General features: G+C 45.0%; 54 protein-coding genes, 1 tRNA gene and 2 pseudogenes (1 of these 57 cut by a window edge). 22 read left to right on the top strand and 35 right to left on the bottom strand.

What is annotated here, in order from left to right; translation table 11 throughout:
• Both LZD49_RS18245 and LZD49_RS18250 read left to right on the top strand, forming a co-directional pair.
• Positions 1-351, top strand: the 3' portion of a protein-coding gene (locus LZD49_RS18245; RefSeq protein ID WP_234669013.1) for an amidophosphoribosyltransferase. It extends 1,542 nt beyond the left edge of the window; the window shows 351 of its 1,893 coding nt (coding positions 1,543-1,893); the start codon falls outside the window, past its left edge; the stop codon is at positions 349-351.
• Between the two features lie 100 nt (positions 352-451).
• On the top strand, positions 452-958 hold the full coding sequence (locus LZD49_RS18250; RefSeq protein WP_234669014.1) for a DUF6265 family protein: 507 nt from the start codon (positions 452-454) through the stop codon (positions 956-958).
• A gap of 55 nt (positions 959-1,013) precedes the next feature.
• Here LZD49_RS18250 and LZD49_RS18255 read toward each other — a convergent pair whose 3' ends face one another.
• The 8 genes from LZD49_RS18255 to LZD49_RS18290 all read right to left on the bottom strand — a co-directional run bounded on the left by LZD49_RS18255 (position 1,014) and on the right by LZD49_RS18290 (position 9,725).
• Positions 1,014-1,460 (bottom strand): DMT family transporter, encoded by a 447-nt coding sequence (locus LZD49_RS18255; RefSeq protein ID WP_234669015.1) that lies wholly within the window; start codon positions 1,458-1,460, stop codon positions 1,014-1,016.
• A gap of 52 nt (positions 1,461-1,512) precedes the next feature.
• Positions 1,513-1,824 (bottom strand): NADH-quinone oxidoreductase subunit NuoK, encoded by a 312-nt coding sequence (nuoK, locus tag LZD49_RS18260; protein WP_255721068.1) that lies wholly within the window; start codon positions 1,822-1,824, stop codon positions 1,513-1,515.
• Positions 1,821-2,342: an NADH-quinone oxidoreductase subunit J gene (locus LZD49_RS18265; RefSeq protein ID WP_234669016.1), complete on the bottom strand. Its 522-nt coding sequence runs from the start codon at positions 2,340-2,342 to the stop codon at positions 1,821-1,823. Before LZD49_RS18265 ends, nuoK begins: the two co-directional genes overlap by 4 nt.
• 6 nt (positions 2,343-2,348) lie before the next feature.
• A complete protein-coding gene (locus LZD49_RS18270) occupies positions 2,349-3,680 on the bottom strand; it encodes a 4Fe-4S binding protein (RefSeq protein ID WP_234669017.1) in 1,332 nt (443 codons plus the stop codon).
• Between the two features lie 62 nt (positions 3,681-3,742).
• Positions 3,743-4,363: a thioredoxin family protein gene (locus LZD49_RS18275; RefSeq protein WP_234669018.1), complete on the bottom strand. Its 621-nt coding sequence runs from the start codon at positions 4,361-4,363 to the stop codon at positions 3,743-3,745.
• 75 nt (positions 4,364-4,438) lie between these two features.
• Positions 4,439-5,680: a glycosyltransferase family 4 protein gene (locus LZD49_RS18280; RefSeq protein WP_234669019.1), complete on the bottom strand. Its 1,242-nt coding sequence runs from the start codon at positions 5,678-5,680 to the stop codon at positions 4,439-4,441.
• Between the two features lie 47 nt (positions 5,681-5,727).
• Positions 5,728-7,629: an alginate lyase family protein gene (locus LZD49_RS18285; protein WP_310590494.1), complete on the bottom strand. Its 1,902-nt coding sequence runs from the start codon at positions 7,627-7,629 to the stop codon at positions 5,728-5,730.
• On the bottom strand, positions 7,626-9,725 hold the full coding sequence (locus LZD49_RS18290; RefSeq protein ID WP_234669020.1) for a bi-domain-containing oxidoreductase: 2,100 nt from the start codon (positions 9,723-9,725) through the stop codon (positions 7,626-7,628). Before LZD49_RS18290 ends, LZD49_RS18285 begins: the two co-directional genes overlap by 4 nt.
• Before the next feature lie 123 nt (positions 9,726-9,848).
• Here LZD49_RS18290 and LZD49_RS18295 point away from each other — a divergent pair, with 123 nt between their 5' ends.
• Positions 9,849-11,006 carry a Gfo/Idh/MocA family protein gene (locus LZD49_RS18295; RefSeq protein ID WP_234669021.1) on the top strand — a complete coding sequence of 386 codons (1,158 nt, stop codon included), beginning with the start codon at positions 9,849-9,851 and terminating at the stop codon, positions 11,004-11,006.
• Positions 11,007-11,074: 68 nt separating this feature from the next.
• Here LZD49_RS18295 and LZD49_RS18300 read toward each other — a convergent pair whose 3' ends face one another.
• Both LZD49_RS18300 and LZD49_RS18305 read right to left on the bottom strand, forming a co-directional pair.
• Positions 11,075-12,214: a TlpA disulfide reductase family protein gene (locus LZD49_RS18300; protein ID WP_234669022.1), complete on the bottom strand. Its 1,140-nt coding sequence runs from the start codon at positions 12,212-12,214 to the stop codon at positions 11,075-11,077.
• A 74-nt stretch (positions 12,215-12,288) separates the two neighbouring features.
• Positions 12,289-12,573, bottom strand: coding sequence for a hypothetical protein (locus LZD49_RS18305; RefSeq protein WP_234669023.1), 285 nt, complete (start codon positions 12,571-12,573; stop codon positions 12,289-12,291).
• A gap of 302 nt (positions 12,574-12,875) precedes the next feature.
• Here LZD49_RS18305 and LZD49_RS18310 point away from each other — a divergent pair, with 302 nt between their 5' ends.
• Entirely contained in the window at positions 12,876-14,090 is a 1,215-nt protein-coding gene (locus LZD49_RS18310; protein ID WP_234669024.1) for a site-specific integrase, read from the top strand.
• Positions 14,091-14,263: 173 nt separating this feature from the next.
• On the opposite strand, the gene LZD49_RS18315 is transcribed toward LZD49_RS18310, so the two are convergent.
• Entirely contained in the window at positions 14,264-14,965 is a 702-nt protein-coding gene (locus tag LZD49_RS18315; RefSeq protein WP_234669025.1) for a recombinase family protein, read from the bottom strand.
• Positions 14,966-15,116: 151 nt separating this feature from the next.
• Here LZD49_RS18315 and LZD49_RS18320 point away from each other — a divergent pair, with 151 nt between their 5' ends.
• The 10 genes from LZD49_RS18320 (at position 15,117) to LZD49_RS18365 (ending at position 23,503) form a co-directional block, all read left to right on the top strand.
• On the top strand, positions 15,117-15,284 hold the full coding sequence (locus LZD49_RS18320; protein WP_234669026.1) for a hypothetical protein: 168 nt from the start codon (positions 15,117-15,119) through the stop codon (positions 15,282-15,284).
• 100 nt (positions 15,285-15,384) lie between these two features.
• Complete coding sequence (locus LZD49_RS18325) at positions 15,385-15,756, top strand: hypothetical protein (RefSeq protein ID WP_234669027.1); 372 nt, start codon at positions 15,385-15,387, stop codon at positions 15,754-15,756.
• Between the two features lie 81 nt (positions 15,757-15,837).
• Positions 15,838-16,119 (top strand): helix-turn-helix domain-containing protein, encoded by a 282-nt coding sequence (locus tag LZD49_RS18330; RefSeq protein WP_234669028.1) that lies wholly within the window; start codon positions 15,838-15,840, stop codon positions 16,117-16,119.
• The gene (locus tag LZD49_RS18335) at positions 16,109-16,378 is read left to right on the top strand and encodes a hypothetical protein (RefSeq protein ID WP_234669029.1); all 270 of its coding nucleotides are present in this window, start codon (positions 16,109-16,111) and stop codon (positions 16,376-16,378) included. The genes LZD49_RS18330 and LZD49_RS18335 overlap by 11 nt, the downstream gene beginning before the upstream one ends.
• Positions 16,378-17,022, top strand: coding sequence for a hypothetical protein (locus LZD49_RS18340; RefSeq protein WP_234669030.1), 645 nt, complete (start codon positions 16,378-16,380; stop codon positions 17,020-17,022). The genes LZD49_RS18335 and LZD49_RS18340 overlap by 1 nt, the downstream gene beginning before the upstream one ends.
• A gap of 87 nt (positions 17,023-17,109) precedes the next feature.
• Entirely contained in the window at positions 17,110-17,748 is a 639-nt protein-coding gene (locus tag LZD49_RS18345) for a hypothetical protein (protein ID WP_234669031.1), read from the top strand.
• A 94-nt stretch (positions 17,749-17,842) separates the two neighbouring features.
• Positions 17,843-19,375 carry a type IV secretory system conjugative DNA transfer family protein gene (locus LZD49_RS18350; protein WP_234669032.1) on the top strand — a complete coding sequence of 511 codons (1,533 nt, stop codon included), beginning with the start codon at positions 17,843-17,845 and terminating at the stop codon, positions 19,373-19,375.
• Positions 19,376-19,399: 24 nt separating this feature from the next.
• The gene (locus LZD49_RS18355; protein ID WP_234669033.1) at positions 19,400-20,203 is read left to right on the top strand and encodes a hypothetical protein; all 804 of its coding nucleotides are present in this window, start codon (positions 19,400-19,402) and stop codon (positions 20,201-20,203) included.
• A 173-nt stretch (positions 20,204-20,376) separates the two neighbouring features.
• A complete protein-coding gene (gene mobF, locus LZD49_RS18360) occupies positions 20,377-23,124 on the top strand; it encodes a MobF family relaxase (RefSeq protein WP_234669034.1) in 2,748 nt (915 codons plus the stop codon).
• A complete protein-coding gene (locus LZD49_RS18365) occupies positions 23,108-23,503 on the top strand; it encodes a hypothetical protein (RefSeq protein ID WP_234669035.1) in 396 nt (131 codons plus the stop codon). The genes mobF and LZD49_RS18365 overlap by 17 nt, the downstream gene beginning before the upstream one ends.
• Before the next feature lie 45 nt (positions 23,504-23,548).
• Here the strand turns inward: LZD49_RS18365 and LZD49_RS18370 are convergent, their stop codons facing one another.
• The 3 genes from LZD49_RS18370 to LZD49_RS18375 all read right to left on the bottom strand — a co-directional run bounded on the left by LZD49_RS18370 (position 23,549) and on the right by LZD49_RS18375 (position 25,941).
• On the bottom strand, positions 23,549-23,752 hold the full coding sequence (locus tag LZD49_RS18370; protein WP_234669036.1) for a hypothetical protein: 204 nt from the start codon (positions 23,750-23,752) through the stop codon (positions 23,549-23,551).
• A 748-nt stretch (positions 23,753-24,500) separates the two neighbouring features.
• The gene (locus LZD49_RS36095) at positions 24,501-24,788 is read right to left on the bottom strand and encodes a Rieske (2Fe-2S) protein (protein ID WP_409021336.1); all 288 of its coding nucleotides are present in this window, start codon (positions 24,786-24,788) and stop codon (positions 24,501-24,503) included.
• Positions 24,789-24,801: 13 nt separating this feature from the next.
• Positions 24,802-25,941, bottom strand: a complete 1,140-nt coding sequence (locus tag LZD49_RS18375) for a hypothetical protein (RefSeq protein WP_234669037.1) — start codon at positions 25,939-25,941, stop codon at positions 24,802-24,804.
• Positions 25,942-26,639: 698 nt separating this feature from the next.
• On the opposite strand from LZD49_RS18375, the gene LZD49_RS18380 reads away from it, so the two are divergent.
• Positions 26,640-27,506 (top strand): hypothetical protein, encoded by an 867-nt coding sequence (locus tag LZD49_RS18380; protein ID WP_234669038.1) that lies wholly within the window; start codon positions 26,640-26,642, stop codon positions 27,504-27,506.
• A gap of 61 nt (positions 27,507-27,567) precedes the next feature.
• Here LZD49_RS18380 and LZD49_RS36100 read toward each other — a convergent pair.
• The 4 genes and pseudogenes from LZD49_RS36100 to LZD49_RS18395 form a co-directional block, all read right to left on the bottom strand.
• Positions 27,568-27,843: pseudogene (locus LZD49_RS36100) on the bottom strand (zincin-like metallopeptidase domain-containing protein); the annotation flags it as partial.
• A 15-nt stretch (positions 27,844-27,858) separates the two neighbouring features.
• Positions 27,859-28,467 carry an ArdC-like ssDNA-binding domain-containing protein gene (locus LZD49_RS18385; protein WP_234669039.1) on the bottom strand — a complete coding sequence of 203 codons (609 nt, stop codon included), beginning with the start codon at positions 28,465-28,467 and terminating at the stop codon, positions 27,859-27,861.
• A gap of 48 nt (positions 28,468-28,515) precedes the next feature.
• Positions 28,516-29,427: a hypothetical protein gene (locus tag LZD49_RS18390; RefSeq protein WP_234669040.1), complete on the bottom strand. Its 912-nt coding sequence runs from the start codon at positions 29,425-29,427 to the stop codon at positions 28,516-28,518.
• Positions 29,428-29,504: 77 nt separating this feature from the next.
• Positions 29,505-29,702 carry a helix-turn-helix domain-containing protein gene (locus LZD49_RS18395; protein ID WP_234669041.1) on the bottom strand — a complete coding sequence of 66 codons (198 nt, stop codon included), beginning with the start codon at positions 29,700-29,702 and terminating at the stop codon, positions 29,505-29,507.
• A gap of 415 nt (positions 29,703-30,117) precedes the next feature.
• Between LZD49_RS18395 and LZD49_RS18400 the strand changes: the two are divergent.
• Together LZD49_RS18400 and LZD49_RS18405 are read left to right on the top strand one after the other, a co-directional pair.
• Positions 30,118-30,294 (top strand): annotated as a pseudogene (locus tag LZD49_RS18400) (transcriptional regulator); the annotation flags it as partial.
• 584 nt (positions 30,295-30,878) lie between these two features.
• Positions 30,879-33,227: a restriction endonuclease gene (locus tag LZD49_RS18405; protein WP_234669042.1), complete on the top strand. Its 2,349-nt coding sequence runs from the start codon at positions 30,879-30,881 to the stop codon at positions 33,225-33,227.
• A gap of 399 nt (positions 33,228-33,626) precedes the next feature.
• Here LZD49_RS18405 and LZD49_RS18410 read toward each other — a convergent pair whose 3' ends face one another.
• From LZD49_RS18410 to LZD49_RS18430, 5 genes are all read right to left on the bottom strand, one after another.
• Positions 33,627-34,811: a phage integrase central domain-containing protein gene (locus LZD49_RS18410; protein WP_234669043.1), complete on the bottom strand. Its 1,185-nt coding sequence runs from the start codon at positions 34,809-34,811 to the stop codon at positions 33,627-33,629.
• Positions 34,812-35,507: 696 nt separating this feature from the next.
• On the bottom strand, positions 35,508-36,998 hold the full coding sequence (locus tag LZD49_RS18415; RefSeq protein ID WP_234669044.1) for a hypothetical protein: 1,491 nt from the start codon (positions 36,996-36,998) through the stop codon (positions 35,508-35,510).
• Positions 36,943-38,238, bottom strand: a complete 1,296-nt coding sequence (locus LZD49_RS18420; protein WP_234669045.1) for an ABC transporter ATP-binding protein — start codon at positions 38,236-38,238, stop codon at positions 36,943-36,945. Before LZD49_RS18420 ends, LZD49_RS18415 begins: the two co-directional genes overlap by 56 nt.
• Positions 38,211-39,275 carry a caspase family protein gene (locus LZD49_RS18425; RefSeq protein WP_234669046.1) on the bottom strand — a complete coding sequence of 355 codons (1,065 nt, stop codon included), beginning with the start codon at positions 39,273-39,275 and terminating at the stop codon, positions 38,211-38,213. The genes LZD49_RS18420 and LZD49_RS18425 overlap by 28 nt, the downstream gene beginning before the upstream one ends.
• Positions 39,276-39,278: 3 nt before the next feature.
• Positions 39,279-39,593, bottom strand: a complete 315-nt coding sequence (locus LZD49_RS18430; protein ID WP_234669047.1) for a hypothetical protein — start codon at positions 39,591-39,593, stop codon at positions 39,279-39,281.
• 396 nt (positions 39,594-39,989) lie between these two features.
• Here LZD49_RS18430 and LZD49_RS18435 point away from each other — a divergent pair, with 396 nt between their 5' ends.
• From LZD49_RS18435 to LZD49_RS18445, 3 genes are read left to right on the top strand one after another with little or no spacing between them, the layout of a single operon-like run.
• Complete coding sequence (locus tag LZD49_RS18435; RefSeq protein ID WP_234669048.1) at positions 39,990-40,253, top strand: hypothetical protein; 264 nt, start codon at positions 39,990-39,992, stop codon at positions 40,251-40,253.
• A gap of 2 nt (positions 40,254-40,255) precedes the next feature.
• On the top strand, positions 40,256-41,110 hold the full coding sequence (locus LZD49_RS18440; protein WP_234669049.1) for an SOS response-associated peptidase: 855 nt from the start codon (positions 40,256-40,258) through the stop codon (positions 41,108-41,110).
• Between the two features lie 4 nt (positions 41,111-41,114).
• On the top strand, positions 41,115-41,693 hold the full coding sequence (locus LZD49_RS18445; protein WP_234669050.1) for a hypothetical protein: 579 nt from the start codon (positions 41,115-41,117) through the stop codon (positions 41,691-41,693).
• Between the two features lie 548 nt (positions 41,694-42,241).
• On the opposite strand, the gene LZD49_RS18450 is transcribed toward LZD49_RS18445, so the two are convergent.
• Genes LZD49_RS18450 through LZD49_RS18465 form a run of 4 tightly spaced genes read right to left on the bottom strand, consistent with a single transcriptional unit; the run spans position 42,242 to position 48,257 of the window.
• A complete protein-coding gene (locus LZD49_RS18450; protein ID WP_234669051.1) occupies positions 42,242-42,730 on the bottom strand; it encodes a hypothetical protein in 489 nt (162 codons plus the stop codon).
• Positions 42,731-42,773: 43 nt separating this feature from the next.
• On the bottom strand, positions 42,774-46,106 hold the full coding sequence (locus LZD49_RS18455; protein WP_234669052.1) for an error-prone DNA polymerase: 3,333 nt from the start codon (positions 46,104-46,106) through the stop codon (positions 42,774-42,776).
• A complete protein-coding gene (locus LZD49_RS18460; protein ID WP_234669053.1) occupies positions 46,015-47,514 on the bottom strand; it encodes a DNA polymerase Y family protein in 1,500 nt (499 codons plus the stop codon). The genes LZD49_RS18455 and LZD49_RS18460 overlap by 92 nt, the downstream gene beginning before the upstream one ends.
• Positions 47,515-47,516: 2 nt before the next feature.
• Entirely contained in the window at positions 47,517-48,257 is a 741-nt protein-coding gene (locus tag LZD49_RS18465) for an ImuA family protein (RefSeq protein ID WP_234669054.1), read from the bottom strand.
• A 70-nt stretch (positions 48,258-48,327) separates the two neighbouring features.
• Here LZD49_RS18465 and LZD49_RS18470 point away from each other — a divergent pair, with 70 nt between their 5' ends.
• Positions 48,328-49,146 (top strand): helix-turn-helix domain-containing protein, encoded by an 819-nt coding sequence (locus LZD49_RS18470; protein ID WP_234669055.1) that lies wholly within the window; start codon positions 48,328-48,330, stop codon positions 49,144-49,146.
• Between the two features lie 203 nt (positions 49,147-49,349).
• On the opposite strand, the gene LZD49_RS18475 is transcribed toward LZD49_RS18470, so the two are convergent.
• Positions 49,350-49,784, bottom strand: a complete 435-nt coding sequence (locus tag LZD49_RS18475; protein ID WP_234669056.1) for a hypothetical protein — start codon at positions 49,782-49,784, stop codon at positions 49,350-49,352.
• An 87-nt stretch (positions 49,785-49,871) separates the two neighbouring features.
• A complete protein-coding gene (locus tag LZD49_RS18480) occupies positions 49,872-51,197 on the bottom strand; it encodes a radical SAM/SPASM domain-containing protein (protein WP_234669057.1) in 1,326 nt (441 codons plus the stop codon).
• Positions 51,198-51,471: 274 nt separating this feature from the next.
• Here LZD49_RS18480 and LZD49_RS18485 point away from each other — a divergent pair, with 274 nt between their 5' ends.
• The gene (locus LZD49_RS18485) at positions 51,472-51,687 is read left to right on the top strand and encodes a helix-turn-helix domain-containing protein (RefSeq protein WP_234669058.1); all 216 of its coding nucleotides are present in this window, start codon (positions 51,472-51,474) and stop codon (positions 51,685-51,687) included.
• A gap of 53 nt (positions 51,688-51,740) precedes the next feature.
• On the opposite strand, the gene LZD49_RS18490 is transcribed toward LZD49_RS18485, so the two are convergent.
• The 6 genes from LZD49_RS18490 to ubiE form a co-directional block, all read right to left on the bottom strand.
• On the bottom strand, positions 51,741-53,000 hold the full coding sequence (locus tag LZD49_RS18490; RefSeq protein ID WP_234669059.1) for a DNA cytosine methyltransferase: 1,260 nt from the start codon (positions 52,998-53,000) through the stop codon (positions 51,741-51,743).
• A gap of 17 nt (positions 53,001-53,017) precedes the next feature.
• The gene (locus tag LZD49_RS18495; protein ID WP_234669060.1) at positions 53,018-54,037 is read right to left on the bottom strand and encodes an O-methyltransferase; all 1,020 of its coding nucleotides are present in this window, start codon (positions 54,035-54,037) and stop codon (positions 53,018-53,020) included.
• Position 54,038: 1 nt separating this feature from the next.
• On the bottom strand, positions 54,039-55,397 hold the full coding sequence (locus LZD49_RS18500) for an ATP-binding protein (RefSeq protein ID WP_234669061.1): 1,359 nt from the start codon (positions 55,395-55,397) through the stop codon (positions 54,039-54,041).
• 649 nt (positions 55,398-56,046) lie between these two features.
• Positions 56,047-56,121 (bottom strand) — tRNA-Val (locus tag LZD49_RS18505).
• A gap of 122 nt (positions 56,122-56,243) precedes the next feature.
• Positions 56,244-56,903, bottom strand: a complete 660-nt coding sequence (locus LZD49_RS18510) for a porin family protein (RefSeq protein WP_234669263.1) — start codon at positions 56,901-56,903, stop codon at positions 56,244-56,246.
• Positions 56,904-56,926: 23 nt separating this feature from the next.
• Complete coding sequence (gene ubiE, locus LZD49_RS18515) at positions 56,927-57,649, bottom strand: bifunctional demethylmenaquinone methyltransferase/2-methoxy-6-polyprenyl-1,4-benzoquinol methylase UbiE (RefSeq protein WP_234669062.1); 723 nt, start codon at positions 57,647-57,649, stop codon at positions 56,927-56,929.
• Positions 57,650-57,671: the final 22 nt, after the last annotated feature.

Genomic DNA, 57,671 nt, shown 5'->3' on the forward strand with positions numbered 1-57,671 from the left:
TTGAAGTTGTTGGAAGAACGCGATATGGAATACAAATTGGAAGATGCTTACACTCAAAGTGTTACGGCATTAGCAACGAAGAATCCATATCATACCAACTTTGTCAAAGCATTATATGAGCCTTTCACCGACGAAGAGATTTCGCAAAAAATTGCTGAGATTATTCGCCCTAAGGGCTTGAATGCCGAGCTTTCAGTGGTTTTCCAGACAGTAGAAAACCTGCACAAAGCCTGCCCTGCCCACCTGGGAGACTGGTACTTCACCGGAAACTATCCCACACAAGGTGGCAATAAAGTTGTGAACAAGGCCTTTACTAATTCTTATGAGGGTAAATTAGAAAGGGCTTACTGATATTAAGTTTTAAATTATAATAGCCGACTTGGAAACAGGTTGGCTATTTTTTTGTGCGACATTTCTATTAATTTGCCAGCTCAATTCACAACCTAATCTCATGACCCGATTTAACACTATCCAATTCATTAAAAAGGCTGTTTCCGCGTTTGCGCTGATCCTGACAGCAACTCTGTCGCAAGCACAAGGCACCTTGAACGACATTGCCTTCCTCGACGGCCGATGGCTGGGGACTTATAATGGCGGCCCTATTGAAGCTTCATGGACCGCTCCGAAAGGCAACAACATCGTCGGCTTTATTCGGATGATCAAAGACGACAAACCTGCTCTGTATGAGCTTTTCGCATTTGAACAAACTGAAAAAGGCCCGGTTGCGATGGTAAAGCATTTCAAACCCGGAATGATATCACTGGAAGAAAAGGACGTAGCCGACCGTTACAATTTTATCGAGGCAAAAACGAATCAGGCGTTATTTGAAAAAGATGATGCATCTGTGCGTATCATTTATGAAAGACGTTCCGCCACCCAACTTGTAATTCAACGTGGAAAGAAGGAAAACGATAAATGGAGCTTTGTAGACCTGTTTATTTTTAATAAAATTCCTTGATTTCAGAAAAATATCCAGCAGACAGCAATCCACCCGGGTTGCTGTTTTTTTATGCTCAGTTTTTTAGAATCAGGTAAACTCCACCGACGAGCAGCACTGTGCCCAGGATACGTGGCAAGTTCATTTGATGTACTGCAAAACCCTGTAAACCAAAATGGTCGATAGTCATTACGGTCACCATTTGTCCTGCTATCACTAGACACATCATATTGGCCGGACCAATATTACGGACGATAAAAATAACTGTAATTACATAAAATGCCCCCAGCACGCCTCCCATGAACCGCGTCCATGAAACCTGTTTAAGATCGGCCAGAGAAGGGACTGGATTTTGATTAAAGCAGGCAAAGGCAATGCTCAGTACTAATAGACCTACTAAAAAAGAGGTCATCGCCGCGAGAATGGGGTTATTGATCGACTCGCGGAGCTGCGTGTTCACGCCCGATTGGACGGCATTGCTGATGCCAATGAGAAAGGCAAAGATCAGGAAAATCCAGTTCATGCGGAAGGACGGTGATTTTTTACACGAAGTTAAGGCATTCCTCCCGATCGTGCTACTGCTTCAGGTCGCTTACCTTGTCGGGATCCACGGTTTTGAAACGGCCATACACACGCAGGATAATCCCCAGCGCGACGGTTACCTCCGCCGCGGCAACGACAATGACGAAAAGTGCGAAGAGTTGCCCACTCAACCGTTCAGGATCATGCCGACTAAATGCCACCAGATTGATGTTGACTGCGTTAAGCATCAGTTCAATACCTAGCAGCATGCCGATAAAATGCCGCTTCGTAATAGAAATGGCCAGTCCTATGCAAAACAATGCAGCTGCGACGATCAGATAATATTGAACGGGAATTCCTGTCATGAGCTTGGATTTCGGTTTAACGCAAGATATGCCGCGCCAATCAGCGCCACCAGCAAAAGGATAGCGGCTATTTCGAAAGGCAACAAATGGCTTGTCATCAGCGCCACACCGATCGTTTTGATTGTCGATTTGCTGCTCATCTCCTCTCCCGCCATTTTAAAATCAGACGAGAGAATCACTTTAAGCATTAAAATAAAGAATCCGGTCCCAATCAGCGAACCCCACACCTGCCGCGAAATAGGTGCCTCCACGCGATTATGGCGGGTCGAATCATCGCTTTTTTCCTTTTTTTGCGTGAGCATGATCCCGAAAATCAGCAGTACTAAAATACCACCTACATAAATCATGATCTGCGAAACGGCCAGGAAATCTGCCCCCGCGAGCACGTACAGCGCAGCTACACCAAGGAATGCAAGAAACAATGCGAATGCGCCGTAAATCAGGTTTTTCGAAAAAAGTATAAAAAGGCCTGCCGCGAGCGTCAATGCAGAAAATATGTAAAATATAATTGCTTCCATCTACGCTTATTCCTTGGGTTTTGGTTTCATCGTCGGACGGAACGCTGGTTTGGCAGCTGGCATTTCAACAGGTTCAATAGCGGCAGGCTCGACAGCAGGCTTTTCGACCACCTCAATTGGCGTCTCTGAAACTGGTGTTTCTGAAACAGGCTTGTCCACATTTTCATCCGAGACTGCTTTCGGCTTCATTGTTGGACGGAATGCAGGCTTAGCGGCTACTGGTTTCTCAACAGGATCGACAGACCCTTCCAGCACGGGCTTCTCTACATTTTCATCCACAACCACTTTTGGCTTCATTGAGGGACGGAACGGCGCTTTGGCAACAGGCTTTTCAACCGGCCCAAGGGGCGTTTCGGTAACAGGCTTTTCTACATTTTCTTCCGAAACTACCTTCGGCTTCATTGAAGGACGGAACGGAGCCTTAGCAGCAGGCTTCTCAACCGGCTCGGCGGGCATTTCGGTAACAGGTTTCTCTGCATTTTCCTTCGCAACAACCTTTGGTTCTAATGTCGGACGGAAAACCGGCTTCGCCGCAGCGGGCTTTTCAATAGCTTCCGAATCGGTTATGGTTGGCTCCTCCTCAATTTTTTTTGGCTTCATCACCGGTTTAAATGCCGGCTTAACAGCAGGTTTAACTGATTCGGTAGTTTGCGCTGACTCTTCTTTTGCCGCCGGCTCTTCGACAGGTTTTGGCTTAATTGTAGGTTTGAAAACAGGTCTTGCCGGTGCGTCGGTACTAGGAGCAACCGCGGCGGAAGCCGGGGCTGCCTTTGTGGCCTTTAACGCCTCTTTCTCTTTCTGGAACTGTTCCAGCAACGCTCGTTTCTCGTCTGCCTGCCCGGATGTGAGGTTGGAATAATTGTAAACCATATCCCGCACATCCAGCTCACTATAATCGAATGTCTTGGTCATTGTGAGACACTCCGTCGGGCATACGGTAGTGCAAAGGCCGCAATAGCAGCATTTAGCCATATCGATATCGAATTTGGCCGCATACAAGCGGATTGGCGAGCCATCTGAGGCTCGCCCCACATCCTCCACCGCTTTAATAGGCTCGATATCGATGCAGTCCACTGGACATACCTTTGCACATTTGTCGCAGACAATGCAATCGTCCATCTCATTATGCAAACGATACCTGCCATTATCCGGAATGGGAATAGTTTCCAACGGATACTGAATGGTTACGATGCCATCCTGCTGATCGTAAAAATTGGACGAACGGATATCCCCAGGCTTACGGCTTTTACGCGCATTCCACAGGTGTCGTAGCGTGAGCCGCATACCTGTGAAGGTGGTGCTGATGCCGTCGGATATGTTTTTAAAGTATTCTGACAAAATCCCTGTTCGTTGGTATTACGTTTACCCTATGACAAATATAGAGTAAACGGTTCAAAAACTCACTTTTCCACATATACAGCTTCCAAAACCTCCCGTAATTCCCGCTGAATCGATTCGGTTTTATCGGCAATGTACCAGCGTTGGATATCCTCGGAAAATTCGCTGTAAGGCTTTACCGGATTAGCTTTATATTCCTTCAGAAGCGCCTGCGCACCTGCCGGGCGCGGTCCCCAGCTGAAAAGTTCGTTATAACCTTCGTCCACAGCGATCAATTTAGGGATAGACCGCCCGCCATTAGTCAAGTAGGCATCCATCAATTCAGGATTTTCATCCCGGAGCAGGAATTTGACAGTAATCAACGGATTGGAAAGCGAAGCTGCCACAATGGTAGGGATATTTTGTGCCGCGTCGCCACACCATGCTTCGGTAAGTATATACCAGGTTTGCGGTGTGTCGACCTGATCCACAGCTTCTTTCAACGAATCCTGAATGACCGTTTTTTTATTGAGCCGCTGCATTCTCGTCAGATTCAGGCGGGTGTAATGATTCAAATCTTCGGATTGCTTCGGGCCGGTTGTCCTGTTTTCCAACACAACTTTTTCCATTAAATGCATGTAATCGGAATATGAATATGCCCCTTCTGTCACTGACAATGGGAACAGGTTTGCTACGTTTTTCATTGTAATTTCATTTATTAGAAAACCCTCCGTAGGCACTTTCAGTTCACTTTTTACCATCTCAAATCGCATCGATCCTCACTCTTGACCCACATGATTTTCTAGGGCTTTAAGAAATTTTCTCGCCAATTCTTCCCTATCAAAATGGGTTCTTGCGAAACGATAACCGTTTTCTCCCTGCTTTCGTACAAGCTCCTGATTTTGCATATAGAATCGGACCTTACCGGCCAGATCCGTCGGATTTTCAGGTTCCACGAAAAGTCCTGCATCAGATTGCTCCACTAATTCGCGGGAAACACCGTCAATAGCCATTAATACAGGTTTTCGGCAGGAAAAGTAATCAAAGGTCTTGTTGCTGTAAACCGTTTTAAAGACCTCCGTTTTTTTCAGCACCGCTACACCGATATCGGCCATTACAATGTATTCGAAAATTTTCTCCTTCGGAATGGTATCCAGGAAAGATACATTTGTTAACGATCTGCCCTCCACCTCCTTCACCAGCATCTTCTTTTGCATTCCGTCACCTATTAGCAGAAAATGAGCTTCCGTGTCTGCAAGCAGAGCCGCAGCTTCAATGAGTTGGATCAAATCATTGGCCAGGCCATGCGCGCCCACATAGATAACCACAAACTTTCCATTTAACCCGTGCTTCTCACGCAACATACAAAGGCGCGCATTGTGCAGGGCTCTTTCGCCCCAATGAAAATCTGCGGCATTCGGGATTAACACTAACTTATCCGGCTCTACACATTTGTCGGAAATCAATTTTTCGCGAAAGGCTGGCGTAAGGACGTTAATCAGCCTAGCATGACGAAAAAGAAGTTTTTCAAACCAATAGGAAAGCCTGATCAACCATTTATTTTGCAAAACACCCATTTCGATCGCCGACTCAGGCCATAGGTCTCTTATTTCCAGAACCAAAGGAATACGTTTCCATTTTGCCAGAACAAATCCCGGAATACCGGTAAAAAGGGGTGGCGAGGACACAATAATATATCGATAATTTGCCGCTGCAAACCGAAATCCAGCGAAAACCGCCGCTAATGCAAAGGAAATATATCCCCAAAAACGCCCCAGCGAATTGCGGTGATAACCTCTCGAAACCCGGCAACGAATGACCCGAACGTTGTCCTTATTTTGACTTACCACGAAGCGTCTGGCAGGCTTAGTTCCGGATTTTTCCTGCATGTAGTGAACGTCTCCGGTGATCACCGTAACCGAATGCCCCTCAGCTACCCAGATCCGCGCCATCTCATTCCACCGCGAACCACCGCCGGCGTTGTCTTCGAGGAAAAATTGGTGGATGAGGAGGATGTGCATGTGATTTCGTCTGAGTTCTCAGTTTATACGCAACAATCTTAGATTGGTCACACCTTACTTTCGATTAACGTCCGGATACAACATCCATAATTTTCAAAGACCAGCACATTGCATTCTGTTTTTAAACCATAATTCTCCGAATACCAACCTTTTTCTATGATCATCGAAAGGTCATTGCCATTTTCGTCAGTAGAAGAGATCCGGAAATCTTCCCGAAATTTTTCATCCGGATGCCACAACTGCCGAATCCGCATTCCTTTGGGCGCATTCAAAACATCATCTTCAACGAGCCAATGCAGCCGATTTTTCTTTTTGACCACCCGACGTCGATGCACAATACCTTTTCCAACATGTCGAAACCCCTCAAATTCAGCTTCAATCCAAAGTTCATCACCTGCGATCCCCACTTCTCCTTTTGCTTCTTTGATCCAATGCATCCATATGAAACGGTTGCCTTTTTGCATCTGGTCAAAATGATCGATCATGACTGTGTTATGAGAGCGAGTGCCGGAAAAATAGCGTATGGATTCTTCGTCAGCATTATAAAGCCAGGTTCCGGCATCGCGCAAAATATTTCGTCCATTAATCCAAATGTCGAGATGATTGAGATCCGCCTGAAAAGGCCGACTATAATAGTTTCCGCAGCGTAGAAAGGTCAGTGTGCCGACATCAAGGATTATGTGATAACCGTCTTTGGAAAAAGAACCTTCGTGTAGAAGGCTGAGCTTAACCCGGGGTGCCGGTCGGGATCGATTCCCAGTCAACCATTCCGATTCTTCGCTCCAATTTTCCTTTCGATAATCTAAATCGATCCCCAACACATTGCCAAGTGCTGCCATCTGCGGACGGAAATCCCTGAAACCGCATTCTGATAACGGGAAAAACACTGCGCCATCATTGTGACCATAGTTAGGAAGATGCCCATTCTCATTGTTTTGACAGACTCTAAGAAACTCCAAAGAAGCCTTTGCGCCAGAATGAACCGCATTAGGCATCGGATCGTCATTCAGTTCCGCCAACCGAATTCCCCAGGTTAGCAATTGAATCACAACCCGATGATAATTCATCGAAAATTGAATATAGGTGCCGTCAGCCGAAATTTGTGAAGCGATTTCTGTTTCAAAAAGGCTTTTCCCGCGCGCTCGCCATTTACTACTTCCCGGAAATTGTGGGAACATTAAACCAACCACATACAGCCCCAATGCCTCTGTTAATACATGATTGTTCCTTACCGCAATCTCCGAAAAACGGATATTTGCCGCCACATGCCGCATTTGATCGTAAATGCTGCAGAACATTTTATCCAAAAGCGGCTGACTTAATGTCGCCGAAAAGCGGTAATAATGTAATGCAAATACCCAATTCAACACCCGCAGCGAGATTTCCTGGCTGCATTTCCAGTTGGGCCCGCAATTGACAGGATTCTTATCGATCCAATCCGTTATCAAATCAAAAACCTGTGCGGATTGATCGTCGGAGAAATGAAAGTCATAACGGATGAGGTCATAGAGAAATGTAAATCTTGATTTTTCCCAAACGAATTTGATATCGCCTGCCTCGCGGGAAAAATCGTTTATACCAGACCAATGCTCACGCCTATCGTAAACAAAGCCGGTCAACGGATTGGTATGCCAGTCAGATATTTGAAACCATTGTCCGCTGAAATACCGAAACCGTCCTGCTTTTATCTGATCGACACGCCATCTTAGCTGTTTCAAAGGAGAATTTCTACGCATTTCCAGCTTTTCGGGGTCAAAGAAAAACACCGATCCTGTTTCACGCCAATCGTGCAGACTTGCGAACGAACGATCGGTTGCTTTCTGAGGGAAGCGTAATCTCAAAATACCCGTTTTCCCTTGCAGCCAATACCCCGCCCTGAAAAGTACGTAACGCCATCCCATCTGGCGCCCAATGTGCCATAGCAAATGCAAATACTCCCGCAGTTTCATGATACCTTGATCCAACCGCCCGTCCACAAACTATCGCGCGCCGCCAGAGTTGCCTGGCTTGAATTCCATATTGCTTCGGGAGGCATTAAAGGACTATATTGATTTGCAATACACTCGAACAACGCACCGAACTGTTCTTGATGCCCCTTACCAGCCGATGATTTTAGCCTATCAAATCCTGGAAAACCATATCCCTTAAGCACTTTAAAGTCATCTAAAACCAACGTCCTTCCGAGCGAATGCACTTCAATGCGCTCCTTTGGATAACTAGTATGCCCGTTCGAAAAATAATGTACTACTCCCGTGGACCCATTGGCGAGACGCAGCATAACAGTCGCATTTCCAGAACTCATACGATCGTCAGCTCTCAACGCGTTTGTGCACACCTCGGCCACCTTGCTTCGGGTTATCCACGCGATCAGATCAATAAAATGACAGGCCTCTCCGATCAACCTCCCTCCGCCCCGGGCGCTGTCATGTACCCAGGCATGTCCGGGAATGTGGCCCGCATTTACCGTAATGACCACATTCATTGGCGCATCGCCCAAAAGTTCGCGCATCTTTACCACCTGCGGAGCGTGTCTTCTATTAAACCCCACGGTGATAGAAACCGGGCGTTCTGCTTCATGAAGCGCCGATTTGACGGCTACCACTCCATTAGCGTCAATACTTAGCGGTTTTTCTACAAATACGTGTTTTCCCGCCCTTAATGCCTCCGCGGCAATTTTGGCATGGCTGTCATGCCGGGTTGCGATGATGACCAAGTTGACATCATCATCTTCCAAAACTACATGATAATTGCTCGTTGCATACGGAATGCCATGCTTAGAAGCCAACTCTGAGGCTGTTAAACCGCTCGAACTTGAGATATATTTAATATACTTCCCTTGAAGGCAGGGCAATAATGTCATTCGCACAAAGTTTCCGGCACCGATGATCGCCACAACTATCTTTTGATGTGAGGGCGGGTTGCTGCTATTCGCAACGATAGTCGCATCAATTTCGCATTTCACGTCATAGTCGATCAAAATACCAAGCGATGTATTCATCCCCTCATAGATTCGCTCACAGTCGGTCAATGGAATGACGTCCGTTACCAGATTTTTGACGTTCAAAGCCCCGGTAGCCAACAACCGAAGGATTTCCTGAAAATTGCGGTTTTCCGTCCAGCGAACGTAAGGCAGCGGATAATCTGAGCCGTTTTCTTCATAATTATGATCGTAGCGCCCCGGTCCATAAGAACAGGAAACCTGAAATGTCAGCTCTTTCTGATAAAAATCGGCCCGGCTCAAATACAAGGGAACATCTCCGATCAGCACTATTTTTGCTCGTTTCCGGCAAATCGCCGAAGCCATTGAAATAACATCATTGGATCTGGTATAAGCACTGATAATCACACCATCCACCGCACCAAACCGGTCCAGAAACAACCGATCGTCACCGTTCTGCGGATGTATGACCGGGATGCCTTTCTGCCTGGCAATTCCACGTCTGCCTTTATCAGGTTCCACACCAATTACCTCGCATCCTTGCGCACGAAGCAGGTCGATAGCCATTAAACCGATCAATCCTAATCCGATCACTGCAACCTTTTCGCCTAATGCGGGCACCAATAGTCGCACACCATGCAAACCAACTGCACCCAACACCGTAAAGGCCGCCTCGTCATCGGGCACCGAAGCCGGAATTTTAGCCACCAGATTCACGGGAACGCAAACCATTTCAGCATGCGGCCCATTGCTGATCACCCGGTCGCCGATCACAAAACCCTCCACGCCTTCACCTATGGCCACAATTTCCCCGACATTGCAATACCCCAGCGGCATCAACTGATCCAGCCGCCGAAGCACGGTGCGGGTCGTTTTCCAGAGCCCGTCGGTTTTAATTTTATCTAAAACGAGACGGAGTCTTTGCGGCTGTTGTCTGGCCTTGAGCAAAAAATTGGCCCTGCTGAATTCGATCAGCATTCGTTCGGTGCCTGTTGAAACAAGGCTTTTATGACTTTTGATGAGCAGGCAGCCCTTTCGGGCAAGCGGTACGGGGACCTCCAATAGTAATGTCTCCCCGCTCCGGAGATTCTGGACAAGCTGTTTCATGGAATGTAGTGTGCTATTCGAGTAAATATCAGACCCTGGAACTCAGTAATAAGCGTAATGAACAAGATTTGATACTTTTGGCAAAACCTAATTAGCATACAATCCTTATCAATGAATATCCGAATGAAAAAGAAGCTGAATGTCGGCATAGTAGGTTACAAGTTTATGGGTCGGGCGCATAGCAATGCCTGGAAAAAAGCCCCGCTGTTTTTCGATACGCCATCAGTCCCCGTCCTGAAAGTTGCTTGTGGTCGTCACCAGGAATCGCTTTCAGAATTTGCTGATAACTGGGGTTGGGAAGAAACAGAAACCGACTGGCAGAAACTCGTCAACCGACGCGACATCGACATTATCGACATCGCATTGCCACAAAACCTGCATTATGAGGTAGCATTAGCCGCGGCAAAGGCCGGCAAGCATATTTTCTGTGAGAAACCGCTTTCGATGGACAGCAGGCAGGCAGCCGAAATGTTGAAAGCATGCCAGGAAAACGGTGTGAAGCATTACCTCAACCATAATTACCGGAGAACCCCTGCCGTGTCGTTAGCTAAAAAAATGATCGACGAAGGCAAAATCGGCCGCATTTTCCATTGGCGTTGCGCCTACCAGCAGGATTGGATCGTTGACCCCTCGTTCCCGCTTACCTGGCAGCTCAAAAAAGAAACAGCCAAGGCCGGCCCGCAATGGGACCTCAACTCGCATGCGGTAGACCTCGCTCATTTCCTGGTCGGAGACATTGTTTCCGTTTCAGCACTAACCTCCAATTTTATCAAAGAGCGCCCCATTGCCGATGAAACCGCCACAGGTAGCCTTTCCGGCGCATCCAAAGGCGACGAAATGGGCGAAGTAACTGTCGAGGACGCCGCACTAATGATGGTCAGATTCGAGAATGGGGCGATCGGCTCATTTGAGGCTACAAGATTTGCAACAGGCCGCAAAAACCGTCTCAACTTCGAAATCTACGGTAGCAAAGGTAGTCTTGTTTTCGATCTCGAAAGAATGAATGAGTTACAGTACTATTCGAATGAAGATACGAATGGCGAAAAAGGGTTCAGGACCATACTTGCGACCGAATCTATCCACCCTTACGCCGGCAACTGGTGGCCCGCCGGACACATTATTGGCTACGAGCACGCATTCGTACATGCGGTAGTTGATTTTCTGGATGCAATCGAAAATAATACTGCAATCAAACCAGACTTTGCGGATGGATTAAAAATTATTCAAGTGCTGGAAGCCGGGTTGCGCTCGGCGGACAGCGGCGCCGCGGTGCAGTTATAATTTTAAGCTTTAATCAAAGGAGTAAAGGGGAGAGTTCAGGCCAGCTGCATTACTGGTCCTTTGTTCTTTTACTTTACTCCTTTTTTAACATCCGCATTAGATTGCCTTAACAGCAGTAATTCCACCTGCCCATCAACGCCATCTTTCCCTTCCTCATAACCCATATGACGCATGATCAGCTTTCCCTTCGAGTCAAGTAGTATCCAAACCGGGATTGCAGAAATATCATATTCTTTGTCCAACCTAGCTATTGATGAAGCGTCAGCAACAAGCAGCTGATCCCACGGCATTTTTTCACTTACCAGGGCTTTTTGCCACTGGTCTTCTTTCTCATCTATCGAAATGCTGGTAATGGCGAGCATTTGTTCGTTCCCTCTTAAAAGTCTTTTGAGCTGAGGAATTTCTTTACGACACGGCGCACACCAGCTTGCCCAGAAGACGACAAGATGATAAGGCGCCTTGTTCTGCTTGATACCGGTAATGAAGCTACCCGTCGGGGTTTTCAGCTTTATCTTCGGAAATCCTGCGTTTGCCTGATCTTCGGCATTCAGGTAACCGATGGTCTTTATGTAGGCGGTATGTGTGCTTAATGCAGGAGAGAACAGCGAAATCAAGCTCCTCAATTGTGCGGTATCTATATGGGATCTATTGGCGTACAATGTTTCCAATAACTCAATCGATGAAGGATAACGGGTAATGACCGATTTGTTGTATTTTAAATCCTCAGGTGTCTGGCCGACTTTGAGCCGGGGATGCTGGAAACTAACCAACGTTTGTTTGCCTAACTCCTCAATTATAAAAATTACTTCTTCGCCCCGATTTCGTTTTATGATGGTGTCCAATACAAGCTCCATCTTGCCAGGCTCTGCATAGAATGCACTTTCCCCATAATTCTTGTGGATCGGATTCCGAAAACCAATAATACGGTGTGGCCATGACGAGTCTCCGGTTTCATAATAAATACTGGCGCGGAACGGAAATCCCGAGGTGTCCGCCGCTTTATCAAAACTGAACTTGCCATTGGTGACCCGGCTCGAATCTACAAACAACCTTGTCTCCCAATTTTTGAGATAGACTTTGCGGCCTTCAAGGAACGTATCCGCACTTTTCAAATCCCCGGTAATTGTCCTTGCCCTGTCATGGGTACAGCCCCATAACAGGAACAGCGGCATCAAAACGTCAATTACCAGCAGTGCGTAAATTTTCATAGCCATAGCATTTAGTAAACATTCGTTTCCTAAAATACAGCAAGATTTATATATAATATAACTTTATATGAAATTTAATTTCTCTTTTCCAATAAATCCATCAATCTGGCCAGTTTTAGCATCTCGTCCGACAATGCCGACCAGCTTTCCATATCCAACCGAGTGCTAGCTTCTACACTTCGAACATGCTCCTCGATCGTATCGGTAATTCCTGTACCATTGCCGGTAGAGATATGGGACAATGTAGTCATGATACTATTTAATGCGGAGCTCAGGTTCAGGTTCTGGCGGATGATATGGTTATTTTGTTGGGTAATAAGCCATTGGCTTTTTACGAGGAACATTTCGAGATGTGTCATTTCTTCGAAGATTAAGGTGATAAAATAGGAACACGTCAAATGAAGAAGATAGCAATGCCAGGTTGCCTTAGGGACGGAATAAAACGAAAAAAGCATCGATTTCTCGATGCTTTTTGTGGGAGTTGAGGGATTCGAACCCCCGACCCTCTGCTTGTAAGGCAGCAGATTTCCGTATCGATATGTATCGATACAGTTTTATATAAATTGATTATCAGGATGTTATAAATAATATTTCAACAAAAAGAATCACAATAATTCGAAATTTTTGTGCAAATATTGTGCAAACATTTAGATTTGCATTTATGAAAACGAACGTCGTAATCTCCCTGGATACTCGCCGAGAAAAAAATGATGGAACGTTTCCGATCATTCTGCGACTTGGCCATAATGGACAAACTACGGGCATACCACTTGGCATCAGCGTTAATGAAGCCGACTGGGATTCCAAAAAGCGCTCAATTAAGAGGAGCTACAAAGGTGTAACCTCGGTTACCAGGCTGAACAACCAAATCGAAAAGACCAAAGCCGATGCGATGGACGTCATTTTTAAACTGCATGAAGCCGGAGTTCTTCAGACACTTTCCATTACCTCGCTTAAAGGCAGAATTACGAAGAAAGAGGCTCATGACTCGTTTTTTCAATTCGCAAACCAATGTGTTGACGACCTAATCAAAACCCACCAAATCGGCACGGCAAGATCCTACAAAGGATTGGTCAGTGTTTTAAAAGACTACCGACAAGGAAAGGACTTACTATTCCGGGAGATTACGTACGACTTCCTTTCGAGGTTCGAAATTCACCACAAAAGTAAAGGTAACGGCCTGAATGGTTTGTCGGTGTACATGAGGGCGATCCGTGCAATTTTTAACAAAGCCATTAAGTTCGGCATTGCCGAAAAAGACCAATATCCATTTGATGAGTACAAAATCAAAAGCTCGCCGACTGAGAAGCGTGCTTTGGACGGCGATTTACTAAAACGAATTATCTCACTCGATCTCCCCACCGATCACCCTTGCTTCAACACACGCAATTATTTCGTTGCAAGCTACATGATGTATGGAATGAACTTTGCGGATATGGCCTATTTGGGAAAGGAAGATATAGGGAATGGGCGGGTTAGATATCGACGGAAAAAGACCCGGAAGGTTTATGACATAAAGATCACCCCCCTGCTCGAAAGCATATTGACGTACTACATTGAGCAAAATCCAGATTCTGAGTTTGTGTTTCCCATCTTGAAGCGATCTACACCCGCTCTTCGTGAAAAAGATATTCAATGGGCTCGCAAACGGTATAACCAAAAGCTAAAAGACCTGGCGTCATTGTGCGGAATAGAATCTAAATTGACAAGTTATGTGAGCAGACACTCATTTGCGACGCAAGCAATGCTGCGCGACGTTCCATTAACCGCGATTAGCACCATGCTTGGCCATTCTAGTTTGAAGACCACTGAAATCTATCTAAAAGCTCTTCCAGCAAATGTTCTTGATGATTACAACGAGAAAATCCTAACATAAAGACAAGCCTTCATGTTAAATGAAGCTTTTTTAGGACTGATGCTGAGTAAGCTGAGTGAATTACAGGTCATCTGTGCGCAACATCCCTGCAAGGTTGTGACATTTTTCCGAGAAAGGCATGGCATAGAACTACAAACATCAATTGTACACTTCTGAAAAAAGGATCGAGATCTTTATAAATCAATCTTGTTAGGTGGTGTCAATCCTAATTTTTTCCACCGGTCGTAGAGGTTCTGTACTGTACTGAGATGCCAGTTACCTCCTCTATATGTAGGAATCTCAAGATTATTCAATGCCTCTGCAAGAACCCGGTATGATTTAACAGGATTCTCTGCATGGATTTTGGCAACGACCTCATGCATAGTTTTTGCAAACTGGTCGGCGTTTTCTGTTCGAGTCAGTATCGATTTGCTCAGCGGATCTTCGGTAGACAAAATAGAAGACACGGTTGCTGATATCAGGGATGAAATTTCAAGGCTTTCTGCTGGCTTATCCTTCGTGATAAACCGAAAATCAGGATCTTTCGAAAGCGCAACTAGATTATAGCCAGCGATTGGGTTTCCACCTATGATAGCACTTTTCACATCCGAAAGACTTTCATCAAGGATTAAAGGTTTTTTGCGACGGCCATGAGTCCGCATTAAAATGCTCACACTTCCCACAGAGCTCGAAAGTTCGACACCACCTGCCGAAACATGATCCATGAACTTCTTTGTCTCTTCATCTAATTGTTGCCCCTGAGCGATAGATGATAAGCTGCTTTCAAGTCGGACCGATTCCTTCTCAATTTCACTTCGTAACTCATCGGTGCCCTCAATTTCCTCAATAATTGATAGAGCCCCCTGACGCCGATTTGATATCCTCGCCTTAGCCATAATGTTACCGAATCTATTTAATCCTGTAAATATCAATCAATCCGAAAAAACACCAAAAAAAGTTTTCGGCGACACTTGTTATATTCAAACAGTTTAATACATTTGCAACTGTACTAGTTAACCAGTTTAATACAGTCTAAAAAAGTAAATTATGGAACCAAGAGAACCGAATGAAGACGCTATCGAGCGTATGCGACAGGAAGGTGCTACACAGGACAAAAACAACCCTCAGCGCTTCGAAGATCGAAACGGCAGAACAGTTGGCTACGCAGAGGACGGAAAAGTTAAAATTGAAAACGGTCAGTGGGAAAATGCATAGCATTTTTTGTACGGAGGGCAGTAGCCCTCCGTACAAAAAGACCAAAATGCTCGGAAGGAAGACGTTACATAATTATGATTTCGGTTTAATGAACAATTTTATGACAAACGACGATAGGAAGTTGCATTCATGGATTAGCCAATCGACGGTGAATATGGTCAACGACCATTCAAATGCCATCATTGTGGGATTTCTAGAATCTGGGATCGGGAATTTTCTGAATGTACCTGCTGCAATGGTTATGCAGTTGACACACCAGACAACGAAGAAACGGCTTTGCACAAAGGGAGGATGGAACATTTCAACCGGAACTATCATGGCAATCAACAACAATAACGTTCGCGACGAAAACCCCTTTTCCAAGGAAGAACCAAATGGTTCGGCTCGTCCCCCCAAACTGAACGAACATGATTATCAACTCCTATTCGGTCCACGACGCACTTGGCGCTACCACACATTAAATTGGAAGTGACTGATAAGAGCATTGAGTCATACCTTGACTTAAAACAAGAACTACTGCTGGTAAAATCCGTCAGAAAATGCAACAAAACGCATGAACGTCATCACTATCACCGAAGAGGCTTTTTTCGAATTGGTTGAGCAAGTCGTAAGAAGGTTGCAAGGCCAGGAAAACACAACGAAGCCGAGATGGATTTCAGATACCGAGGCAATGGAGCTTTTAGGTATAAAATCAAAATCCACCTTGCAACAATTTAGAGACTCGGGATCTATCACATTTTCGAAGGTTCGCCACAAGGTGATTCTGTATGATCGCCAGTCGATCGAACACTATATAAGCCGCCAAGCACACAATGCATTCAACAATGGAAGATAGCCAGACATCCGAAGCAGAATACATCCGCCGTTTCAACGACGGTTACATCCTTGCGAAAACAATGGACAAACTTTCAGCCGAATTGTCAAAAAGCAAAAGCCAAAGTCCGGCATTCCTGGCAATGCAAGACGGAAGAAATCAATATCTGTCGGAAAAGCAGCGGGAAAAACTGCCCATGTGGTTGAAAAAGGATTCCACCCAGCTGAAAACAAGATCATTTGCACGCGATAAGGGAAAATCAAATGATCCTGAACGCTGATGGCAACGAAAGACGACGTATCGAAGGAAGCAGCATTTCCCGAGGGATATGAACATTTCGGAGAAGTGGCCCGTTTTACGGCTTCGCGCCTCAGAGAGGTTGAAAAGAAAATTAGGGAAATTCCGGTTGAAGAGCCGAAACAAACCTCGCACCGACTACGCTTTGATCCGCCAGGCCTGGGTCGTGAACTTCGAAAATGGCAGAATGCGAACTCACGAAAATTGCTGGAAACCCACAAAGAAGAAATTGATCAGCAAGCAATGGCGAAGATGGAAAAGGATTTCCTGACGGAGGGAATCGATCCAGAAACAGCAGCAAAAATCCGCACGGCCACTATTGATACACATCATCCGAACATTTTCAGGGAGATGAACGAAAAAGAACTGGCGGCAAGTCGCCATGCCCAGAAAGATCTCAACCATTCTCAAAATTACATGCGTACGCTGTTGGAGAAAAGTCGTGATAAACCCAGACTTGCAGGGAAAGAGAAAGCGAACATAAATCCGAAAGTCCATGCGCCGGTAAGCTTACCGCGGGCCTTGTTTTCGCAACAAGTTCCAACAGTAAAATTTCAAAACCAATCAGTACGTAGCGAGGGAGGTGGAAATGCGAAACCGAAGTTAAAACAACCGAATAGAGAGTGACACGATCACAGGAGTTGTCTTTTTACTGGACAACCCATTTTTACTGTGATATCATTTTGAATCACACACTTTCAGGGGAACACTGGAATGCCTCAGGAAAATGTTATAACAGTTACTTCCGTTGGCTCTCTACGTCGCGTAAATCGGGAAACTGCCCTTCTTCAAAATTTTCGCTGGAACGATCTGATTGTTGCCGCAACAATTCTGCCCGAACTTGCCGAAGACGCAAAATGTGAAATTGAACACTATTTGGGCTATCTGCCAGCAGAACATGTCACAATGCCATTTGAACCCTACCTCCGTGCACTAATTCACAACTTCAAAAGTGGCGTATTGCACCTTGACCAATACAATTGCCTGGCAGAGGACCATATCAGATTGATCCGTAATGAAGAAGTAAAATACAATCTCATCAATGACTATGATGCCAGCCTGTACGAACTCTATGAGCGTGACTACCAGCCCTACGGTCAGATGGCACGTCAGCGTATCATAGATATTCTTGGGTATGAGCCACAGCTGAAAGCATCCCTTTTTGCGGAAATGTATCTGCGAAAAATAATGAGTACTGACCAAGTGATTATGCCGACAGACGCGCTAACCTCCCTTGATTTTAAGCTAATTGGCCTGATTCGATATCGGGAAATTCTCCTAACACAAGGTAAGAGCGCTGCCGACAACTGGCCTGTCCTACGCAACGATACATTTTGTGAAAGACAATCCTAAGTAAAGCGGGTGATCTACCTCACTGTGTTTAAGGCATGCCGATATCGTGACTATTATTAATCAGAGTGCATTCAGTTCATTTTAAAATTTACGAATGAAACCTTACGATTTGAATACGCCAATCCTGGAATTTGCCTCACGCAACCAAAATAGCGTTTGGACTGTGCGACAGGCTGTTGAGGGAGTCCAGATCTTCGGTGGAATTGGATCGGGTAAGACCTCAGGGTCGGGACGGAAGCTGGCCTTGAAATATCTGATTGCCGGCTTTGGTGGACTGGTATTGACGGCCAAACCAGACGAGAAGCGTCTTTGGAAAGAATACTGCAGCCTGACCGGACGATCGGCAGATTTATTAGTTATTGAACCTGGTGGACGCCATTCGTTCGACTTCCTGAATTACATCTCGTCCCGTGACGGCGCTGCTAATCCAATCACTGACAATATTGTAGACGTTTTGAAAACTGTCATTCGGGCAAGTCAAACCATAAGTAGCGGTAAAAGCGATGATGCATTTTGGGAAACCGCATTGGACATGCTCATCTTTAATGTTATTGACCTTTGCCAGCTTGCCTACGGAAAAGTCTCGTTTCAATTAATGTACGAGATCGTCCTTTCTATCCCTAAAACGGGGGACGATAACCAGGAAGAGACAATTTTACCCGACCAGAGCCTTTCAGAGCAGATTTTCAATGGCTATAGAGTAGCGCTGGAAAAGGCAAAAAACAACGTTCTCGAACAGATTAATCAGTGGAAGTCCTCTTTTTCAGCGGAAGAAGTAGATATGATTTGGGAAAGACCTGACTTCGACTCGCTTTTGACAACCGCCGTTCCGGATGTGCGATTGTACGGGTTCGTCGAGCAATTTTTTAACGACACCTTTATCCCCCTCAGCGAAAAGACCCGGTCAATCATTGACTTCTCGTTCACGGGCTTTCTTTTTCGGATGCTACGTGAACCAATTCACTCAATGTTTTGCAGCCGGGAATCCACGGTTACGCCAGAAGATAGTTTGACCGGCAAAATCATCTTACTGAACCTACCGGTAAAAACTTATCAAAAAATTGGGCGCGATTGTCAGATCATGTTTAAATACATCTGGCAACAAGCTATGGAAAAGCGAAATATAGTTGAAAACGAGCTGCCTGTTTTTCTTTGGGCTGACGAAGCACAATCATTCCTCCACGAACATGATGCCGATTTTCAAGCCACGGCACGAAGTAGTCGAATAGCAACTGTTTACATTTCTCAAAACCTGCCCAACTACCACGCGTGTATGGGTGGAGAAAAGTCTGAATATAAAGTCAAATCATTTTTGGGAACGCTGGCGACAAAAATATTTCACGCCAACGCTGATATCGACACAAACCGGTACGCCTCCGAATTAATCGGGGACACATATTTCGAAGACCAATCGGAGAGTGTGACTATCTCTAAGGACTTTTCACAGACACGGGGAAAATCTTTTAAGCTTGAAAGGGCGGTGCGACCGGAGGCCTTCGTGTCATTGCGAACGGGTGGCCCTGCAAACAACTTTGGCACCGAGGCTTACCTTCACCGGCAAGGCGACACAATCGCAAACGGTCAAAACTATGCAAAAATGAATTTCAGTCAACTTTATAATCCATAGATTCAACTTAATCATTTGTCACTCATGCCGAAAAATTTGTATTACCAAGCGATGTTTCGTCGCCGTAACCTATTAAAGGAATGGATCTTGGCTTCATTCATGGAAATTTCTTCGATCCCGCGCCTCCTGCTCGAAGTGTTCGTTCGCAGAAACTTTGGTGAGCGATACTTTTCAATTTTCATCGCCACATGCGCAACCATTTTGCTTGCGGCCTACCCGATTCTCATGTATCGGCTCTATTTTGTGTTTGCCTACTACGAAATCTTCCACGGAATAGAGAGGTGGACACCTTTTCCGATTGCAGACTTCTTGAAAGATTACCTGACCTGGTACATGTTCATTGGGGGCTTCGTTTATATGTGCGTCAAGCGGAATGACGAAATCAAACGACAGCCGTCGGTTTTTGACTTTGCGAAATTCAGCCTATCCACCGGCGAGATTCATCCCGCATTTCTGGACTTCAAAATTAGAGGAGCAAAGCAAGATATCCGCACCGTTGAGACACTGATTGAACCAGGTTTCTTCCTCGTCATTGGCTTACTATTATGGTTACTGCTTGACCAAAGCGTAGGTGCCTTAATTGCTATTTGTAGTATTATATACTCCGGTAGTTACATGGCAGCCTACTACGTGGGCGACCACTTCGTTATGGACAAAATCGACCAAATGATCTGTAACGAAGAAATGGTTGCAGCGTTCGTCGAAGGTAAGGAAGCTTCGGAGACAAGAGGAATGCACTTTTACGGTCGTCGACCCGCCAACCCCGACCACCGCCGTGAAGTAGTGGGCTCATTTACCGAATTTGAAGAGGTTTTCGACGTGGACTGATCCGTCGCTGCTGTGCAGCGAGAAGATGTCTGATGTTAAATTTTTCCATAAGCATTTTATTCTTTCGCACAGCCTTCACGCATTTTCCCGCACAGCTCGATTTTTCGTAAAAAGGCTTTAATCTGTGCAGAATTATTCGTGACAATTGCGCAATACCTGTAATCTCAATCTCCATGATCCGGATGATCCAGAGTCAGAATGCCGACCACGCCAAGGCCTACTTCACGGAGGCCTTGGCGAAGGCTGATTATTACATCAACGATCAGGAACTGAAAGGACAGATCAGAGGCAAACTTGCAGATCGACTTGGTATCAGCGGTCCCGCTACGAAGGACATTTTCTTCAAGCTCTGTGAGAACATAAATCCGGCTACCGGCAAAGGATTGACACCGCTGACCCAAGAGAAGCGCACTATTGGTTACGATATCAACTTCCATTGCCCCAAGTCCGTCTCCATAATTCACGCACTATCGGATAACGACCATATTCTGAATGCGTTTCAGGACAGCGTCACTGAAACGATGCAGGACATTGAAAGCGATATGAAAACGCGTGTCAGGCTGGATGGCCAAGTCGATGAACGTCAAACCAACGAAGTCGTGTGGGCAGATTTTATTCACCAAACAGCGAGACCTGTCGATGGTCAACCTCCAGATCCCCATCTCCACAACCACAGCTATATTTGGAACGCAACCTGGGATGCGACAGAAAACCGGATCAAGGCCGGGCAGTTCCGTGACATCAAGCGGGACATGCCCTACTACCAGGCACGCTTTCACAAGCGATTGTCTGATCGCCTGATTGATCTTGGATACGACATCCGTGTAACGGATAAGTCATTCGAGATCGAAGGCGTACCGCAACGGGTGATTGATTTGTTTTCGAAGCGCACGGACGAGATCGGTCGGATTGCGCGAGAAAAAGGAATCACGGATGCCAGCGAACTTGACCAGCTTGGCGCACGGACACGAGCAAAGAAGCAAAACGGAATGCGCATGGATGAGCTGAAAGCGCATTGGCGACAGCAAATTCAAGCGCTCGGACCGGGCGAAGAAGACGAAGGTCGAAAGGCCGTTCGCTTCGCGCCAGAAACAGCGCGGGAGGTCATGATTCCGCAGCATTGCGTCGATCATGCGCTCGCGCACGGTTTCGAACGTGCGTCAGTTCTGCATGACAGACGGCTCCTTGCGTCGGCTTACCGGTACGGAATGGGCGATAAATCGATCACGCTCGATAATATCGATAAAAGTTTCAGAGCGGACACACGCCTTATCCATGTTAAAGATGGGGGTCGAGTGATGAACACCACACGAGAGGTTCTGGCGGAAGAGCGAAGAATGATCGCGCTTGCCCGCGCAGCGCGCGGCAAGGCCGTGCCACTTTACAAGAAAGCTCCAAAGATCAACCTCGACGGCCAGCAAGCGCAGGCCGTCCGTCACGTTTTAACCACCGCAGATCGTATATCGATCATTCGTGGGGCCGCTGGCAGCGGCAAAACCACGCTTATGAAAGAAGCAATCAGCAAGATCGAAAAGGCCGGCAAGACTGTGACGGTCGTAGCGCCCACATCTCAGGCCTCCCGCGGAGTGCTGAGGGACGAAGGCTTCGAGGATGCACAGACTGTAGCGCAGTTATTGGTTGACCCGGAAATGCAGAAGAACTTAAAGAAGCAGGTTCTATGGGTTGATGAAGCTGGATTGCTCGGCACGCGTGAAATGACACAATTGTTGCAAATCGCAACCCAGCGGGATGCACGGTTAATTTTAGGAGGTGATACGCGTCAGCACGCTAGCGTGGTGCGCGGAGACGCCTTGCGTATCCTGAACACCGTTGGCGGCATACAGGCCGCCGAAGTGAGTAAGATCTATCGACAGAAACGCGACGGTTACAGATCGATAGTCGAAGACTTATCGAACGGAAATGTCGCACGGGCCTTTGAAAAGTTGGACAAAGCAGGTTCAATTCAAGAGATTGACCCCTTAGATCCCAATAAACAGCTTATCCAGGATTATTCCGAGGCATTGGGTCGAGGCAAATCTGCCCTCGTTATCTCTCCTACGCACGAGCAGAGCCTTGGCGTTACAAAGTCAATCCGGGAACACCTCCGAAAATCCGGGCTCCTGGGCAGACGGGAGCTCAACGCGACACGGTATATCAATCTAAACCTCACCCAGGCCGAGAAAGCCGACTGGCGGAACCTGCCTAAGGGACAAATGGTACAGTTTAATCAGAATCTGCCCGACATCAAACGTGGCAGCATTTGGGAAATCGAGCGTAGCTCGGACCACAGTGTTCACATTAAGGATCGACAAAACGAGGTGATGTTGCCGACCGATAAAAGCGCCAGCTTTGAGGTATACAGGCGATCAAAGATCGACCTTGCCAAGGGCGACATTGTCCGCATCACCCGCAACAGCTTCGATCGGGAAAAGAACCGGCTTAATAACGGCCAGCTGTTGCATGTTGAATCTGTGCGAAAGAACGGGAAAATTGTTCTCGCCAACCCGACAAGCAAGTGCAAGTACCATATCGACAAGGATTTTGGGCACCTCACACACGCTTATTGCGTTACCTCGCACGCATCCCAGGGCAAGACCGTCGATGAAGTTTTTCTTTATCAACCAGCATCAACATTCGCGGCGACCAACTCTAAACAGCTTTATGTTTCCGTGTCGCGCGGGCGTGAGCGGGTCATGATCTACACCGACGAAAAAAAAGATTTATTGGAACAGTCCAAGAAAATTGGTGACCGTAAATCAGCCATTGAACTACTGACAGACAACGACAAAACCAGATCGACTCAGCACCAGAAAATAAGGAACGACCTTTATACACATGCTCACAAATCAACAGTAGAGCCGGTCGATATTCAACCGGCATCACAACGTGCGAAACACAGGGATTATGAACCAGGGGTTTAAAATTCGTCTTGACGAACTCAGGAACAACATTCCAAACGAGGAACAGCCGGTTCCCGAGACAAGCCCCCTTCCCACTCATTATGATGGGAGTGGATACGTCCGCAATTTGTGTATCGTTTGGCTTGATGGAAAGAAAATGTTTTTCAATTACGCATATCTCGTTGTGGCAGAGTTTACGCCTACCGAAGATGGAAACGATATCACCTTAAACTTCTCGGACTATCAGGTCCTGTTGAGAGGCTTTTTGCTTGCGCCCTTGTTTGGGGAGCTTCAAGACCACCGCGTGCGCAATGTGTTTCAAGTCGATCAACGTTACATCAATGTGGAGGATCAAACGGGGCCGGTCATTACAGACATATTAGTTGCCAGAAACGAATAGGTTCGAATTGAGAAAGCCGGGCAGGTCTCCCTGCCCGGCAGGAGTTTATTCTTTTGGTTTGCTCTTGCGAATTACCAAAGAGACCTTCTGGCCGAACACTTCGAGGGAAACATTCATTCCGTTGTTGTCTTCGTGAAGCCAGCAAGCTCCGGTTTTATTCCAATCTTTCTGCTCACTGCCCTTTTTGTCGGTCAGGAAGTAGACAAAGTGCGTTGGAAGTTTCTTTTCTGTTTGGTTTTCTAATGTCATCGCTAATCTCCTTTGTTTGTTGGTCGATGATGTCAGCGTCAATAGCGCATTAGGCTGTGAAGCTCCCCGACGCGCAGCGGAGTCGTAAGATGAATTTTTTATGAAGTAAAAAATTCAGGGATAAGCGTCATCACAGCCGTTGCGCTATGCTGACAGCATATATCGATCAACTAACAAAGCGGTTTGGCGTTGCCTAACAGCAAACATGAATACAAATTCATGCTCGTAGAATACAAAACGGATGGACAATGCTTAGTGTTCAAGCGTGTTGGTCGGAGTAAATCCAAGCTTCGCCCGACGAATGAGTAGGTTTTGCACCGTACTAAGGTACGAGTTCTCGCTACGGTTGATCAAAGGTGAACTATGATAAGGAACGATATGAAGAGGACGGTGGTCGCGATTGATTTTGAACGAAATCGAAAGTAATGCCGGGCAAGTTGCCTTGCCCGGCGATCAGTGCAGCTTTGCGTGACTTCTATTGAAAGCTAATTAGTAACAAACTTTAACCTAGGGCATGGAAGGCAGCTGCTGGTCTTGCCGTCCCGCTCAATAGGCCAAAGGGCCCTGGCGCGATTTCAGCTCTTGTCACTACCCTTTTTGTCACTCATGACGGAAAACGGCGTGACGCTCCCTTTTCCACCTACGTTTAAATTGTAAGCACTTACAGAGGTGAGTGTACCGTCTTCCCGTATCATAGCCGTCCCAAAAAAGGGACGGCTACATACTTCATCGGCGGTAGCATTGGTATCTAAGAACCGAGGTCTTCCGTTTTAAACACTTTCAACGGTCGACAGCCTGGTGCGCTGATGGGTGTTCCATCTTCAAGCGACCAAGTAAAATGGTGGCAGCTACACTCCAATACACCATTGTTCACTCTACCAAATTTTGACAAGGGAACATTCAAATGCGGGCAGCGGCTTTCGAATATGTAGGTTCTTGAATTCGCCTCGCAAATAAGAAAATTTTCTCCATCCTTGCATAGCTCGCGAAAACGGCCCGTGTCGTGGGTCAGGGATTTATCTGTAATCGACTCCATAGCATATTTGAGCTTACAATAAGTGATGAACCTGGTTCGTGCGCATGACTTTCAAACGTTCCAGAATGGAAATCGCGCTTTCTGACGATGCTCCGTACTCCGAAACCATTTTCTCCGTTTGAAGGCTCTGCCCAGCTCCGATCATTTTTAGTGCTATTTGAATATGCTCATCGCCGTCATCAAGGTACGCAGCAGCAAGCGCCTTCACAGCGACCAGTTCATCCGCCGGAAGCTGCGTCGATAAGGGCATTTCAAACACTTCGCCCAGTTTTGCTAAAAGAACACTGTAATCTTTATTGTGACGTCCCGTAAATCCGTGAGGAGCATCCGAGGATCTCATAGAGGGACGAATAGTAGAATTGTAGATCTCAGCCCCAAAGCTTACCGCCGACCACATCGCTACCGTCGTACCCCGAAAAAAGATCGTCGCACTTTCAATGTTCCGCTTTTCTACTTTCCCGGATAGCGCCGCTGTTGCCATGTTGGCGAAGAACGCAAACATGGCATGGTGAACTCGCCACGTATTGAAAGCTTGGATATCGGTGTCGAGCAAGGCGTCAGGAATATCTTCAAGCTCGGAGGCCAAGTATATTGAAGGGTTTAATGGAAGATACAGCTCCTCAGAGAACATCCCTAAAGCCGCGTCCATACCACGGAAAAAATCAGCAACTGGCCTGCATCCTGGTGTGTTCATTACGAGATCCGCTGCACAGTCCCGAGCGACGCGCAGAAATTCGATAAGGAAGGCCATCGGCGTTGTTGCCGGTGAAAAATATCTCCCAAAACCAAAATACTTATCATAAATAAAGTAGTTGAACTCTTCCTCGCCATGAGCATTTCGCGCCCAATCTGGAATTACGTCTGTATGGACCTTAAATGGCATCGAGCGCAGGCAGCTGTTTACATTGGTGTAAAACCGTCTCAGCCGATTTTTGTATGTGCTTTGGCCAATACTTGGATTCGCATCAATGTCACCAGCTACAAACGCTACGTAGTTGCGTAGCGATGTCAACTGTAACGATGTCGAATCCGGAAGAACAATGCCTTTTAACGATGGTCTCGAGCAATCATTCGGGAGTTGATATCGCTCATCGTAGGTGAGAGCGCGGAACGAATGCATGGCTCCCATTTCAAATTGGTTTGTATTTCTCATCTTAATACGGATTGTTGACAAAAGATTTTGGTAATGATTTACCCGCAATCCGTATCTTTGAGATACGGATCGAGGCTTTTAGCCTTCTGGTCCTGCCGATTGTAGCTGATCTCCGGGAAGAGCGTCATTACTGTCGGCTTTTTTATGGGCAGGATTCAGAATGCCTAGGTATTTCATAGACTTAACTGCTATCGAAGTAAATCGACTTATTGGAAGTAAGCTGATTGACTTCCAACGACAAATATGTATTATAGAAATACTTTGTATGGTGGAGATAAGTGCATGACCAGTAAGCCGTCAAACGGGAATGAGTTCGAATCGTTGACCAATAAAGATTCATGGCCAAGTTACTATGAGGAAAATGGGACCTCACATGCTGGGGTTTTCTACGGTTACATAGATGCGACCTCAGAGCTTGTAACAGCGATAGAAACAATTCTAGGATCGACATCTGACCAGAGTTTTGATGGTGTAACTTCAAGACTTTCACAGCTGTGCGACGAGCGAAAAGAATTCATAAAATTTCTCAAGAATTACTCATCACCATCACCATAGCGAATATAGTTACATTCGCATATAAAACCAATAAAATTTGGCATTTGATCAATTATTTAGAATAAAATATATGTGTTTGTAGATTCTGCAAAATTTATGAAATTTCGGAATCTTGCAGAAGTTTTCATGAAAATTCACGAAAGATGGACTACTATTTGACGCCGTTCGAGGTCACTGAGCTTTTTTGCAGAGTAATCAACAAGTATGAGAATAACAGCAGTGAAATGCCCCGTACGCCCACTGTGCATAACCTCAACCTGTTGATCGAAAAATGCACGATTCAGTATGCTGAAGAGTTTTCGAGAAGGTGCTTGAAGAACATCAAAAATCGAAAGCAAAGTGCCAAAGACGAAAACACTGATTCGAAATCAAGGCTTCTTTATGATTTAAAACTTTATATCGAAAAGGGCGTCCCAGTGGTGTTAAGCTCGAAGAAGCTTGAAAGCCTCTACACCTACCTGGAAATGCCAAATCCGCATAAGTCTTTTGTCAAGCAAAAAGTCACAGAAAAACAGCGACTCTTTGAAGATACCGTATGGATTGTATATTCCTTTAATTTAGACGATGACGACCAACCTGGGTTGGAAGAGATTTATCTGAAATTTGAATCCTTCGGGAAAGTTCGAATTATTGATCTAGATCAAGAATATTTTGGATTTTACCGAACATATGGCAATGCAGAACATTATATTCTCTGCGAGATGAAGACTGATATTCAGGCAAAGGACCTACACATTCTGATGTACTGTGGTGACAAGTCGCCAGAATTAATGCTTGGGCAGTATCACAATGTACCAGGCAAAATCGAATCCGGAACTTTGATACTGCTTCCGACTTCAGTTGAATTCGACGCAGCCGAGCCTAGATTTGTCTTGCAAGATTCCCCTGAATACCATGCCCTTTCTCAGGAAATTCAAGATTTTTTTAGAAAAAGTAACTTACAACGAATAGTTGTACCAGATAAGATTACAGATCTGCCGAAACTCAAAAGATGGCTGAAGAGACAATAAGACGACAAGTGCGATGCATTCAACTCACTTGTTGGCGTAGTTAAAATCCCCGATGCCGTCATTAAGAATTTAGCCCTTTTATGTATTGGACTGCGCGCTCTGCATAGGACGCGCACGAAAAAATCAATCGCTTGTCATTATTGAGCACCCTCAACCATGTCTGAATATAGGCAGAATGGTGTTCTTCCGGCATAGGGGTCAGGCCTAGGTAAGCTCCTAGGAAACAAGAACCAATTTCTGCCACAAGCTCCTCTAAGGCATATCCCTCATCTCCAAAGCGCTTTCCACCAAAGTTTCGGTTCAGGCGCGCTGGATGTTTTGTCCAATGCGTCATTTCATGGCCTAGCGTCGACTAATAATCGATAGGCCGTTCGAAACTTTCAAATGCAGGCATTTGAATTCGGTCTGTGTTCTGGTTGTATGAAGCCAGCCTCCCTGTATAAATATCGGCCTTCGTCTGTGCGAAAAACTGCTCCAGTTCCACGATGCGATTGTGTTCATTTGTATCACCCCTGCTCAGTTCTTGGTAAAATTGAGTCGGAAGACCGTTGATCTGACTGGCATTGAAAACTGTGTATGTTTTAAGATAGTGAAACGTCTTGGTCGCGAGCTTACCTTGTTCGTCTAGCTCCTCTTTGACCAGCTTATCAGCATAGACGATCTGCGTCCCCTTCTCCCCTCGTATAATGTTAGCCTTAAGATTAGCGGCCTGTTTGTAGGTCATCCAATGTGGCAGAGAGTAGCCTTTATCGGCGCTTTCGGCCCAAAGGATGATGGTATTAATTCCGGTGTACGGAATACTATTCGACCGCAGTGGCAAAGAAATTCGTCCGGCGAAGTGAACGCTGTTCCAAGGCTTCCGCCAGGTTAGGTCGCCTTTTCCAAGATCACTGATAATCTTCCCTGTGACCCTAGCGTAAACATCTTGCGGTTTATCTTCATGAATGCTTGAAAATGCCATTCATTGCTCCTTTGGATGGCTACCGGGTTAAAGATCGTGGATATTCTGCTATTGAGCGGGATCCCTCTTTCTGCGGTGCCAGTCATTCACCGACAAATGATCGGTGTAGAAGCGATTCATTTTCAGATGAAGAAGGCCGGGCTGGTTCTTCGTAAAACTGTTGAGGATACTCGTTGCGCGGTGGCCATGATAATCGTTATCCATCCACGAATACATCGTTTTGTATCCGTAATTTTTAATATAGGGTTCGGCTAGCTGCGCACATGAATGGGCGTTGAGAACGATTGTATCATGCTCCCATACCTTGAAAGCTAGTTCTTGCAGCAGCGACATGTAGTCGAACATATCTTTGACGATATGTATGCTCTGGGGCCGAGGTTTTATGCCGCGAATAAATGTGATCGTTCTTGGCCGGATGAACCCGCTGAAAACTTGATTCTTCAGCTCATAACCGCCGTTTTCATTCTTAACCCCGAGCGCCAGGAACGTTTTGCCAGTCTTCTTGTTAAAGACCTTTACCTCCCTCATGAAACGCTGCGCCAAAGTGAGTGGAATTTTCCTTTCTTCCAGATAACGAATGAGGGCTGTGAAGCGAATGTCCCCTACATTACGGATTATCAGAGTGGGTTGACCTTTGTTTGGTTCGTACGCATCCTTTGAGATTTGAGGATAAGCGAACGCGTCGCTCGCCATGTTCTCGATCCATCGAAGAGCATCAATGAGCGTGTCGTTCTCCCCCGAAAATTTCAAATAACGTTGTGCCAAATCAGTGAGCCTGCCGCCAGTGGACAAACTGTAATCATACCATTCATTGTCCTTGTAGACCCAAAAGCTGGGCCCATTCTCTTTGCAAATCGGCGACTTATATAATGCCTTCGATTTTCCGACCTTCAAGGGCCGAACATTCAACTTGTCCAGAATTTTGGATATGGCTATTGTATTCGCATGGGCCTTGTCCATGGCGGTCCTCCTAGGAAAGTGATGAGATTTAGGGCACAGGGGGAGAAAAGTTTTAGGAGAACTTTTTTCCCCTGCCTTTAGGCGCGAAGGCGGTCTTCTAAAAACTTGTCGAGATCCGACTTACGGTAACGGACCGACCGCCCGATCTTGATCAACGGCAAATCATAACGTTTGATGCAATGCCATACCGCCAGTGTACCAGGTGAATACCCTAGATATTTAGCTGCGCTCTTTCGATCCAGAACTTGTTCGGATTGCTTATCTTCTTCTGGCATTCGTTCCCTCCAAAATAGCCAATGCTTCACTTGTGACAGGTGTTGCCTGCTCACAAGTAAGCACATAAATGATTTCAATGATCAGCGTCAATTCAATCGATGATTGATTAATGAAGGATAAAGCCAATGGGAAGAAAGCTGCTCTGCTCGAATACCAAGAAAATGGAACGGAGTGAGGGTCGAATGGCACTTTGGGTAATAATCAACCGCAGCACGCTATCGTTGCGAATTCTAGTTTAGATTTCAATGTCACATTTGAAATTTGATTTCTCGTATCGTGATATGACCAATGATGTGTAGGACGAAATAAATTTGGATAAATTCTCTTGAAAACTGACCACAATGATCAAACATTGAAAGTTCCCTTTTTTAATCGCAATATTACGGTACAATGCCTTTATGCAATGTTTGTAGCATAGAAGTTACAAAGGCAGAAATCTTTACCGAACGGCAGAACCCCATTGCAGATTTGACTAAAGCATTTGCGCACCCAGCACGGGTAGCAATTTCGCAGATGCTAATTGAACGTAAAGCTCGCGCTTGCGGTGACCTCGTGGATGAACTGGAACTTGCCCAGGCGACGTTTTCCCAGCCAAGCGTTGTCTCCTGATGAATTTTGCTTCCCACAATTATAAGAAAATCATGAAAATAAAGCTCTTCGTCAAACAGTAGCGAGCTCAAAGATTGTAAAGGAATTGGTAAAATACTGATCAAGCATGACCACACGGTTTACACCACAGTCTGACACCGAAGCAGCGACAAATCCTGCCACAGTGATTGCCACTGCATTGCTAGTTAATGTCGCAAACAAAGCCAACATTCGTCAGCATGAAATAACCCATCCATGTGATTTATTTAACGGTCAGCGAGATATCCCGAAACATACATAATATTACTCTGATGTCCTTAAGGCGATGTAATGAGAAAAAGAATCGGTCCATTTTCCTCGTTTCCTGTATGCATCCGTCGCAAGCCTAGATTCATGATCCAATCTCGTCTTTGTGATCCGAGCACGCTAAAGTAAAATGAGGGATAATGAGCGAAAGCAGCACCGTACCAATAGACGCCTGATACCATCGAATACAATGCATCATTGCGATTGACTATCCACGATGAAATTGGTCAAGGCCCCAGGATATCATCGCATAATTCTAAAAACATTCAGCCTACTAACCGATGTCTTTACAACAAGGTGCAGATTTCGAACGCCAGGTTCAAAGCATTTTAAAACTTCAAGGCCACGCGGTATCTGGCGAGAGACTGCTTGGTTCCAAAAAAATAGACCTTTACTTTGAACAGATCAATTTCAATAAAAAAAACCGCATAGCGGTCGAGTGCAAAAATTACAATAATAGGCTCACAAAAAACGAATTAATCCAAATTTTCTCAGATTATCTCGCATTGATTGAATCAAATCTAATCGATCAAGTCCTTTTAGTTACAAGCAATGGACTAACCGCAAGCAGCGAAGAATATGTCAGGCTAAGTAATAGGATATCTCATGCGACTCTCAATGATCTGATAAGTACAACAATTGATTTCTCTCAGTATATCAACAACACTATTTTCGCCTACGAAAAAAGCCCTGATGGATTAATGGAATACTACATCCAATTAAATTCGCTAGACTCCTTATCGATTTTCAATAATTCCAGCGATTGGTATGTTGGAAAGGGTTTGTTCCCCATTGTACAGCAATGGATAAAATCTGAGGATCCGATGCCAATTGCCGTGCTTGGCAGCTACGGCCAGGGAAAAACATCGTTCGCCCGTTATCTTACCTACACTCTTTCAATCATACACACACAGGACAATTCGCAAAGAATACCAATATATATAAAACTAAATGCCATATCAAAGGAACAATCAGTTGAAGGCCTATTAGGCCGCGAATTGGCATCGTCATTTTCGATTAAGAATTATAACTATGCTGCCTTTTCTGAACTTAACTATTTAGGAAAGTTCGTTATCATTTTGGATGGATTCGATGAGATGAAACATTCCCTCAGTTGGGAAGAATTTAAATTTAATTTTGGAGAATTAAACAAACTTATTGGAGGTAGGTCAAAAGTAATAATTCTAGGAAGGCCAAATGCATTCTTGAATGATGATGAACACAATTTTATATTAAAAGGACTTTGGAACTCCGCATTTGGTACATTGCGAGACTCTAGCTGGCCGTCTTTTCACGAATTAAGGTTAGCCCCATTAAACCCAGATCAGATAAAAGAGTTTCTTACAATGTACTTGACATTTGAGATAAAAAAGAGCAAAGATCAATCTCAGAAAAAAAAGCTTCAGCATGCGATCAATTATAAAATTTCCTATGTCCTAGAAAAGAAATTAAAAGATATATCAAGTCGACCAGTACAGTTGAAGATGTTGGCAGACCTACTTCCTTATTTGTCTACGGATGAAGACAATTGGACAACCGCTATACTTTATAGCGAGTTTATTAAAATGATCCTCAGTAGAGAATATACTAAAGAATCCAGTTTACACATATCTAGTGAAAATCGACGAGCATTCTCCCGTAAGATTGCAGTATATCTCTGGGAAAACTCCAACGAATATAGCATAAAGAATGAGGAAATACCCATAGGGATATTCCGTGAGTTTGTGCATGGCGAAAGCCGTGAACTAGAAAAGATCAAGCGAGACTATGTTTCAGGGTGCTTCCTTTCGAGAAAGCTCGGTAACTCTCTATATTTTCCACATAAGTCGTTCCAGGAGTTTTTCGTCGCCGAAGAATTTGTCACAAAAATCAATCAAGCAACTCATGTTGACCTAGCCTGGATACAGAAAAATATGACTAAGGAAGTTAGCGACTTTTTTGTAGAGTTGATCGGCGGCAACGAAATTAGTCGCCTCGATAGATCTCTCTCAACGTTCCGAGGGAGTTTAAATAGTCAATTTTTAAAGGTCTATCTAAGGAGAAATGCCATGACACACATCACGGAAAAATTAAAAATGAATAGTGGTGATCCATGGCCCTATTTGATATATACATATTGTAAAATTTCCAAGGTCTGGCCCGAAGAGGATATAAAGCTTGGTGAGCTAATTTGCAATAATTTTTCGCTGAAAGTAATTTTACAAGATAATTTGGATCCGAGGTTTTTAGTCCTTTCAATATTTCTCTTATGTCATAATGATAACTACCGCTATAGAACCAAATATATTGCAGAGCTATCCAGAAGTTTTATCAATGAATGTCAGAGATTCTCTAAAACAAATAGTGCTAAAAATTCGATGCATACGCGATTGACTCTCGATACGTTGACCAATATATTTTCGAAAATTATTGTTAAAAAAAAAGGCGGCAGTGTTAGCCTATCGGACTTAGGGCCACTGTTTTTTGAATATTTATCCAACTGGTGTTTCGTCTCTGATTGGTGTATTGGACAAACAACACGGCTTCCAAATGCTGACTTTAGCTTTTTCACAGAAAATGATACTAGTTTCGCTGAGGGAATATCTCTTGCGAAAGATATTGCTAACAAGTTTTCCGACTCATTTCACTAGGTTATAGCATCGACCGTAAGCCTGTGCCCCCAGGGTGACCTCTGCGCCCGTCAAGGAAATGAAGAATCACTTAATTTTGTGAGACATTTCCGTGCCGCTCGACATTGGTGGCCATAAACTTTGCCTAAGAGCCGCGTTATATCTTTGGCATCAAGTGTTTGCCTTGTTGATCCTCTGCTTCTTTGCGATAAATTGACAAGACACACCTCTCGCAAAGCTTTTCAAAAATGAGTTTCGGATTGTCGCAACAGTCATTAATGACAGCCCCCAGATGATTTTAAGATCCAAAAATCTGTTTGCCTATCACATAAACTTTGGGGACTCAAGAAGCTTCGGCTGTTTATACAATCAGGACTAAATATCTCAATGAAACATAAGCGATCGGTCGGAAATCGCCGTTTACCCTCGTTCAATTTCGATTATATAATCGGCATATTCCTGCATCATTTTAATTCGCTGTTGCAAAAACTGAGCACGATCGTAAGCGCGGTCGACAGCACTCCTAGGGACATGTGCCAATTGCCTATCCGCAATATCATGAGGATATCCTAACTTTTCTTTTAAAATTCCCAACGCAAGTGATCGAAAGCCATGGCCTGTCATCTTACCGTGATAACCCATTCTCTTGATCGCACTCAGCATTGCATTTTTATTCATATGTTTTCGCGGGAAGTAAATGCCTGGAAAGATATAATCGCGTTTGGGATTCAATTCTTGAAGTTCCCGAAAAATTGCCAATGCTTGTCTTGACAAGGGCACGACATGAGGCATGTTCATCTTCATGCGCTCCCCGGGAATAACCCACATTTCTCTGTCGAAGTGTATCTCGCCCCACCGGGCTTCCAGAAGCTCAGACGTTCGGACAAAAGTGAAAAGCATTAGTTTGAGTGCCAAGAAGATCTGTCGATTTTCATTACGTTCAATTGCATTCATCCTTGACAAGAATTCGGGAAACTCATCTACTGAGATTGATGCATAGTGCCCCTTTTTGAATTTTGTCATCGCCGCTTCAAGGCCATAAGTGGGATCTCTCTCGGCCCTGCCAGTGGCAATCGCATATTTGAATACGTGACTACATATTCCTTTTATTCGGCGTGAGAGATCGGGAGCCGTCTTTTCAACTTTTTGAAGACAGTTTAGCATCATCATTGGCGTGATCTCAGAGAGTGGAAACCCTCCCAGATACGGAAACACATATTTTTCGAAACGATGCTTAATAATTTCGGCGTGTTTTGACTTCCACAATTGGATTTGCTTCGAGTGCCATTCCAACGCAATCGATCTGAAATCAAGCTGCTGGACTAACGCCTGTTCCTGAGCTGTCTGAAGCCGTTTCAAAATGGGATCGACACCAGCCCGTATGTCCTTCTTAATATCTTCTTTGGCCTTGCGCGCCTCGGCTATCGATACTTTCGGATAGGCCCCAATCGAAATTCGCTTTTCCTTACCTTGTAGACGATACTTAAGCCGCCAGTACTTCGTTCCATGGGGGGTGATCTCAAGGTACAGCCCTTCCCCATCTGCAATCTTGTAAGGCTTGGTTTTAGGCTTTGCTGCCTGGCAAGTCATATTTGATAAAGCCATTTTACAACTCCTGATTCGCGTAGCAGTGATTTGCAATATCAATTGGCCACTTCATGCCCCCAATCATGCCCCCACTTTGGGTTAATGAGGGTGAATGATAGGAATTTATTGATAAACTAGAGTTAGACCTAAGATGCTGCGAAATTTGAATTTTTCGCATTTTGATAAGAAAAAATAAGGTCGGTAAAAAGGGGATTGGTGCCCGTAGCCGGCGTCTCAACATCTTTCTAAGTCCTTGGCTGAATTAACATTTCTTAGGACCTTTTGCTCGGATGCCCCCAATTGTGCCCCCAAACGGTATTAATGTCCTGAAAAATATCTTAGCAGCTACATGTGCTTGACGCAAATCAAAACTATCCTCACACGGAGCAAGCTCGACGAGTCCCGTAGATCAAATTGAAAACCATTGGTGGTTCAATTCTCATTGGATGATTAGCAACAAACAAACTTACTAACCAAGAAATCTGTAAAAAATGATCATCGCTTCTTTGGCAGCCTGCTTTAAGTTCTAAGCTATCTAAATTTTTAAAGTCAATCGTTTACAAAAATAAAAAGTACTCGTGAGACGGATTAAGGGCTTCTCATGTTCATTGTTCACGCCTATTGAAAAAATTAGCTTTACCAAAACTATTTACTGCAACCTCGTAAATCGACGCCCAGCAAATATTCATGAGAGGCAATTGCCAACTACGGGCACTATTTCGTAGGCAACAAACTTATATGACTAGCCTTATACAGGATGGCTACGGCTGAAAACTCCGCTATTGCAAACGCGGCAATAAAACGGCAAGACGGAATTATGGAAGAAGAGCCCGCGATCTCTGAAGTAATAAGTCCAGCTAAGATGATCACAGACCAAAATAGAAATGAAAACAGAATATCGGATAAAAGTCCCGAACTTTTCAGCCTTGCAAGCCAGATCCAACTTCCGATAGCAATAATTGGCAGCACAACAACACAGTAGACAACATAGGCTTCAATTGTAAAAGAACCGAGCAAAGAAAATTCAAAGTGATACATCTGTAATGTTGAAGCATAAATACCAAACGAGAACATTAGTATAAGGAGTGAAAGAAGCATCAATATCGCTCTTCTCGACGATACCCGTGACAAAAAGAGTAGGATAAAAACTAAAAGCACACCTCCGTACACTAATATGTACATGACAATATCAGTGTGATTTGAAAAGAAGAGACCTGGCGACAGAATAAACATGTAGTCGTCGACAACCCGGCCTATTTCTGTTCTGTCCAAATTGTCCAAATGGTCGTACTTCCCATAAACAATCTGCGACAAGAGTATAGCAGGTAACAACATACCCTCCTCGCAGAAAAGCTTTCGATTCTTAAAATTCACAAAGTACAAGTAAGAAAATAAAGAATCTGTGGCATGAGGATTACCAGGCATATCGATTGACTTCAATTTGATAGTTTGCTTATAAATAGCCAGTTTAAACTTACTAGAGTACAGGAATAGCGTACTGTCTACGACCTTCCCCTCTATGAATTCGCTAACATCATTATCAAGCCGTCCTATAGAATGCCTAATGATCTTAAATGACCCGGTCGTTGAAAGCGGAGCGACCACTGAAAAGCTGTCGATTTTCGAGCTACCCATTAATGCTACGGCAACATCTGGGATTGTATTGCTTGATGTAACGCGCATCCCACCAAAATCAAATTCTCCTAAGTCATCCGTATTTTCATGGCGAAATGATACTAGTCCAGTTCTGCTATCCGGATTCCATCCAGAAAAAGTATCTGCGATAGCCGGCTCAAACATGGAAAATACTGCTTCGCGAGCGAAGTAAACTAGTGAGGAAACAACAATGCAGCAAACTAAAATCTGGAGTAGAACTCCTGAAGCCACACCAGCGGCTCTGCGATAGGTACAGCTAAGACTGACGAAGACCGGGCTTCTATTTCGGTAAAAAAAAGCTATAAAAAATAAAAAGCAAACGCATTCAAATAATGTAATCCATGTGATATTATACCGTAAAGAGGAAGGAAGGCTAATCGCACGACTGAGCGACAGGTTAAAAACTATAATCAATAGAGCCGCCGCCACAAACCGAACTGGCTGAAAAAGCCAAAGAGTGGGCCAAGTCGTGACGAAAAGAAAATCGGTCTTTCTAAATATTTTCCGATAGAAAGTCCGTAAAAAAGAGCCTTGGTGAATTTGAAACATCACGGAACAATTTAATATTCACATTTTGTGTGAGCAGCAAAGACAATACCTTTTTGCCCGTGACGCTCTTCGATGTCTTGATCAAAATTCCATCATTATTACGAGAAATCTCAATGATGTCGCTCCTCAGTGGCCACAATGCGCTCATAATATTCCAATTAGGGTCGTGCAGGTTCAGCATGAAAAAATTACTCGATGTGTCTCCTATCTCGTGCAACTCACCGCAGAATTTCATCGCACCATCATCAAGAAAAATTATTTTGTCTGAAACGCTCTCTATTTCATCCAAATTCTGTGAACTGAAGATTATACACATTGGATCACTTATAGAGTCTGCCATTGCTCTGAGGTCAAAAAGAAGATTCTGCTGAGATTCCAAATCTAAATTTGCAAGCGGTTCATCCAGAATCAACAACTTCGGCTTCCATACAAGCTGCCTAGCAATCGCCAAGCGGAGCTTGAATCCCGTTGATAACTCGCGCCATGACGCTCGCTGATATTTATGAAGCCCCAGTCTAGCAATAGTATATTCTACTCTATTGATATTCTCAATCCCATATATGCCCCTTTCAGCCGCGGCGAAATGCAACATCTGCTTCAAAGATCCTATCCACCCCGCGTCACTATGCTCTTGTTTAACAAAAGCAATCTGGTTTTTAATATCTTGCCAGTGCAACCCAGACGGTGATATCATAGGATAATGTAGCGACCCAGACGTTGGCCGCAATATACCGGCTACAATTTTCAGTAATGTTGTCTTTCCGTTCGCATTTCTTCCGATGACACCATACACCTGACCGTAAGAGATAGAAAAACTTATATTTTTTAGAGAAAATTTAGGATAGTCCTTAAATATATCTTCACACCAAAAAACTGTCTCAGTCTGCCTCTTTTCAACAAAATAATCTCTTAATTCTTTATTATCTAGTTCTGCAATTTGGCTATCGCTCTCTTCAACAACTTTAAATAGCTCCTCAATGAATGCATCAATTTGCATCCTCATAGAAACCATTTTCTCTTCAAAGTGGCGCATATTTGTGGAGTCTTTGACACAGTCATTCAAATCAGTCTTTAGTAGGATCAGTCCTTCGAAACAGCTGCTAGGAAAATCATAAGACATTACCAATTGGTACAGCGCATCAAAACCGTCGAAAATTGATTGATCAAGTTTTCTAACGATTTCGTCTAGTTCGGACAGAATCTCATCGCTTCTCACATTTTTTGATTTTTTATCCGCCAAATAGTGGCAAGAATTTTTTTATAATTACTCTTCCTATTCTTTATATACACATCATATGCCTTAGTCTTATCTTCCAATAAATCACGGCATTCCGTTGCAAGCATTACGTATTTTAATAGGTCATGCTTTTCATTGTCAAAATTTTTTACAAATTCCAGCAATAGTGTGGCAACATTCCCAAACTCACTGTTCGTCATTGCTTCAACTATTCGATCTGCCTGTATATTTATATCTGCTCTTCGATCTTGGATTGCATAATTGTAAAATACTGGGATATCTGCAATGTCGCCCTCAGGTTGTATTGGGGTATACAGCGCAGGGAATATATTATTATTAGGCAGCAGCCTACGAATATTTTTCTCGGAAATTTCCTTAATTTCCCGGAGAGAGAGATATTGCCTATTCTTAGAAACATCACCGTTTCTAAGCGCGAGTGTGAGCCCTTCGGTAAATAGAGTTGACTTTTTAGCTGGAAGCTTAAAAGACGGAAAATCTTTTGATGACGACGCAAGCACCGTTATTCCCCGGGATGCATAATGCAAGTCGATCTCATTCTGAATTTCTACGTCCCCTGGGCTCATCATAGATTCGATTGCCGCACCGGAGTAGCAACAATCCAGAATAACATATACACTCTTGGTACTTCCGATTGCTCGGATCGTTCTTCCAAAACTAGACAAGCGAATACTTGAGACAGACAAATTTTCCCGCCGCGTCGACTTGACCGTCAAAATGAGACAGCGATCATCTCGTGAATAACTTCCATGCCCGACATAATAAATAAAAATTATTGTCAATTGTGGGTTAAGCGAGACGAATTGTCTGATCTCAACATCAGTTCGATCTTCATTTAAATCGGAATTAAATAGATCAAGAATTTTAATAGAAGGAAACGAATTTTGCGCATTTTTTACAAAATAATCATGAACAGAGTTCTTAGCATTTGTAAATTCTACACCACCGTCAATCTCCGGAGATTGCGGATAACTATCGCTTCCAATGATTATAAGGCCTGTCTGGTCTCTCTCAATTTTCACAAATCAAAATTTATTAAGAACATTTTCTATATCCTTCGAGCTCAAGTTTTTTCCTTCCAATGATTTATCACCGTAAACAATCTTAACTGTCTTTCCCTGAAGGCGCTCAATATAATGTGCTATGCCAATAGCAATCGTAGGTAACGCCCCAACTGTAAAAATCTCAAGCACAGTCCCCAAATCCATAGTATCTAGTTCTTCCTTTTTCCTCTTAGAATCAACACCATAATTATTTAGGATAAAAGTTTTTAATGACTCGATCTCATCATTAGATTGGCCGGTTGGGAGGCCAGGGAAACTGATTTGTATATTTTCCATATTAAATACTTTTTTACGTTATTCAACAAGCAATATCTTAAATAACACTAAGAGTAACATTTTTTTGTTTTAGTTCTAAACTTCAACTTGCCAACGCTACTTATATCGCCGATCGTTACGCGACCGACTAATTGTGGATCAAAGATTTTAACGTGGCGACTAGTAGAGTAAACACAGTCTTTTATGCCAGCTGCACGCTTACTTCTCTAACCAAAGTCACTATCTGCCTACTTCTAAGCCTTAGATCAATACTTACAATATGAGTTCTCCAGATCAACTATATCTATTTTGTACGGAAGTATGCATTTTTTGCATTTCCACTGTTCGTGCATGTGACCTCGTCCTAATATACTTATCAAAGTCAAATTTTTCCTATTTTAGCTCACAAAAAATTTTATGGTGGAACTGCCGGAATACTTCAGCATCCAATTCGAAGGCACGGAAGTGGATATACGACAAAGATCTATTAACGGGCGCAGGGTTTTTCAAGTTTCCTTCAACGATAATTTGAGCGATCTTTTTATCCACAGAGCGACAGTCGCAAATGGAAAAAGAATGTGGATGTCCATTCCAGAAGGAAGACAGGAACAAGCGATGCTAATCGGGCAGGAAATAGTTAAATTCTACCGGAATTTTAGACAGCAGCAAAACGAGCAATAAAGATGTGCTACTACAATGGTCAGAAGGTAACCAGGGCGGAATATATCGAGCTGAAAAAGCTTGAAAAGTCCATCATAGGCATCCAGGAACTGAAACGGCCTACCGTCCTTGGCCCTGAATCCCCACCAATGGTTGTGCTTAAACCGAACGACGACCGAACAGACTTTGATATTACCACAATGCGATGGGGCTTTATCCCCAGCGGCATTCGCAACATGGAACTAGTTAAAAAGTTCGAAAATGGATTTAAGAGAGAGGATGGAACCTTCCAAACCGGCTATGACACCGAAAACGCTCGTGGAGAAGAGTTGCTCTGGATAAATCCGAAGACCAACAGAGCAAAAATCTTCAGAGACGCTGCTTTAAGCAACCGTTGCCTTATCATCTCACATCAATACTACGAGTGGCATCATAAGTACCGGATCAATAGACGTACAGGCGAAACGCTTAAAACACCAGATAAGTATCCGTTCGCCATCAGGGTGAAAGGAAGAGAGTACTTCTACATGGCAGGGATTTGGAATACCTGGACCGATCAGGATACTGGCGAAGTGATGGACACGTTGTCAATGATCACCACAGATGCTAACCCGCTGACGGCGCTCATTCATAATTCAAAGAAGCGGATGCCCACCATCCTCCCCGATGAGCTCGCTTGGGAATGGATGATGACCGACGTAAGCCCCGAAAGAATGACTGAACTGGCAAGCTTTCAGTTTCCGGAGGAGAAAATGGAAGCATTTTCTATTAATCAGAAATTCCAGTTTACCGGCGAAGACCCATACCCTGTTACCTATCCTGAGCTTGCGGAAGATGGATTACCCGGCTCCTATACAACACAGATTTCACTTTTTTAAAGACATGGCAATCGTCTTCAATAATCCATTGGATGATCCGACACTGATAGGATACTCAAAATACAGCCGGTTCAGAGTTGGTAACCTTATCTATATTAGTGGCTTACATGGAAATGTTGGGATCCATATTCCAGGCCGCATTCTCACGATCGGAAGCGATGAAGATCCTTTCCTCGTTGAAATTGAAAGCCTGGCAACTGGCGCAACGGCATTTGTGAAGCCATCGGTTCCAGGGATTTTCGGCACTCGCGTCCTTTATCCGGAAAACTTGGGCTTTGTAACAAGTGCTGACGACCGGCATTCGTATTCCGATGGGATCACAACTCTGTCAGGGAGTGGTTTTCAGAATTTTGGAGTGACTGACGCGGTCTCAGGCAGGCTGATTTACGACAAACGGGAAGTCTACGATATCCTGAGTGAGCGCACTCGAATACAGGGTATTGAATTTATCCATGAACTCCAAAACTTATACGCCGAAGAATTCCCAGATAAAACGCTGGATTTGTCTTACTACATAGAAAGAAGCCTCAACGTTTTGGCAAAGTCAAAGGAGCGAATAGACGCCGGTGAAAAGGTCTGGTAGTTCGGGACTTCGTCCGATCACATCGCATGATGGGGCGCTATGACTTTTTCACAGGAATAGTTGAAAGTGGAGGTATTAAAAGGCTACCCGTACGGAGTGGGTGTAAGCAAACTGTTCGGGCTTATTGCTTAACTGGCGTGGTGAGGGGGAATTGAACCCCCTCGGTCCTTCAAAGATTTATTGCGTACTGTTAAGCTTATCCGATCGTTAATGTGAGCCACCAAGGCACCACGAAAAGGACACCATTACAATCACTTTCACCACACCGTCAGTCAAGCCGAATTTCGCCATACTTATCTCAGAATTGTTAAAGTCTGTTAGACCGTTACACATTACACCTAAAATAACACCGGGAAGCAGATCAAGCCCAAAGCAAGCGCAATCAATCAATTTCTTCTGCAGTCGTCTGCCGCATAATACAAAATTAAAAAATTTGTCGCACAAAGAGGTAATAATCGTGGCTCTTAACTAGTTTTCTGCCTTTTGTCTGCGGTTAGGTATATCCCAGATCAGCAAAATCACCTTTGCCGACGAACGATTTTCCTCACTTAGGCGCACGCGTATTTTATCATGTCGTGCGCATCAAACTCATGCTCGTCGCCAAACGCGGTTACCGTCGCTTTTAAACGACCAAATTCAAGCCGAAAGTAAATAGTCACTTCGTCGAGCGCCCGGATGTTCATTTGCGTATTCAAAAATGAGGTGATGCTATGCTGATACCGCATCACAATCCGTGCGTTCCACTGCTGATCGCGAAATGAACTGAGGAATAGAAAGTATTGCGGATCTGTAACCAGGTCAGTGAGCTTCTTCTCGTCAAGAATCAAGTTTAACGTCTTGCCCTCTTTTTCCGAAAGACTAGCCTGATGCGCCTTAGCTTCCGCTTCATTCATATAGGGAGTGCCGATAAAGCCACGGCCTTCCTTGATACCCGGCCAATGAAAGCGTTGCAAAACAAGATAACGGTTACCCAGCCTGCTTATCGTCTTTAAAGTGGGCAGGTTTAATATCTCGAAAGGATTATAGCTCGCTTGCATTGCTGTGATCTGCTTGTTAGGTTTTAGTAAAGGAGTTGCCTGTTTATTTGAAATTCCGCCCTTCCGGGAACATTTCAAGTTGCACTTGCTTCTGTCGTACCTGGGTTTTCTTGTTGACCGCCTGGGAGGCATATTCGTCTTTTTCGTCGGCACGCGAAAGTGTCAGGACATCCGGATCTTGTTGTGCCTGATTCAGTTGTCTCAGCAAAGGCGACATGTCGTAGCACTTCCGTACAATCACGTGAATGACCTCTCCCTCGATCTGGAGCTTGCCTTCCACCATGAGCAGTTTCGATCGAAGGATTTCTTTACGGTATTTTTCAAACAGGCCCTGAAAAACAACCAGGTTAGCCACCCCGCTCTCATCTTCGACTGTGATAAAACACACGCCTCCTGCCGTTCCAGGCCGCTGCCGAACCAGAACCAGCCCTGCCACCCGTACGATCCTGCCATCCTTATATTTGGATAAGTCACTCGCCAATAGGGCACGCTTTTCTATCAGCTGCTGACGAACAAAGCTCACCGGATGCGCTTTCAGGGAAAGCGAGGTTGCTGCATAATCGTGGATGACGTGCTCGGACATAGATAATTTTGGCAATTCGACCTTCTCCTCAAACGCGCTAGGGGAATCCTGACCTTCAAAAATTCCCATTGGCCGGTCAGATAGGGCCGTTGCTTCCCACATTGCCTGCCTGCGGTCGAAACCCATCGAACGGAATGCATCTGCGTCGGCTAACCTTTCAAGGGCTGATTGAGAGACCCCGGCATCACGTATCAGGTGCATGGCTTTAAAAGGGCTTTTCCGTGCGCTCACTAGCAATTGCATCTCCTCTTCCCGAATGCCTTTGACCTGACGAAACCCAAGCCTAATCACGCGGTATTTACCGCTCTGCTCTTCCAGGGTGTTGTCCCAATAAGAGAGATTGACATCGACTGGACGAACAACAACACCATGCTTGCGTGCATCAATCACGATTTGCGCGGGTTGGTAAAAACCCATCGGCATACTATTAAGCAAAGCTGTTGCAAAAACGTCCGGATAGTAATACTTAAGCCAACAGGACACATAAACCAGCAGAGCGAAACTGGCAGCATGGCTTTCTGGGAAGCCATAGCTGCCAAACCCTTCCAGCTGCTTGAATATGCGTTTTGCGTATTCCTCCGAATAACCTTTGGCTGTCATTCCATCGATTAGCTTCTTCTCAAACTTAGTGACCAGTCCGTTGAACTTGAATGTAGCCATACTACGTCGGAGTTTGTCCGCCTCTGCCGGCGTAAAGCCTGCGGCAACAATAGCTATTTTCATGGCCTGTTCCTGGAACAACGGCACACCTAATGTCCTGCTCAGAATGCCTTCAAGTTCTGCCGACGGATATTCGACTGGCTCTTCACCATTCCGGCGGCGTAGATAGGGATGAACCATATCACCCTGAATTGGCCCCGGCCTCACTATGGCCACTTCAATAACCAAATCGTAAAAGTTCTTAGGCTTCATGCGCGGCAACATTGATTGCTGTGCGCGGCTCTCGATCTGGAAGACCCCGATCGTGTCGGCATGGGAGATCATTTCATAGACTTCCGGATCATCCTGCGGAACTGTCGCCAAAGTCATATCAACATTGTAGTGCTGGCGAAGAAGATCAAAGGCTTTCCGGATGCAGGTGAGCATCCCTAAGGCCAGTATATCTATTTTCAAGAACCCCAAAGCATCGATGTCGTCTTTGTTCCACTCGATATTTGTCCGGTTTTCCATGCGGGCATTCAGGATGGGGCACAGATCGGTGATTTTGCCTTGTGTGATCACAAAACCCCCGGTGTGCTGACCGAGCTGGCGCGGGAATCCCATGAACTGCCTGGTCAGATCGAGCACCTTTACCAAATGGGGATCATTTGCATTGAACCCCTGCTCGCTGATGCGCTTCCCTTCAAACCATTCGTCAGTAAATTCCCAAATGGAACTCGATAACCGGTTGATCGCGTCAACCGATAATCCCATTACTTTGGCCACATCCCTGATGGCACCTTTTTGATGAAGCTGGGTAACGGTTGCAACGATTGCCGAACGATCGCGTCCGTATTTCTCATAGATATACTGGATGACCTCTTCGCGCCTTTCATGCTCAAAATCGACATCAATATCAGGCGGCTCGTTCCTGGCCGAGGAGATAAAGCGTTCAAACAGCAAATCGAATTTGGTTGGATCGACGGATGTAATGCCCAGGCAAAAACAAACCGTAGAGTTAGCAGCAGATCCCCTGCCCTGGCACAGGATGCCGCGTGTCCTAGCAAACCGGACGATATCGTAAACAGTCAAAAAATAGGCTGCATAGTTCATTTCAGCGACGAATTTGAGCTCGTGCTCAATGGCTGTCACTACCTTCTCTGGTATCGGATCACCGTAAAAATCCTTTGCCCCTTTCCAGGCAAGATGGGTGAGTTCTTCCTGCGGGCTTCGTCCTTCGGATGTAATTTCTTCCGGGTACACATACTTCAAGCTGTCCAGTGAGAACGTGCATGCCTCGCTGATTTCCTGGGTACGGTCGATCGCCTCCGGATAATGGCGGAATAGCCGGATCATTTCCTCCTGTTCTTTTAGGTACCGCTCCGCATTCTGATGTAACTTGAACCCTGCAGTGTAGATGGTGCATTTTTCGCGGATACAGGTGACGATGTCCTGCAACTGACGACGCTCTGGGTGGTGAAAATGAACATCATTAGTAGCAACCATGGGGATGCGCAGCTGCCGAGAAATTTCTGCAAGCCGGTACAGCTTCTTGGCATCACTTTCGACATAAGAGCGCGTTGCAGACAGATAAAGCTCTTTGCCCAGCTCACCCCGATATTCACGAAGCGCCTTTTCAAAATCAGGCTCAAACTGAAATTTGGAACCTAAACTGAGCGGCGAGACGGCGATAAACTTTATCCCTTCCGCATGTTCGTAGACATCGGAACGGAACAATTCACATTTCCCCTTTTCAGTACACAAATTCCCTTTTGACAGCAGCGCCGACAGCCGCGCGTATGCTTGCGTATCAGTAGGATAAGCAAGAAGGCTCGGGCCATCCATCAAGTCCAGGCGTGCAGCTGGAATGATTTGCAAGCCCGTATCCTTAGCTGCCGTATGCGCACGAACAATACCGGCCAACGTATTGCGATCTGTAATAGCGATCTTTTGATAGCCAAGATGAATGGCCTGCTCGACCAGCTCCTCGGGATGAGAAGCGCCGCGCAGAAAACTAAAATTGGATGTGACCTGGAGTTCGGTGTATTTCATGGCAGGCAGCTTATGCGTAAAATCCATGAATAAACCACTCCGGCGCTCGCTCCTTGCCGTAATGCCCCAGCCGGAAGATCCAGTATCTGTTCCCGTTATCATCCTCCACTGAATAGTAGTCACGGTGAAGCCCGTCGGACAGCCACCATTCCTGTTCAATCCGGTCGGGCCCGTCTGCCCATTTGATTTTATGGACGACGCCCTGGTAGCGGAAAAGCATGGGCGGGTAGTCAGGAACAGGCGCTGATACCTGAATGCGTTCCGGTCTTGGCAGAAGATCCACCGGACGCAGCTTTTCCTTACGCCAGCTTGTTTCCGGTCTGTCTCTCAAAGTTGGCGCTTCCACTAATGCGCGTTCCGGCCAGTGATGTTCGGCAGGAAGGTAACGGTGGATCGTATCTGTGCCAGAACGGGACGCCAGCCGGTCGAGCAGTTCGGCAATCGTCACCATCTTGTTGCCTCCATTGACATCCCATAGAGCCTCTTGCGGATTAGCAAGGTCTTCAACCACCGGCGCATCCAAAAGAAAAAGCTCAATCCCCAGGTCAGGCTCGATCTGGGCTATTCTCTGTTCAAACAGTTTGAACAGATGGGATGCGCTACATGATCCGGCATTTGTGCCAATAGAAATTTCTTGGATGTTGCCATCAACCCTGAAGCATTTTAAAGATGCCTGCCTGATCCCTTTTCCACCTTCGACCAGCCTTTTACAAATTGTTTCCAACAATGTTTTGAGCGCTATCTCAATGCCGGTTGCTGTACGTATGGGTTCCACACACGGAAGCCTTTCCTGGTATGGCTCCGGGGGCTGTACTGGCGTAAATGTTTCATGGAACTGACCGAGCGCCTTACCTATCTGATGAAGAGTGTGTTGCCCAAAACGCCTCCGCAAGGTGGAAGGCGGCATATGAATGAAGCTTTTAATTTGGCTGAGCCCCAGCTTGGCCATTTTTTCCAGCGTCTGGTCATCCAGCCGCAGGGCATGCGGTGGTAATCCGGCAAGTGCTGATTGCTGGGCATCCAGATCGATGATTGGAAATGCCCTGGAATAGCGGGAGACGGCCCATGCGGTGCCGATGGTGTCGGCCATACCGACGCGCACGTCATAGCCCGAAGTTTTCAGCCTGCTGACAATGTCTTTCAGATAAGCTGTTTCTCCTCCCCAAAGATGAGCGCAGCCGGTTGCATCGATCAACAAACCGTCGGGCAAATCAACGGCGACCTGTGGCGAATACCGGATCATCCATTCAGCCAACGCGGTAAGAAGCTTTTCAGGCACGTCCGGCTCGAAATCGAGCACTTCAAGCTCCGGAAGCACTGCCCGTGCATCCGCCACAACCATACCTGTCTCGATCCCGGCCTTTTCTGCGCGTGTGCTTACAGCCATGACGATCATGCGACCACGTTGTTTGGCTGAAAGCACAAACGGAACAGCAGACAATTCTGGCTGTCGTAGAAGCGCCCTGTCTGTCAACAGATGCCGGAACCATATGGCCACATATCTTTTCACCGCTATCCAACCTTTGAAAAGCTTCGACTTGGAACCACGCGTACTAAACCAATATGCTCGAAGTGGTCTTCGCTCCACTGCACCTGCCACCTTCCCGCCTGCCCGTTCCTCACTTTTTCGATCTGCACATCCCATCTGGGAAAGCCGATGCCAGGCAATGTATTATCCCTTCCGCTAGGCAAGGGGTTAACCCTCCACCGGCAGACCGACGCAACCGGATTGGACAGCCTTGGAGACACGCGGTGAAGCAAACCGGTTACCTTGCTTTCTTCTACGGCGAGCTGTAACCGTCGGGACTCGGTGAGGTTCAGCTCTTTCACTTCGCCGACGACCGCCGAAAGCGCATCGCATTTGAGCCCCTCTTCTATCGTCCACAGCAGGTCTTTGTCCTTTTTAAGATCGACGAAGATCACCCTGTCCGGCTCAATGCCAAAAAATCCGAGTGCGAGCGGGAACACCCGTCTTCGCGAGCTGACCCAAAGGCAAATGCCATCCTCCTTCATCAACTGTCCGGCAAGGGTTGCCATGAAACCCGCTGTTGCCGCTGCACTTTCGGGGGTGGAGCTAATAAATTCATGCACTCCGACTTTGGGAAAAATCCCGCCCGTAAATGCAGCGCTAACAGGACCAATATCAATTTTTTCAGGCTTTGAGCCAGCAGCAGGGGAACGGAAGCCCTGCAAAGACATAATCTCGCTTCTCAGCTTTGCGATCACATAACTTTTATTTTCCCGCGCTTCCATATTTTCCCCTTGATTTCTATCTTTGATACTGTCATTATCATTGTATTGATTTCAATAATAACATTATACCATGACAAGCGCAAAACATTTTTTCGGTAAAAACATTCGGTTTTTAAGAGAGCGTAGAAAGCTCACACAGGAGGATTTGGCGCAAAACCTTAGTATCACCAGAGTTAAACTCGGGGCTATCGAGGCAGGACGCACCGAAAATCCGGCCTCCAATGACCTTTTACAATTCTCTGATTTTTTCAAGATGAGCATCGACACGTTGTTTCGGGTCGATCTCTCGAAACTTTCCGAACTGAAAATCCGGGAACTTGAAGCGGGGAACGACATCTACATGACGGGCAGCAATCTGCGCGTCCTGGCCGTGTCGGTGGACAAGTCGAATAAGGAAAATATTGAGTATGTGCCCATTAAGGCAAAAGCAGGCTACCGAGATGGATATGCCGATCCTGACTTCATCGCGTCATTACCCAAATTCACTCTTCCTACGTTGCCACAAACGGGTACGTTCCGAATGTTCCCAACAATCGGCGATTCTATGCTTCCTATACCGGAGGGGGCTGATGTCATTTGTGAATTTATAGAAGATTGGACCTCAATCAAACCGGGCACCTTATGCGTGCTTGCCTTAAAAGGCGAACAGGACTTTGTTTTTAAGAAAGTTACCATCAAGTCCAGTGTAAAAGCAGCGCTTCTTGAATCTTTGAACCAAGATTATCTGCCGTACGAGGTGGCCGTTGGGGAAATTGTAGAGATTTGGAAATTTCAAAGTTATGTTTCAACCCAAATACCTGAAAGCGTTTCGGACATGCTGCATCTTTCAATCACGATGAACTCTGTCCTCCAACGCCTCAAAGTCATCGAGGAGAAAGCTTTTAGCTAGTCCCTTCAACCAAAATTCGCTATATTTACATTTAAAGAGGACAAGCTGGGCGGTTGTCTTTGTAAACCTTGGTGGGTTATTGCGATCTCCGCTCCGTTCCTCTTATCAATCAGATTTTACGAGTCCTCAGTTGGCATCTCAATGCATAATCTGAGCATATTGTACTTGACACCATTCTGTGTCAGCATCAGCATGGTAGCATGTCAGGCTTTTGAGATCGTTCGCTCATGCCTGCCAAACCATCCTAACCCTCGTTCTACATCGAAACGCCTCTCGTAGATGCTCAGATAAGAAACTTTGATACGAAGCGACGCCAATTCCGATCTGATTAATGAGACCTGATCGTCGGTCATCCTGGAAACGTTTGTCGAAAAAACCGCCATATTCGCCTGTGGCAGCAACGTCACCTTAAACTCTTTATCTACAACAAAGTGCATATACGACTTCGGGTTTAGAGACAGGTGCTTCTCAATGTCGGTGGACAGCTGACTTTGGGCCTGGAACTCAACTTTGTCGATGATCATCGGGCCGATGCCGACATTTTTGATGAGCACAGATATTTCATCCTTAGAATCTGTAAATCCGATTTGACCTAGTGGTTGTAACGATTTCTCATTGTGGCGACGCTGTAAATACAACTGATAGATTAATGCAAGAAGCGTCAATACTGAAATTGCTATCGCCAATGGAGCCTCCTGCCGAACATTAACCGAGTATAAGAAGGTCTACATTATCCTACAATCTCGAAGCACTTTCAACCTCTCCATCGCCAGGAGGTCGTAAATACGCGGGATGAACTTATGATAAATGCTACATTGCGGATCTTTTCCATTCACCCGATACACTGGACATCCACTCGTACAGATCGAACGGTACTTGCATCGTTTACAATCCTCGGATCGAATGTCTTCTCCATGAGAGACTTCTTCGATCATATCTACCAGATCAAGCTCTTCATCAAATATGGAAAGACTTTTCCTGGATTCGTCACCAAAGTGTACATGGCAGTATTTCAAATTTCCATCCACGTAGATTGCACCTCCTGAATATCCTGATGCGCAGGTTTGGAAACCCAATTCCGTAGGCTTCAAATCACAAAACTGGTGACGGCGTGAAAATTTCCACCCACGCCGTATAGCATCTTCCATGATGGTGAAAGATTCATTCAATCCGTGTTCAAGCAGTTCGGCATCTATCGATTGACCTTTGACAATTGAAAATCTGAAAGGTATGTCAAGATCCACCAGAAAGCGCGTTAAATCAGGCAACCCCGGGAGATTTTCATTAGTGATCACCGTACTGACAGAGACCTGTATTTTATTTGCGACCAGACGCAATAGGTTTCGCTCTGTTCGGGCAAATGCTCCTTCCCCGGAGGCGAACGTTCTCGTCTGGTCATGGTATTGATTTAGACCATCAAGGGAAACTCCAAATCCAATATTGTTCTCCGTAGCGAAACTGATAATTTCGTCATTCAAGACAGTGAGATTGGTGAGAAATGACACGTTCAACTCGCACTGCACCACGCGGAGCGTAGACATTGCGTCGCCGATAAAATCTCTCCAGGATCGAAAATGGATTAATGGTTCACCCCCTGCGAGACGGAGATTAACCTTCTCAATCCCTCGTTGCTTGGCGGTATCAACGAGCTTCTTCAAAAGTTGCTCTTGAACATCCGTCTGCATTCCGCCGGTGCTTTGAAGCGTCGAAATATAACAGTAGCTGCAAGAGAGATTGCACTTGTTGGTCGTGTGAATCCAGAAATTTAGTGACCGCAACCGTTCCGGCCTGGCAGGCAGACTGTACCGCCTGTCGAAGGTAATCAACTCATTGTCCGCCAAGCTCGTCAAGAACGATCGCAGTAACAACTCGTCAACATTAAATCGCTTTGCGAGGCATGCTGCATTGGATACTCCATCGATCGCAGACACGATGGTGTACTGCAACGGTGTAAGAACACGTAATGAATCGGGATAAAAGCAATTCACGACATAATGACTGCCGTCAATTTTCCTCGTCAGTAATCCTGCCGATTTCGTCGGGATGAACATAGATGCGGCCAAGGGTTAGTGCTCCAGAGACACAATCACAATCATTAGAAGCTTTAAATTCGAGCGTATACGAATCTACGATACAGGTCGCCAAGGCCGCTGAATCATCGAAGATCAAGTCATGGGTTAAGATGTAATTCATGAAAAACGTTGTTTACTTAAAGGACTAGCGATGCGGACAATCACCATTTCCTCAAAGCTCCGAAGAATTCGCCTAAAATACAACGGATCCGTTGTGTAAATTATTACTTGTTACAGGTCACTTTACACCATTATGGATAAAGTGATCCTGTTGACACAATTGGGGAGACGAATACGAGATTTGCGCGTGATGAAAGGCGTCACGCAGACAGAATTGGCACATGCCATTGGGAAGGATCAGCAGTCCATCCAACGTTTGGAAGCAGGAAAAATAAACCCCTCGTATTTCTATCTATGCGAGATAGCCGAGGGACTTCAAGTTTCTGTTAAAGAAATAACAGACCTTTAAGTCTATTCTCTTACACTGGAGACTTCTTCGATCGCAAATTGGAATGCAATCCGCTATACAACAAATTCGCGGCTGTCTTCATTTGCGGAAAAACTCATGTTCGAAGAATGCTGACGTATGAATGACTGAATATGCTGGGCAATGGCCTTAGATAACAGGGGAGGAACTGCGTTACCTATTTGATTATATTGAGATAGATTATTATCGGCTGATAGACCCCTTTTCTTCTGGAGTTGAGCAGATATCATCGTGCGCTTCCCTTTAAAAATGTATTCGTCTGGGAAAGATTGTAACCTTGCGGCTTCCCTCGAGGTTATATTTCTTGGTAAGAAAGGATGAATAAATGTGGAATAAAAAGAAGCTGGTATAGTAAAAGAAACTTGATCACCTTTCAAATGTCTATAGTTTGACTGATAAGAGGAAGTAGACAAAATTCCCTTACCATTTCTTTTGCGAACACGCAAATCCTCTGGAATGCTTTCCAAACGCTCGCCTCTCTGGAGATGAGCATAGCGCTCGACAATCCGTTTTGTATGAACCATCGAAACATGGTTGTTAACCTCTCTTGAATTGGCCCGAGCCCATTCTTGATAGCCTGTAACCGCAGGACTGTCGTATTCCATTATTTCTGACCCTTCACCCGCAAAAATAACAGGCAGGTCGCCTATAGCTTCACTCACTGTTACTGCAGGTTTTAGCGCATAAACATTAAATATGCCGCCAATTGCACGATCATGAGTGAACGGAGGAGACCCAATTGGTAAACCATATACGTTTCCGACTATAAAAACGCGCTCTCTTGATTGTGGTACGCCGAAGTTTAGAGCATTTAATCTCCATATTTCAACGTGGTAACCTAAGTTTCGGAATGTTGTAAGTATAATATCAATAACTCTGTCACCCTTTTCATTTCGTCGGCCTAGAATCCCAGACACATTCTCAATAACAAATACTTGGGGTTCTAAACATTCGACCCACTTTGCGAAGTTTATGAACAGTGTGTTCCTAGGGTCAGCGGGGTCTTTCGGAGGGCCAGCTAAGCTAAATCCTTGGCAAGGCGGCCCCCCAATTATGACATCCGGCACGGCACGGTTAGCTACCGCCCTTATGTCGGCAATATTACTAAGATCGCGGATATCCGCTTTGATAATATTATGCTCTCCTGGGCTGGCATTCGCTAAAAGAGTCTCGGCTGCCCAATCATCCTTTTCCAAAGAAAGCTTCAGGTCAAAACCCGCCATTTCAAAGCCGAGCCCAAACCCACCTGCACCTGCAAACAAATCGAAGACTGAAAGAATTGATTTTTCAATCATTACTGAAAATCAAGTATTTACCAAATTGACTCCGTAAAGGTAGGATAAAATCGATATATTTGGGCGTAGCTTTGAAGATCACCGTCAGGAATGATTTTCAGATCCTGGACATTTTTAATAAAAGCTGACGACGTAAAATCGTACAAATCATGTAGTTTAGAATCGATGAGCCCAGTCTCTTTGACCGTCAAGTTTGGAACATTGATTTTGTACGGTTGATCAGACGTGGTGCAAAACGGCAATTCAAAAAAGTTTGCCGACGAGAAAATAGGTTCAGTATTTTTATCTAGAAAAATCCCGCCGTAAGTCAGCATACTCGCCCCATCATTGTACAAAATGTTAAAAGTCTGCTGAAACCGCAAGCGATTGTCTCCTGGTAGTAGGCCGTTTCTATTTTCGAGTGCAGTGTTGATTTCGTTTTCCATTATCTCCCTAATGACTAATGGAAGACCACTTAAGGACAGCTCCCGCCCAGTTATTCGTGCAGGAACCTTGGACCGGCTTACTTGGTCTTGCAACACTTTGAGACGATGCTCATGGATGCGTCCCGACGCAGTACTTCCATTCGGACTCGCTCCATCTTGACTATTATCCAAATTCAATCCTTCCGGCTGAACATTGACAGTTAGCAATAAAACGCTTCCGGGTTGGATTTTTGTACAGACAGAATTTAGATCTGACAAACACTCAGAATCCAGCTTTCCATCGTAATCTAACCAAATTATGGTTGGCTGGTCGTAGTTCAATCGAGGCAAAACATTCGATGCAGAATCAAATAGTATTTTTATACAAGAAAACGGACGATTAAATTCAAAGCGTGACTTAGCATTTTGCTCCTTTTCTATACTGATCATACTTGTCATTCCAAGGTTCTTGTGAAGCAATGAAAAATCGACAAAATACAATGACCCAAATCCCACGTACTGATAATCTTTAACAGGGGAAAATGCACCCAATTTTCTAAAGGCTTCAACTATCATTTTTCTTTCGACAGTCTTCGCAGGGCGTAATCGATAATTGATTTTTCTGAAGCTCATATTATCCTCCAACCTCCATTTCCAAAAAGTATTCAAATGTCCTTATTCCCACATCAGCAGTACTATTTGTTTTGAGAACACGCTTTACCCTATCTACCTCATCTTTATCTCTTTTGTATGTAATAGACACTTTCTTTTCTTTTGGCTCGGATTTAAGATCGACAACAGGGTGAGTAAATACTTTTGCTGTCGTCTTTTGTATCGATTCATTTGTCTTTGTAATATCTGCGATATCAACAGACACTGCTTTCTGGACAATATTACTGTAGAAAAGATCTTGTGGAGAGGGATCGTTTTCTCTCTCCTCTTTCATAAGGTTTAAAAAAGAATTTATTGGTTTCATTATCGAAACCATCTGCTGCCTAACACCTTTGAAAATTGCTGAATCTAAATCAACACCATTTTTCGTTGTATTCCAAGGCAATTTGCTTGCGTCGTCTGCTTCGAAGAAAGCATAGCCCCTAAATCGCTGGTATTGACCATGATACTTAGGCCCCCCATCCTTATCTCTTCCTCCAGTCCATCCAGTTATTGCCGTTTGCTCCGGCCCTAGGACAAGACGTCCGTTACAGAAAACGTACCATCCCCCTTCCTCCAGAATAGCTTCCCCTACACCCGCAAGAATTCGAATATTAACATCATCGTTGTACTTCTGTTCAAAATATGCTGGCTTAATCTCATCAGATGTTAACAGTTCCAAATTCCTCCTCTTCAACTCGATAGAATTGATTCTAATGACCAGTCCTTTACTGATTGGATATAAATTCTCGAGCTCTAATTCAGTTTTTAGCTCATTAATAAAAGTGGCATTACCAAAATCCCTAATAACTTCCGGATTCAGCTTGTCGATGATAATTTCAGTACCTAGGGCGACGTGACCGGTATTTGAGACTTCGTAACCTTTCAACTTAAACTGCCATTCTTTCTGTTTAGCCCATTCGTCGACATCCACATCTAACTCGAAACTAGATGTAGATTCAGAAGATTTTATGTTAAAGTGTCGTCCAATTTTAAACAACGCCCTCTTCATGCCTATTCCAAACTGACCTACCGACCCTTTAATCCCTGGAAAATCAGATGGGCGCCCAAACCTAAACGCATAATCCCTTGCTGTATCGATGTTTATTCCGCCGCAGTTGTCTTTAATCAAAAAGGTCTTTGGCGTAATTGTGATGTCAATATGATAGTTGCTATAGTCGTCGTCCCGAACCAATGACCGAGCGCCATCCACGCAGTTGTCAACCAAATCTCCAATTGCATCCTTAAGCGATACGTCCCGTATCAACATGGTAATAAAGAAGCCCTTCGTAGGCTCAGTATCTATAATATTCGGATCCTTTTTTTCTGCATCTGTGGACATATGCTAACTTAAACTTGGTTTTCCCTAATCGTGTAATATAAGTATTTTTCAACTTATGTTGTATTATCAATCGGCTCATTTTATTTAACGTCTCCAAAATGATACCGCCCTAGTAACCCAGGCATGTTGATTATCGTGTTGTCGCCTCCATCTGTGTTTCGTGTAGGGATAGCATGGTGGCATTTCCACGGCTGCCTTGAAGAGCGACAATGAGTGCATATAGCAAACCCGGCCACCTGGAAAACATTTCTCCTCAATGCAATAGTGCTCTCACGTGCTCCCTTCCATATCGAATAGCAAGACGGATCGTCGTAGAATGTAAGGCCAATCAAACATGAAAAGAAGAGCGGCAGATTGTTTATGTTCAAAACACCAATCATCGACGTACCTTTAAGTTGAGCAAGGACAACTATTTTTCGATCTTAATAGCCCAAAAACAGGAATTTCCGCGTAACGCAAGGATGAGAAAACGTTAGCGAGTCCAGCGCTCACTTGAGTTAGTGACTGTCGATGGATTTTCTCAGATAGACGATGTCGCCGGTTAGGGCCGATCAGGCAGGTTGGGAAATGATCGTCAATTTTTGTGCAAATCGTGTGCAAACAAAAAAGCACTTATAGAATTTTGTCTATAAGTGCTTGATCTTCACCGTGGGAGTTGAGGGATTCGAACCCCCGACCCTCTGCTTGTAAGGCAGATGCTCTGAACCAACTGAGCTAAACTCCCTTTTTGTTTTTTCTGTTTCCCCGTCGTTTGGGAGTGCAAATATGTGCGACTGATTTGAACTCTGCAAATATTCTTTAAAAAAAGTTTAAAATAATTTTTAACCCTTTGATTACCAGTATTCGCTATTCGAAATTTAAATAGAGCGTTACGGTATGAGTGCGCATGCGGCTGATGCCATTTCCAGCAGAATTCTTTCCAGGCACGAGCATATTCGTTAATCCGTGCGAGAAACGCAGTTCCGGGGCGAATTTGAAGAACTCAAAGAATTGCTCATATCCGATCCCGTAATCGATGGAGAGGTCGCTCGACTTGGTATCCAGAGCCCCGACCCCACCGCCACGGGCACGCTTCACGTTCGTTTCCACCCCGAACGTCATCCCTGCAACCATATACATGCGTGAGTTCACACGCCGGACGGATTTGTATTTTAACAAGAGCGGCACTTCAATCCAGGTTGATTCCCGTTTTTCGGTGATGTCGGTGCCATTGGGATAGCTGAATTTCACATGCCGCTCGTAAAGCGACACCGACGGTGTCGTACGCAGGTCAAAATGCTCATTCAGGAAGGCATTAATGGTAAAACCCATGCGAAATGCCGCATTTGTGGGCGACTGGATCACAAAAGCCGAGTCCTTGGTGACGAAGTCGTTGCTATGCTTGATATTAAAACGGGTAAACGGCACGGCGAACAGGATGCCGTAATGGATCGGCTTGTCGTCGTAATATTCGAGGTGCTTACGACGGTAACCGATGCCTTGTGACTGAGCCTCCTGCGCTGCCATCAGCAACGCGAGGATGCCTATGATTACTTGTGTCCGACGTAAATTGAACAGATCCCGAAGGTAAGTGATATGCATTTGGTATTTATGAAACCTGCTTTTTTATAAATATCAAGAAAAGCTTCTCCATCCGGAAAAGCCTGTACGGACTCGGGCAGGTAAGTATATGCTGCACTGTCCTTGGAGACCGTTTTCCCTATAACTGGTAGAATATATTTAAAATAAAAATTATAAATCTGCTTGAACGGAAAGCTTTTGGGCTTCGAAAATTCGACCACCACACAAGTTCCTCCTGGCTTCATCACGCGGTTCATCTCCGTCAGTCCAGCCAGCAAATTCTGAAAATTGCGTACTCCAAACGAAACGATAATCGCGTCAAAATAATTGTCTGTAAAAGCCAAACTTTCGGAATCGCCACTTTGAAGGTTAATCACATCCTGCTTGCCTAGTTTAGCGATTTTCTCTCGCCCTACGGCCAGCATCCCTTCCGAAATATCGACCCCGATAATTTTCTCCGGCTTCAATGCCAACGCTTCGATTGCGAAGTCGCCGGTACCCGTTGCGATATCTAGAATAACTTTGGGTTGCTGTTTTTTCAGCAGTTTGATCGCTCTTTTGCGCCAATATATATCTACACCGCCACTCAGGACATGGTTCAGCAAATCGTATTTGGGTGAGATATTGTCGAACATCTCGGCAACCTGCTCCCGTTTGGTCCCTTCCTTATCTTTATAGGGTACTACACTCATCTTTTAGCTATTTTCAACAACT

This window comes from Dyadobacter sp. CY261 (genome assembly GCF_021440085.1).
GTDB lineage: Bacteria > Bacteroidota > Bacteroidia > Cytophagales > Spirosomataceae > Dyadobacter.

Coding starts and splice junctions, on each gene's coding strand:
- LZD49_RS18495 (WP_234669060.1), bottom strand. CDS start 54,037: ATGAGCTTCAGAAAAATCAATTATCGATTACGCCCTGCGAAGACTGTC.
- LZD49_RS18285 (WP_310590494.1), bottom strand. CDS start 7,629: ATGAAACTGCGGGAGTATTTGCATTTGCTATGGCACATTGGGCGCCAG.
- LZD49_RS18335 (WP_234669029.1), top strand. CDS start 16,109: ATGGAAGATAGCCAGACATCCGAAGCAGAATACATCCGCCGTTTCAAC.
- LZD49_RS18340 (WP_234669030.1), top strand. CDS start 16,378: ATGGCAACGAAAGACGACGTATCGAAGGAAGCAGCATTTCCCGAGGGA.
- LZD49_RS18330 (WP_234669028.1), top strand. CDS start 15,838: ATGAACGTCATCACTATCACCGAAGAGGCTTTTTTCGAATTGGTTGAG.
- LZD49_RS18450 (WP_234669051.1), bottom strand. CDS start 42,730: ATGCAAGCGAGCTATAATCCTTTCGAGATATTAAACCTGCCCACTTTA.
- LZD49_RS18255 (WP_234669015.1), bottom strand. CDS start 1,460: ATGAACTGGATTTTCCTGATCTTTGCCTTTCTCATTGGCATCAGCAAT.
- LZD49_RS18385 (WP_234669039.1), bottom strand. CDS start 28,467: ATGGCATTTTCAAGCATTCATGAAGATAAACCGCAAGATGTTTACGCT.
- LZD49_RS18305 (WP_234669023.1), bottom strand. CDS start 12,573: ATGACACATCTCGAAATGTTCCTCGTAAAAAGCCAATGGCTTATTACC.
- LZD49_RS18380 (WP_234669038.1), top strand. CDS start 26,640: ATGGACTACTATTTGACGCCGTTCGAGGTCACTGAGCTTTTTTGCAGA.
- LZD49_RS36095 (WP_409021336.1), bottom strand. CDS start 24,788: ATGGAGTCGATTACAGATAAATCCCTGACCCACGACACGGGCCGTTTT.
- LZD49_RS18320 (WP_234669026.1), top strand. CDS start 15,117: ATGGAACCAAGAGAACCGAATGAAGACGCTATCGAGCGTATGCGACAG.
- LZD49_RS18390 (WP_234669040.1), bottom strand. CDS start 29,427: ATGGACAAGGCCCATGCGAATACAATAGCCATATCCAAAATTCTGGAC.
- LZD49_RS18440 (WP_234669049.1), top strand. CDS start 40,256: ATGTGCTACTACAATGGTCAGAAGGTAACCAGGGCGGAATATATCGAG.
- LZD49_RS18275 (WP_234669018.1), bottom strand. CDS start 4,363: ATGAAAAACGTAGCAAACCTGTTCCCATTGTCAGTGACAGAAGGGGCA.
- LZD49_RS18250 (WP_234669014.1), top strand. CDS start 452: ATGACCCGATTTAACACTATCCAATTCATTAAAAAGGCTGTTTCCGCG.
- LZD49_RS18310 (WP_234669024.1), top strand. CDS start 12,876: ATGAAAACGAACGTCGTAATCTCCCTGGATACTCGCCGAGAAAAAAAT.
- ubiE (WP_234669062.1), bottom strand. CDS start 57,649: ATGAGTGTAGTACCCTATAAAGATAAGGAAGGGACCAAACGGGAGCAG.
- LZD49_RS18445 (WP_234669050.1), top strand. CDS start 41,115: ATGGCAATCGTCTTCAATAATCCATTGGATGATCCGACACTGATAGGA.
- LZD49_RS18395 (WP_234669041.1), bottom strand. CDS start 29,702: ATGCCAGAAGAAGATAAGCAATCCGAACAAGTTCTGGATCGAAAGAGC.
- LZD49_RS18410 (WP_234669043.1), bottom strand. CDS start 34,811: ATGGCTTTATCAAATATGACTTGCCAGGCAGCAAAGCCTAAAACCAAG.
- LZD49_RS18365 (WP_234669035.1), top strand. CDS start 23,108: ATGAACCAGGGGTTTAAAATTCGTCTTGACGAACTCAGGAACAACATT.
- LZD49_RS18480 (WP_234669057.1), bottom strand. CDS start 51,197: ATGTTCATCCCGACGAAATCGGCAGGATTACTGACGAGGAAAATTGAC.
- LZD49_RS18265 (WP_234669016.1), bottom strand. CDS start 2,342: ATGGAAGCAATTATATTTTACATATTTTCTGCATTGACGCTCGCGGCA.
- LZD49_RS18375 (WP_234669037.1), bottom strand. CDS start 25,941: ATGAGAAATACAAACCAATTTGAAATGGGAGCCATGCATTCGTTCCGC.
- LZD49_RS18470 (WP_234669055.1), top strand. CDS start 48,328: ATGACAAGCGCAAAACATTTTTTCGGTAAAAACATTCGGTTTTTAAGA.
- LZD49_RS18405 (WP_234669042.1), top strand. CDS start 30,879: ATGTCTTTACAACAAGGTGCAGATTTCGAACGCCAGGTTCAAAGCATT.
- LZD49_RS18325 (WP_234669027.1), top strand. CDS start 15,385: ATGACAAACGACGATAGGAAGTTGCATTCATGGATTAGCCAATCGACG.
- LZD49_RS18345 (WP_234669031.1), top strand. CDS start 17,110: ATGCCTCAGGAAAATGTTATAACAGTTACTTCCGTTGGCTCTCTACGT.
- LZD49_RS18500 (WP_234669061.1), bottom strand. CDS start 55,397: ATGTCCACAGATGCAGAAAAAAAGGATCCGAATATTATAGATACTGAG.
- LZD49_RS18350 (WP_234669032.1), top strand. CDS start 17,843: ATGAAACCTTACGATTTGAATACGCCAATCCTGGAATTTGCCTCACGC.
- LZD49_RS18370 (WP_234669036.1), bottom strand. CDS start 23,752: ATGACATTAGAAAACCAAACAGAAAAGAAACTTCCAACGCACTTTGTC.
- LZD49_RS18435 (WP_234669048.1), top strand. CDS start 39,990: ATGGTGGAACTGCCGGAATACTTCAGCATCCAATTCGAAGGCACGGAA.
- LZD49_RS18315 (WP_234669025.1), bottom strand. CDS start 14,965: ATGGCTAAGGCGAGGATATCAAATCGGCGTCAGGGGGCTCTATCAATT.
- mobF (WP_234669034.1), top strand. CDS start 20,377: ATGATCCGGATGATCCAGAGTCAGAATGCCGACCACGCCAAGGCCTAC.
- LZD49_RS18455 (WP_234669052.1), bottom strand. CDS start 46,106: ATGATAACGGGAACAGATACTGGATCTTCCGGCTGGGGCATTACGGCA.
- LZD49_RS18490 (WP_234669059.1), bottom strand. CDS start 53,000: ATGATTGAAAAATCAATTCTTTCAGTCTTCGATTTGTTTGCAGGTGCA.
- LZD49_RS18465 (WP_234669054.1), bottom strand. CDS start 48,257: ATGGAAGCGCGGGAAAATAAAAGTTATGTGATCGCAAAGCTGAGAAGC.
- LZD49_RS18510 (WP_234669263.1), bottom strand. CDS start 56,903: ATGGCAGCGCAGGAGGCTCAGTCACAAGGCATCGGTTACCGTCGTAAG.
- LZD49_RS18355 (WP_234669033.1), top strand. CDS start 19,400: ATGCCGAAAAATTTGTATTACCAAGCGATGTTTCGTCGCCGTAACCTA.
- LZD49_RS18290 (WP_234669020.1), bottom strand. CDS start 9,725: ATGAAACAGCTTGTCCAGAATCTCCGGAGCGGGGAGACATTACTATTG.
- LZD49_RS18295 (WP_234669021.1), top strand. CDS start 9,849: ATGAAAAAGAAGCTGAATGTCGGCATAGTAGGTTACAAGTTTATGGGT.
- LZD49_RS18300 (WP_234669022.1), bottom strand. CDS start 12,214: ATGAAAATTTACGCACTGCTGGTAATTGACGTTTTGATGCCGCTGTTC.
- LZD49_RS18430 (WP_234669047.1), bottom strand. CDS start 39,593: ATGGAAAATATACAAATCAGTTTCCCTGGCCTCCCAACCGGCCAATCT.
- LZD49_RS18280 (WP_234669019.1), bottom strand. CDS start 5,680: ATGCACATCCTCCTCATCCACCAATTTTTCCTCGAAGACAACGCCGGC.
- LZD49_RS18415 (WP_234669044.1), bottom strand. CDS start 36,998: ATGTTTCAAATTCACCAAGGCTCTTTTTTACGGACTTTCTATCGGAAA.
- nuoK (WP_255721068.1), bottom strand. CDS start 1,824: ATGACAGGAATTCCCGTTCAATATTATCTGATCGTCGCAGCTGCATTG.
- LZD49_RS18485 (WP_234669058.1), top strand. CDS start 51,472: ATGGATAAAGTGATCCTGTTGACACAATTGGGGAGACGAATACGAGAT.